This window comes from Pseudomonas sp. OF001 (assembly GCF_904426495.1).
GTDB lineage: Bacteria > Pseudomonadota > Gammaproteobacteria > Pseudomonadales > Pseudomonadaceae > Geopseudomonas.
The window spans coordinates 112,666-167,996 of record NZ_CAJGBM010000045.1 but is presented as its reverse complement, the minus strand read 5'-3'; the positions used below and the strand labels follow the sequence as shown (position 1 = coordinate 167,996).

Annotated in this window: 56 protein-coding genes and 1 pseudogene (1 of these 57 running past the window's edge); 39 read left to right on the top strand and 18 right to left on the bottom strand. The window is 69.3% G+C overall.

Annotation, left to right across the window (positions count from 1 at the left end):
- Positions 1–240 precede the first annotated feature (240 nt).
- The 4 genes from RA210_RS18560 to flgA form a co-directional block, all read right to left on the bottom strand.
- Positions 241–1,902, bottom strand: coding sequence for a methyl-accepting chemotaxis protein (locus RA210_RS18560; protein WP_201487596.1), 1,662 nt, complete (start codon positions 1,900–1,902; stop codon positions 241–243).
- 105 nt (positions 1,903–2,007) lie between these two features.
- Positions 2,008–2,460, bottom strand: a complete 453-nt coding sequence (locus RA210_RS18555; RefSeq protein WP_201487595.1) for a flagella synthesis protein FlgN — start codon at positions 2,458–2,460, stop codon at positions 2,008–2,010.
- A gap of 19 nt (positions 2,461–2,479) precedes the next feature.
- Positions 2,480–2,761: a flagellar biosynthesis anti-sigma factor FlgM gene (gene flgM, locus RA210_RS18550; RefSeq protein ID WP_136490884.1), complete on the bottom strand. Its 282-nt coding sequence runs from the start codon at positions 2,759–2,761 to the stop codon at positions 2,480–2,482.
- Between the two features lie 119 nt (positions 2,762–2,880).
- Positions 2,881–3,576, bottom strand: a complete 696-nt coding sequence (flgA, locus tag RA210_RS18545) for a flagellar basal body P-ring formation chaperone FlgA (RefSeq protein ID WP_201487594.1) — start codon at positions 3,574–3,576, stop codon at positions 2,881–2,883.
- 175 nt (positions 3,577–3,751) lie between these two features.
- On the opposite strand from flgA, the gene flgB reads away from it, so the two are divergent.
- From flgB to flgL, 11 genes are all read left to right on the top strand, one after another.
- Entirely contained in the window at positions 3,752–4,165 is a 414-nt protein-coding gene (flgB, locus tag RA210_RS18540) for a flagellar basal body rod protein FlgB (RefSeq protein WP_201487593.1), read from the top strand.
- Between the two features lie 6 nt (positions 4,166–4,171).
- Entirely contained in the window at positions 4,172–4,579 is a 408-nt protein-coding gene (gene flgC / locus RA210_RS18535) for a flagellar basal body rod protein FlgC (protein ID WP_201487592.1), read from the top strand.
- Positions 4,580–4,590: 11 nt separating this feature from the next.
- Complete coding sequence (flgD, locus tag RA210_RS18530; protein ID WP_136490880.1) at positions 4,591–5,268, top strand: flagellar hook assembly protein FlgD; 678 nt, start codon at positions 4,591–4,593, stop codon at positions 5,266–5,268.
- Between the two features lie 62 nt (positions 5,269–5,330).
- On the top strand, positions 5,331–6,518 hold the full coding sequence (flgE, locus tag RA210_RS18525) for a flagellar hook protein FlgE (RefSeq protein WP_201487591.1): 1,188 nt from the start codon (positions 5,331–5,333) through the stop codon (positions 6,516–6,518).
- Positions 6,519–6,530: 12 nt separating this feature from the next.
- A complete protein-coding gene (locus RA210_RS18520; RefSeq protein WP_201487590.1) occupies positions 6,531–7,286 on the top strand; it encodes a flagellar basal body rod protein FlgF in 756 nt (251 codons plus the stop codon).
- Positions 7,287–7,321: 35 nt separating this feature from the next.
- Complete coding sequence (flgG, locus tag RA210_RS18515) at positions 7,322–8,104, top strand: flagellar basal-body rod protein FlgG (protein ID WP_136490877.1); 783 nt, start codon at positions 7,322–7,324, stop codon at positions 8,102–8,104.
- On the top strand, positions 8,104–8,775 hold the full coding sequence (locus RA210_RS18510; protein ID WP_201487589.1) for a flagellar basal body L-ring protein FlgH: 672 nt from the start codon (positions 8,104–8,106) through the stop codon (positions 8,773–8,775). The genes flgG and RA210_RS18510 overlap by 1 nt, the downstream gene beginning before the upstream one ends.
- Before the next feature lie 16 nt (positions 8,776–8,791).
- Entirely contained in the window at positions 8,792–9,910 is a 1,119-nt protein-coding gene (locus RA210_RS18505) for a flagellar basal body P-ring protein FlgI (protein WP_136490875.1), read from the top strand.
- Positions 9,910–10,929, top strand: a complete 1,020-nt coding sequence (gene flgJ / locus RA210_RS18500) for a flagellar assembly peptidoglycan hydrolase FlgJ (RefSeq protein WP_201487588.1) — start codon at positions 9,910–9,912, stop codon at positions 10,927–10,929. Before RA210_RS18505 ends, flgJ begins: the two co-directional genes overlap by 1 nt.
- Before the next feature lie 95 nt (positions 10,930–11,024).
- On the top strand, positions 11,025–12,653 hold the full coding sequence (gene flgK, locus RA210_RS18495) for a flagellar hook-associated protein FlgK (protein WP_136491560.1): 1,629 nt from the start codon (positions 11,025–11,027) through the stop codon (positions 12,651–12,653).
- Positions 12,654–12,671: 18 nt separating this feature from the next.
- Positions 12,672–13,592, top strand: coding sequence for a flagellar hook-associated protein FlgL (gene flgL, locus RA210_RS18490; protein ID WP_201487587.1), 921 nt, complete (start codon positions 12,672–12,674; stop codon positions 13,590–13,592).
- A 22-nt stretch (positions 13,593–13,614) separates the two neighbouring features.
- On the opposite strand, the gene fliR is transcribed toward flgL, so the two are convergent.
- The 13 genes from fliR to fliF all read right to left on the bottom strand — a co-directional run bounded on the left by fliR (position 13,615) and on the right by fliF (position 24,617).
- Positions 13,615–14,403, bottom strand: a complete 789-nt coding sequence (gene fliR / locus RA210_RS18485; protein ID WP_136491562.1) for a flagellar biosynthetic protein FliR — start codon at positions 14,401–14,403, stop codon at positions 13,615–13,617.
- A gap of 1 nt (position 14,404) precedes the next feature.
- Positions 14,405–14,674 carry a flagellar biosynthesis protein FliQ gene (gene fliQ / locus RA210_RS18480; RefSeq protein WP_090347761.1) on the bottom strand — a complete coding sequence of 90 codons (270 nt, stop codon included), beginning with the start codon at positions 14,672–14,674 and terminating at the stop codon, positions 14,405–14,407.
- A 21-nt stretch (positions 14,675–14,695) separates the two neighbouring features.
- Positions 14,696–15,448, bottom strand: coding sequence for a flagellar type III secretion system pore protein FliP (fliP, locus tag RA210_RS18475; protein WP_136491563.1), 753 nt, complete (start codon positions 15,446–15,448; stop codon positions 14,696–14,698).
- Entirely contained in the window at positions 15,445–15,855 is a 411-nt protein-coding gene (gene fliO, locus RA210_RS18470; RefSeq protein ID WP_201487586.1) for a flagellar biosynthetic protein FliO, read from the bottom strand. Before fliO ends, fliP begins: the two co-directional genes overlap by 4 nt.
- Positions 15,852–16,328: a flagellar motor switch protein FliN gene (gene fliN, locus RA210_RS18465; RefSeq protein ID WP_136491565.1), complete on the bottom strand. Its 477-nt coding sequence runs from the start codon at positions 16,326–16,328 to the stop codon at positions 15,852–15,854. Before fliN ends, fliO begins: the two co-directional genes overlap by 4 nt.
- Positions 16,321–17,373, bottom strand: a complete 1,053-nt coding sequence (gene fliM / locus RA210_RS18460; protein ID WP_136491566.1) for a flagellar motor switch protein FliM — start codon at positions 17,371–17,373, stop codon at positions 16,321–16,323. Before fliM ends, fliN begins: the two co-directional genes overlap by 8 nt.
- Before the next feature lie 4 nt (positions 17,374–17,377).
- On the bottom strand, positions 17,378–17,869 hold the full coding sequence (fliL, locus tag RA210_RS18455; RefSeq protein ID WP_136491567.1) for a flagellar basal body-associated protein FliL: 492 nt from the start codon (positions 17,867–17,869) through the stop codon (positions 17,378–17,380).
- 118 nt (positions 17,870–17,987) lie between these two features.
- Positions 17,988–19,217 carry a flagellar hook-length control protein FliK gene (locus RA210_RS18450; protein WP_201487585.1) on the bottom strand — a complete coding sequence of 410 codons (1,230 nt, stop codon included), beginning with the start codon at positions 19,215–19,217 and terminating at the stop codon, positions 17,988–17,990.
- Between the two features lie 8 nt (positions 19,218–19,225).
- Complete coding sequence (gene fliJ, locus RA210_RS18445) at positions 19,226–19,696, bottom strand: flagellar export protein FliJ (RefSeq protein WP_136491495.1); 471 nt, start codon at positions 19,694–19,696, stop codon at positions 19,226–19,228.
- Between the two features lie 22 nt (positions 19,697–19,718).
- Positions 19,719–21,107, bottom strand: coding sequence for a flagellar protein export ATPase FliI (fliI, locus tag RA210_RS18440; RefSeq protein WP_201487584.1), 1,389 nt, complete (start codon positions 21,105–21,107; stop codon positions 19,719–19,721).
- A gap of 4 nt (positions 21,108–21,111) precedes the next feature.
- Positions 21,112–21,855, bottom strand: a complete 744-nt coding sequence (gene fliH, locus RA210_RS18435; RefSeq protein ID WP_136491497.1) for a flagellar assembly protein FliH — start codon at positions 21,853–21,855, stop codon at positions 21,112–21,114.
- Positions 21,848–22,843, bottom strand: a complete 996-nt coding sequence (gene fliG, locus RA210_RS18430) for a flagellar motor switch protein FliG (RefSeq protein WP_136491498.1) — start codon at positions 22,841–22,843, stop codon at positions 21,848–21,850. The genes fliH and fliG overlap by 8 nt, the downstream gene beginning before the upstream one ends.
- Positions 22,836–24,617, bottom strand: a complete 1,782-nt coding sequence (gene fliF, locus RA210_RS18425; protein WP_201487583.1) for a flagellar basal-body MS-ring/collar protein FliF — start codon at positions 24,615–24,617, stop codon at positions 22,836–22,838. The genes fliG and fliF overlap by 8 nt, the downstream gene beginning before the upstream one ends.
- A gap of 239 nt (positions 24,618–24,856) precedes the next feature.
- Here fliF and fliE point away from each other — a divergent pair, with 239 nt between their 5' ends.
- The 28 genes and pseudogenes from fliE (at position 24,857) to RA210_RS18290 (ending at position 54,463) form a co-directional block, all read left to right on the top strand.
- Positions 24,857–25,186 carry a flagellar hook-basal body complex protein FliE gene (fliE, locus tag RA210_RS18420; RefSeq protein WP_201487582.1) on the top strand — a complete coding sequence of 110 codons (330 nt, stop codon included), beginning with the start codon at positions 24,857–24,859 and terminating at the stop codon, positions 25,184–25,186.
- Between the two features lie 203 nt (positions 25,187–25,389).
- The gene (gene fliD / locus RA210_RS18415) at positions 25,390–26,736 is read left to right on the top strand and encodes a flagellar filament capping protein FliD (protein WP_201487581.1); all 1,347 of its coding nucleotides are present in this window, start codon (positions 25,390–25,392) and stop codon (positions 26,734–26,736) included.
- A 33-nt stretch (positions 26,737–26,769) separates the two neighbouring features.
- Positions 26,770–27,174 (top strand): flagellar export chaperone FliS, encoded by a 405-nt coding sequence (gene fliS / locus RA210_RS18410; RefSeq protein ID WP_236574804.1) that lies wholly within the window; start codon positions 26,770–26,772, stop codon positions 27,172–27,174.
- A 2-nt stretch (positions 27,175–27,176) separates the two neighbouring features.
- Positions 27,177–27,536: a flagellar protein FliT gene (locus RA210_RS18405; RefSeq protein ID WP_136491502.1), complete on the top strand. Its 360-nt coding sequence runs from the start codon at positions 27,177–27,179 to the stop codon at positions 27,534–27,536.
- A gap of 65 nt (positions 27,537–27,601) precedes the next feature.
- Positions 27,602–28,645 carry a flagellar hook-length control protein FliK gene (gene fliK, locus RA210_RS18400; protein ID WP_201487580.1) on the top strand — a complete coding sequence of 348 codons (1,044 nt, stop codon included), beginning with the start codon at positions 27,602–27,604 and terminating at the stop codon, positions 28,643–28,645.
- On the top strand, positions 28,635–28,913 hold the full coding sequence (locus tag RA210_RS18395) for an EscU/YscU/HrcU family type III secretion system export apparatus switch protein (RefSeq protein ID WP_136491707.1): 279 nt from the start codon (positions 28,635–28,637) through the stop codon (positions 28,911–28,913). The genes fliK and RA210_RS18395 overlap by 11 nt, the downstream gene beginning before the upstream one ends.
- 378 nt (positions 28,914–29,291) lie before the next feature.
- A complete protein-coding gene (flhD, locus tag RA210_RS18390; protein ID WP_136491706.1) occupies positions 29,292–29,615 on the top strand; it encodes a flagellar transcriptional regulator FlhD in 324 nt (107 codons plus the stop codon).
- Positions 29,616–29,626: 11 nt separating this feature from the next.
- Positions 29,627–30,226 carry a flagellar transcriptional regulator FlhC gene (flhC, locus tag RA210_RS18385; protein ID WP_201487579.1) on the top strand — a complete coding sequence of 200 codons (600 nt, stop codon included), beginning with the start codon at positions 29,627–29,629 and terminating at the stop codon, positions 30,224–30,226.
- Positions 30,227–30,391: 165 nt separating this feature from the next.
- Positions 30,392–31,273, top strand: a complete 882-nt coding sequence (motA, locus tag RA210_RS18380) for a flagellar motor stator protein MotA (RefSeq protein ID WP_201487578.1) — start codon at positions 30,392–30,394, stop codon at positions 31,271–31,273.
- Positions 31,270–32,169 (top strand): flagellar motor protein MotB, encoded by a 900-nt coding sequence (gene motB, locus RA210_RS18375; RefSeq protein ID WP_136491703.1) that lies wholly within the window; start codon positions 31,270–31,272, stop codon positions 32,167–32,169. Before motA ends, motB begins: the two co-directional genes overlap by 4 nt.
- 8 nt (positions 32,170–32,177) lie before the next feature.
- Positions 32,178–34,415 carry a chemotaxis protein CheA gene (cheA, locus tag RA210_RS18370; RefSeq protein WP_201487577.1) on the top strand — a complete coding sequence of 746 codons (2,238 nt, stop codon included), beginning with the start codon at positions 32,178–32,180 and terminating at the stop codon, positions 34,413–34,415.
- Positions 34,415–34,906 carry a chemotaxis protein CheW gene (locus RA210_RS18365; protein ID WP_136491532.1) on the top strand — a complete coding sequence of 164 codons (492 nt, stop codon included), beginning with the start codon at positions 34,415–34,417 and terminating at the stop codon, positions 34,904–34,906. The genes cheA and RA210_RS18365 overlap by 1 nt, the downstream gene beginning before the upstream one ends.
- A 117-nt stretch (positions 34,907–35,023) precedes the next feature.
- The gene (locus RA210_RS18360; RefSeq protein WP_136491531.1) at positions 35,024–36,667 is read left to right on the top strand and encodes a methyl-accepting chemotaxis protein; all 1,644 of its coding nucleotides are present in this window, start codon (positions 35,024–35,026) and stop codon (positions 36,665–36,667) included.
- 73 nt (positions 36,668–36,740) lie between these two features.
- A complete protein-coding gene (locus RA210_RS18355) occupies positions 36,741–38,036 on the top strand; it encodes a methyl-accepting chemotaxis protein (protein WP_136491533.1) in 1,296 nt (431 codons plus the stop codon).
- A gap of 56 nt (positions 38,037–38,092) precedes the next feature.
- Positions 38,093–39,802, top strand: coding sequence for a methyl-accepting chemotaxis protein (locus tag RA210_RS18350; RefSeq protein WP_136491530.1), 1,710 nt, complete (start codon positions 38,093–38,095; stop codon positions 39,800–39,802).
- A 150-nt stretch (positions 39,803–39,952) separates the two neighbouring features.
- A complete protein-coding gene (locus RA210_RS22110) occupies positions 39,953–41,674 on the top strand; it encodes a methyl-accepting chemotaxis protein (RefSeq protein ID WP_201487576.1) in 1,722 nt (573 codons plus the stop codon).
- A gap of 32 nt (positions 41,675–41,706) precedes the next feature.
- Positions 41,707–42,570 carry a CheR family methyltransferase gene (locus RA210_RS18340; RefSeq protein ID WP_201487601.1) on the top strand — a complete coding sequence of 288 codons (864 nt, stop codon included), beginning with the start codon at positions 41,707–41,709 and terminating at the stop codon, positions 42,568–42,570.
- 104 nt (positions 42,571–42,674) lie between these two features.
- Positions 42,675–43,733, top strand: coding sequence for a protein-glutamate methylesterase/protein-glutamine glutaminase (locus RA210_RS18335; RefSeq protein WP_201487575.1), 1,059 nt, complete (start codon positions 42,675–42,677; stop codon positions 43,731–43,733).
- Positions 43,734–43,764: 31 nt separating this feature from the next.
- Entirely contained in the window at positions 43,765–45,474 is a 1,710-nt protein-coding gene (locus RA210_RS18330; RefSeq protein WP_201487574.1) for a methyl-accepting chemotaxis protein, read from the top strand.
- Positions 45,475–45,577: 103 nt separating this feature from the next.
- Positions 45,578–45,967, top strand: coding sequence for a chemotaxis response regulator CheY (gene cheY, locus RA210_RS18325; RefSeq protein ID WP_201487573.1), 390 nt, complete (start codon positions 45,578–45,580; stop codon positions 45,965–45,967).
- A 21-nt stretch (positions 45,968–45,988) separates the two neighbouring features.
- Complete coding sequence (gene cheZ / locus RA210_RS18320) at positions 45,989–46,672, top strand: protein phosphatase CheZ (protein WP_201487572.1); 684 nt, start codon at positions 45,989–45,991, stop codon at positions 46,670–46,672.
- Positions 46,673–46,711: 39 nt separating this feature from the next.
- Positions 46,712–47,347: pseudogene (locus RA210_RS22265) on the top strand (methyl-accepting chemotaxis protein); the annotation flags it as partial.
- Between the two features lie 24 nt (positions 47,348–47,371).
- Positions 47,372–47,761 carry a CZB domain-containing protein gene (locus RA210_RS22260; protein WP_236574805.1) on the top strand — a complete coding sequence of 130 codons (390 nt, stop codon included), beginning with the start codon at positions 47,372–47,374 and terminating at the stop codon, positions 47,759–47,761.
- Between the two features lie 174 nt (positions 47,762–47,935).
- Positions 47,936–49,102 (top strand): flagellar biosynthesis protein FlhB, encoded by a 1,167-nt coding sequence (flhB, locus tag RA210_RS18310; RefSeq protein WP_136491552.1) that lies wholly within the window; start codon positions 47,936–47,938, stop codon positions 49,100–49,102.
- A gap of 50 nt (positions 49,103–49,152) precedes the next feature.
- Positions 49,153–51,183, top strand: a complete 2,031-nt coding sequence (gene flhA, locus RA210_RS18305; RefSeq protein WP_442963408.1) for a flagellar biosynthesis protein FlhA — start codon at positions 49,153–49,155, stop codon at positions 51,181–51,183.
- Positions 51,184–53,556, top strand: a complete 2,373-nt coding sequence (flhF, locus tag RA210_RS18300) for a flagellar biosynthesis protein FlhF (RefSeq protein WP_201487569.1) — start codon at positions 51,184–51,186, stop codon at positions 53,554–53,556. It begins immediately after the preceding gene.
- Positions 53,553–54,077 carry a hypothetical protein gene (locus RA210_RS18295; protein ID WP_201487568.1) on the top strand — a complete coding sequence of 175 codons (525 nt, stop codon included), beginning with the start codon at positions 53,553–53,555 and terminating at the stop codon, positions 54,075–54,077. Before flhF ends, RA210_RS18295 begins: the two co-directional genes overlap by 4 nt.
- A complete protein-coding gene (locus tag RA210_RS18290) occupies positions 54,071–54,463 on the top strand; it encodes a flagellar protein FlhE (protein WP_201487567.1) in 393 nt (130 codons plus the stop codon). Before RA210_RS18295 ends, RA210_RS18290 begins: the two co-directional genes overlap by 7 nt.
- A 13-nt stretch (positions 54,464–54,476) precedes the next feature.
- On the opposite strand, the gene RA210_RS18285 is transcribed toward RA210_RS18290, so the two are convergent.
- Positions 54,477–55,331 carry the 3' portion of a methyl-accepting chemotaxis protein gene (locus tag RA210_RS18285; RefSeq protein ID WP_201487566.1) on the bottom strand. The gene runs 834 nt beyond the window's last position, so only the last 855 of its 1,689 coding nucleotides appear in the window; its start codon lies off the right edge, out of view; the stop codon is at positions 54,477–54,479.

Sequence of the window (55,331 nt, the reverse complement as noted above, 5' to 3'; positions counted from 1 at the left end):
AGAACCAAGGTGGCGGCCTCGCGCTTGAACTCTGCGGAGAACGTACGTCGCTGTCTGCTCATCGAACACCTCTCTAATGGCGATGATTTTCGCCTAAATCGGTGTCCGGGATCAGTAGACCACTACACTGAGCTGTTGAAGAAGGATGCGAGGGCCAGTCTGCAGGAAAGCGCGCGTTAGCCGCGGCGCAGGGTGTAGATGAGATTACGGTCCAACCATGGCTGGGTGCGCTCTACCTGCTCAGCAAGTCGCCCACTGAGGCCCGTAGCTCTTGCTTTCCTGCGCCCTGGCGGGGGCGAGGGTATACCCCTGCAGGGCTTCGAGCGTGTGCAGTTCGCCGTGCTCGGCCGCGTCCTCGGTCCTGAAGCTGGCGACCAGTTGCCTCATCTGGCTCGCCTGGTCTTCCAGGGTGGCGACGGCGGCCCGGGATTGTTCGGTCAGGGTGGCGTTCTGCTGGGTGGTGCTGTCCAGCTGGTTGATCGCGGTATTGATCTGGCCGATGCCGGCGCTCTGTTCGCGGGTGGCGCTGGCGATCTCCTGCATCAGCGTCGAGAGCTGGCCGATCGAGACGACGGTTTCACGGATGGTCTGGCCGCTGTGCTCGGCCTGGCGTACGCCATGGCCGATCTTGTCAGCGATTGCCTCGATCAGGTTGCGGATCTCGCTGGCCGAGGCGGCGCTGCGGCTGGCCAGGCTGCGTACCTCGGCGGCCACCACGGCGAAGCCGCGGCCCTGTTCGCCGGCCCGGGCGGCCTCGACCGAGGCGTTGAGGGCGAGGATGTTGGTCTGGAAGGCGATGGAGTCGATGACCTGGATGATGTCGTTGATCTTCTGCGAGCTGGACGCCAGTTCCTGCATGAGACGGATGCTCTGCTCGACGTCCCGGCCGCCGCTTTGTGCCGTGGCGGCGGCCGTCGCGGCCAGGCGGCTGGCCTGCTCGGTGGACTCGCTGTTCTGCTGCACCAGGGCGGTGATCTGCTCCATGCTCGAGGCCGTCTGCTGCAGGGCGGCCACCTGCTCGTCGGTGCGCGCGGCCAGCTCCTGGCTGCCGAGGAGGACCTCGTGGGCGCTGGCGAATACCTGGTCGCTGTTGTCATGCAGCGAGGCGACCAGATCCGAGAGTTTGCGGTTGGTTTCGCCCATGGCTTCGAGCAGCTGGCCGGTCTCGTCGTGGGTGTTGCCGTGGATGGCCTGGGTCAGGTCGCCCTCGGCGACCCGGCGGGTGGCCTCCAGGGCGCTGCGCAGCGGGGCGATGATGCCGTGGCTGATGCGCACGGCCATGATCCCGGCGATCAGCACGGCGAGGGCGGCAAAGGCCAGCAGGCCGGCCAGGGCATTGCGGTGCTGCTGTTCGATCCTGTCGTCGGCGCTGGCCGCCAGCCGTTGCGCGGCCTGGGCGATGGCGATGGCCTGCTGGTCCAGTTGCTGGATCTCGTCGTTGAACTGGCCGAAGACCATGTCGGCGATGGCCGGATCGCTGATCTCGCCGGCGGCGATCCGCTCATAGACGCCGCTGAAGCCGAAGTGATAGGCGTCCAGCAGGATGGCCGACTGGCTGTACAGCTCGCCCAGACTGCTGTCGGGTGCCAGGCCGACGCCCTGCTGCAGGGTCGCGGTCAGCTCCTGGTGGGTGGCGTCCCACTGCTGCTTGTAGTTCTGCACCGCCTGCGGGTTGCTGACGTTGAGGAACAGGCTCTTCTCGATGCGGCGTCCCTCGAGGGTCAGGCGGCGCACTTCGGCGGCGTTCTGCAGGAGCGCCATGTCGACATGCAGCAGTTCGTTGGCGGTGCGCTTCTGGGTGGCCAGCCCCTGTACGCCAACGACGGTGGCGGCGACCAGCAGGAGGACGATGCCGCCGAATGCCAGGTGCAGGCGGGCGGCGATGTTGAGACGGGAGAGCATGCAAGTTACCGGATCACAAGTGATGTCGGATTGATATCACTTGAATGTTGCGCTTCTGTGACTGCGCTGGTCCGGAATCTGCTGGGGGTGGCGCGGCGGTGTGATTCAGGCGCGGGAGGCGAGGGCGCCGTGCCGCCCATGGCGGGACTGGCCGTCCGGGCCGTAGAGTCCGCTGCCGCCAGCCTCGCGAAGGAAGTTGAGCATGCGCTGGTTCTGCTCCAGGCGCGCGCGGATGCCGTCGCCATTGCGACGGTTGAGCTGCTGTGCCCGGCTGGCCTGGACGAGCAGCTGCTGCCAGCTGTCGAGGCAGCCGGCGTCGGCGGCGGCGCGTGCCGCTCCCTGGCGATCGTCGCCATAGCCGAGGCGGAGCTGGGCGTGCCGGCGTTGCGCCTCCAGCTGTTCGAGCGTGTCCAGCAGCGCCTGTTTGCCGGCGGCCAGTTCGCTCAGGCGCTGGCCGTCCACCTGGCCCTGGGCCAGGGCGCGCTGCTCGTCTTCGAGCAGGAGGATGAACTGCGCCAGGGTGGCGGATTGGCGGGCGAGATGCTTGGCCAGGCTCATGCGGGCTCCGGAATACGGGTCAGTTCTGCTCGAGCTGTTCGCGCACGCTGGCGATCAGGCCATCGGCGATGCGCTCGGCATCGATTTCCAGGCGACCCTCGCGGATGGCCTGGCGCAGTTCGGCGACGCGCGCCAGGTCGATATCCTCGCTGCCCGAGCGGTTGTCGGACGTGCTGAGGTGGGTCACCGTGGATGGTGACTGGTCCGCTGACGCCGCCTGGGCGCGCTGGGCGTGGGTTGCCGGCTCCTTGCCCGAGGTGGCAAGCGGGCGAGCCGGTGGCTGTGAGCTGTCGATCTTCACGGGAAACCTCCCTTGCGTGGTGCCTGTCTTCACTATCGGCCCGCGGCGGGCCGACTTGAGTGCCCGGTTCGCGGGAAAGTGCGCTCCGTGTCGCAGATTATGCGCCTGGAGCGAGCGGGTTAGAAATCGACCGTCAGCAGATTGCGGCTGTGCACGCGGGCGCGCAGGACGGCGCCGGTCTCGGTGCGGATGCGGATCTCGTCGCCCTGGCCGCCGCTGTCCAGGGCGGTGCCCTCGCGGCTGGCCACGAAACCGCCGGCGCGCGCCTCGACCCGGACGCGGGCGCCGCGCTCGACCAGCGGCACGCTGCGCAGGGCGTTGACCGGCAGCGGGCTGCCCTTGCCCAGCGCCCGGGTCAGCTCGCGGCCGATGACCTGCTCGGCGTCCAGCGCGGCATGCCGCGGCAGGCGGCCGAGGTCGCCCTGCTGCAGTTCGAGCAGCTCGGCGGTGACCACTTCGCCGGCCGCCAGCGCCCGGCGGGCGACGGGGTAGGCGGCGTGGATCGTGATCGTCGCCTGCCGGTAGCGGGTGGCGCCGTCGCCGCAGCGTACGCCGACGGCGACGCGGCCCAGCAGGCGCTGGGTGGGCTGGGGCAGGAAGGGTTGCGGCTGGGCGCAGGGCGGCAGGTGCGCGGCGACGGACGCCACCGCCACGGTCACCTGGCGATCCGGACGGGCGGCTTCGCGGCGGAGGAAATCATGGATCGCGACAGCCACCGGGTCGCTTTCCGCGGCTGATGGCGCACCGGTCAGCAGCAGGGCGAGCAGCCCGGCGAGGCCGGTCAGGCCGCGCGAAAGGAGGAAGGGACGCGGCATGGCGGCGCCTCGAGGTAAGCGGGAGGGCCAGATTCTAGGCAGGCCGGCCGGCAGCCAAGACGGAAATTGAACGGTAAATACCGGCCTGTTCGCACCTTTGCGCTGACGGCCGCCCCCCTATTCTGTGTCCTGAACAACTTTCCCTTGTGCGCCGAGTGGCGCGGAGGACGTCCGCATGATCGACAAGCTCGACGGTGCGCTGCGCATGCACCAGCTGGCGCTGGGCTTGCGTGCCGAGCGTCAGCAGGTGCTGGCCAACAACATCGCCAATGCCGATACGCCTAACTTCAAGGCGCGGGACTTCGATTTTGCCGCGGAGCTGGCCAGGGCCGCCCAGGCGCAGCCGGCTGCCGGCCCCCAGGCGCTGAGAACCACCGATGCCCGTCACCTGAGCGGCCGCCTCGGCGGTCTGGCCAGCGAGCGCGAGCTGCTCTACCGCATTCCCGGCCAGCCCAGCATGGACGGCAACACGGTGGACATGGATCTCGAGCGCGGCGAGTTCGTCGACAACGCGATGCGCTACCAGGTCAGCCTGACCCTGATGAACAGCCGCATCCAGGGGCTGAAGACCGCCCTGCAGCCCGAGTAAGCCGCCATGACCATGTTCAACATCTTCAGCATTTCCAGTTCCGCGCTCAGCGCGCAGTCCCAGCGCATGAACGTCACCGCCAGCAACCTGGCCAATGCCGACAGCGTCAGCGGACCGGATGGCCAGGCCTACCGCGCCAAGCAGGTGATCTTCGAGGCGCAGGGGGGCGACAGCCAGGGCGTCGGCGGAGTGAAGGTGGCGCAGGTGATCGAGGACGATGCGCCGATGCGCATGGAATACCGCCCGGGGCACCCGCTGGCGGACGAGCGGGGCTACGTGACCCTGCCGAACGTCGAGCCGGTCAACGAGATGGTCAACATGATCTCCGCCTCGCGCTCCTACCAGGCCAACGTCGAGGTGATGAGCACCAGCAAGCAGCTGATGCTCAAGACCCTGACCCTGGGCGACAGCTGAGGAGCGCCGGCATGAGCAACACCATCGACAGCTCGGTCATCAGCTCGATCAACGGCGGCGGCAGTTCGGCCGGCGTCAGCGAGCAGAAGAAGGCCGACGACCTGCGCTCGAACTTCATGACCCTGCTGGTCACCCAGCTGCAGAACCAGGATCCGCTCAAGCCGATGGAGAACGCGGAGATGACCTCGCAGCTGGCGCAGGTCAACACCCTGAGCGGCATCGAGGAACTCAACGAGACCCTCAAGGGCATCACCGGGCAGATCGATGCCGGGCAGACCCTGCAGGCCTCGGCGCTGATCGGCCGCGGCGTGCTGGTGCCGGGCGACCGCGTGCTGGTCGGCAGCGGCGAGACCACCCCGTTCGGTGTCGAACTCGGCCGCGCAGCCGATCAGGTCAAGGTCAGCATCTACGACGGCGCCGGCCAGCTGGTGCGCCAGTTCGACCTCGGCGCCCTGTCGGCGGGGGTCGAGTCGTTCGTCTGGGACGGCACCCTCAATGACGGCAGCGTGGCGCCGGATGGCGCCTACCGGGTGGCCGTCGAGGCCCTCGCCGACGAGCAGGCCCAGCCGGCCACCGTGCTCACCTATGCCCGGGTCGGTGGCGTGAGCAGCGGCGCCAGCGGTCCGCAGATCGACCTCGGCGCCACCCTGGGGCGGGTCGGTCTGCAGGACATCCGCCAGATCCTCTAACCACCTTTTCATCGTTGCATTCGCGCAGCTGGCGGTCAGCCACTGCGCCAGGGAGTCAAGCAATGGGCTTTTCGCAGGCACTCAGCGGTCTCAACGCGGCATCCAAGAACCTCGACGTGATGGGCAACAACATCGCCAACTCGCAGACCATCGGCTACAAGAGCGCGAGCATGCAGTTCGCCGATGTGTACGCCGGGGCCAAGGTCGGTCTGGGCGTCAGCGTCGCCGGGGTGCAGCAGAACTTCAAGGACGGCAACCTGGAAGCCACCGGGCGCAACCTCGACCTGGCGATCAGTGGCGGCGGCTTCCTGCGCTTCGACATGGGCGAGCAGATCGTCTATGCGCGCAACGGCCAGCTGACCATGACTCCGGATGGCTACCTGGAGAACGCCCAGGGTGGCCGCCTGACCGGCTACCCGGGGGCGGCCGGCAACGGCGGCCAGCTGCAGCAGCTGAACATCTCCGCGGCCGGCCTGCCGGCCAAGGCGACCGGCGAGATCAAGGCCACCCTGAACCTGGACGCCACCCTGCCGAGCCTGGACCCGGCGGCCTTCGATCCGCTCAAGTCCAGCACCTATTCCTACGCCAACGGCGCCACCGTGTTCGACTCCCAGGGCACGCCGCAGACGCTGACCCTGTACTTCATCAAGACCGACAACAATGCATGGGATATCAAGATATCCCGCGCGACCGAGGCAGGGCAGGAGTTCTCCGGCGACGAGCTTCAGCTGTCGTTCGACAGCAATGGTCTGCTGGCCGAAGGCTACGAGCCTGGCACCATCAACTTCGCCTTGACCAACGGTGCCAACGACATGAGCTTCAAGCTCAACGTCACCGGCAGCACCCAGTTCGCCAACGAGTTCGAGCTCGGCAGCCTCAACCAGGACGGCTACACCTCCGGCAGCCTGGTGGGCATCAGCGTCGACAAGAAGGGCCAGGTCATCGGCAACTACTCCAACGAGCGGACCCAGGTGCTGGGCACCATCGGCATGGCCAACTTCCGCAACCCGGAGGGCCTGACCCCGGTCGGTGGCGGCTGGGTGGAGACCAGCGATTCCGGCCAGGCGCTGATCGGCGAGGCCGGTACCGGCCTGTTCGGCGACATCGAGGCCGGCGTGGTGGAAACCTCCAACGTCGATCTGACCAAGGAGCTGGTGGCGCTGATCATTGCCCAGCGCAACTTCCAGGCCAACGCCCAGACCATCAAGCTGCAGGACGAAGTGCTGCAGCAGGCAGTCAGCCTGCGCTGACCGGACTGAGCCATGGATCGCATCCTCTATACCGCGATGAGCGGGGCGCGCTTCACCCTCGAGCAGCAGGCGGCGGTCAGCCACAACCTGGCCAACGCCGCCACTCCGGGCTTCCGCGGCCAGCTGATGGCCATGCAGGCGGTGCCCGTGGAGGGCGCCGGCCTGGCCACCCGCACGCTGACCGTGGCCAGCACGCCGGTGGCCGATTTCAGCGCGGGGCCGGTATCCAGCACCGGGCGCGAGCTGGATGTCGCCCTGCGCGGCGACGCCTGGCTGGCGGTGCAGGCGCCCGATGGCAGCGAGGCCTACACCCGGCGCGGCGATCTGCAGATGGATGCCACCGGCATGGTCAGCGTTCTCGGCCGCCCGGTGATCGGCGAGGGCGGCCCGCTGATCGTGCCGCTGGGCAGCACCCTGAGCATGGGCGTCGACGGCACCATCAGCGCGATCGGCGAAGGCCAGGGGCCAGAGAGCATCGCCGAGGTCGGTCGCCTCAAGCTGGTTGCCGCCGCCCCGGGCAGCCTGGTGCGTGGCGAGGACGGCCTGTTCCGCAGCCAGCCGGACGCCAACGGCGTCGGCGCCACTCTGCCGGCCGACGACAACCAGCGGCTGACCCCCGGCGCCCTGGAGGGCAGCAACGTCAGCCCCACCGAGGCGATGGTGGCGATGATCGACAACGCCCGCCGCTACGACATGCAGATGAAGGTGATCGGCAGCGCCGACGAGAACGCCCAGCGCGCCAACAGCCTGCTGTCGCTGCAGGGCTGAGGCCCTGGCGACCCACCCAATCCCGAGGAATTCCGATGATCAGATCGCTGTGGACGGCCAAGACCGGCCTGGAATCGCAACAGGTCCAGCTGGACGTGATCGCCAACAACCTGGCCAACGTCAGCACCAATGGCTTCAAGCGCTCGCGCGCGGTGTTCGAGGACCTGCTGTACCAGAACCTGCGCCAGCCCGGCGCCAGCAGCACCGCGCAGACCAGTCTGCCGTCCGGCCTGCAGATCGGCACCGGCGTGCGCCCGGTGGCCACCGAGCGCATCCACAGCCAGGGCAGCCTGCAGAACACCGAGAACTCGCGGGATCTGGCGATCAACGGCAACGGCTTCTTCCAGGTGCTGCGCAGCGACGGCACCACCGCCTATACCCGTGACGGCAGCTTCCAGATCGACCGCGACGGCCAGCTGGTCACCGCCAGCGGCTACCCGCTGCAGCCGAGCATCACCATCCCCGACAACGCCCTGTCGGTGACGGTGGCCCAGGACGGCATCGTCTCGATCACCGAGCCGGGCAGCACCCAGAGTCGCCAGGTGGGCCAGCTGACTCTGGCTACCTTCATCAACCCGCCGGGGCTGCAGAGCATCGGCGAGAACCTCTACCTGGAAACCGACAGCTCCGGGGCGCCCAACGAGAACGTGCCCGGCCTGAACGGCACCGGTGTGCTCTACCAGGGCTACGTGGAGACTTCCAACGTCAACGTGGTGGAGGAGATGGTCAGCATGATCCAGACCCAGCGCGCCTACGAGATCAACAGCAAGGCCGTGGAGACCTCCGACGAGATGCTGGCGCGGCTGGCCCAGCTGTGATGCGCACCTCCCGCGCGACCGCTGCCGTCCTGCTGGCCGCGCTGCTGGCCGGCGGCTGCGCCCAGCTGCCGCGGCCTTCGGTGGTCGGCGAGCAGGAGCGGGTGCAGATTCCCGAGCGCCCGCTGCCGCAGGCCAATGGTTCGATCTACCAGTCGCGCCAGGGCTTCCAGCCGCTGTTCGAGGACCGCCGCCCGCGCATGGTCGGCGACATCCTCACCGTGGTGCTCAACGAGCAGGTCAGCGCCAGCAAGAATGCCGCCGCCAACGCCAGTCGCAACGGTTCGGCCAGCCTGACCCCGATCACCGTGCCCGACAAGCTCAGCAAGCTGTCCGAGTGGGCGACGGAGCTCGAGGGGGAAAACGTGTTCGCCGGCAGTGGCGGCGCCAAGGCCAACAACTCCTTCAACGGCACCATCACCGTGTCGGTGCTGGAGGTGATGGCCAACGGCAACCTGCGCGTGCGCGGCGAGAAGCAGATCGCCATCAACCAGGGCACCGAGTTCATCCGCTTCTCCGGGGTGGTCAATCCGCGCGCCATCACCGTGCAGAACACCGTGCCTTCGACCCAGGTGGCCGATGCGCGCATCGAGTACGTCGGCGACGGCTACATCAACGAGGCCCAGACCATGGGCTGGCTGCAGCGCTTCTTCCTCAACATCTCGCCGTTCTGATGGGGCCGCGACCGCCATGCGACTGAATATCCCGCTTCCCGCCCGCCTGCTGATGCTGCTGCTCGTGCTCTGCGCCGCCGGCAGCGCCCGCGCCGAGCGGTTGCGCGACCTGGCCGAATTCTCCGGGGTGCGCAGCAACGCCCTGGTCGGCTACGGCCTGGTGGTGGGCCTGGACGGCTCGGGCGACCAGACCATGCAGGCGCCGTTCACCGGACAGAGCCTGACCAACATGCTGTCGCAGCTGGGCATCACCGTGCCGCCGGGCACCAACATGCAGCTGCGCAACATCGCCGCGGTGATGGTTACTGCCGACCTGCCGGCCTTCGCCCGGCCCGGCCAGCACCTCGACGTGGTGGTGTCCTCGGTGGGCAATGCGCGCAGCCTGCGCGGCGGTACTCTGCTGATGACCCCGCTCAAGGGCATCGACGGCGAGGTCTACGCCCTGGCCCAGGGCAACCTGCTGGTCGGCGGCGCCGGCGCCGAATCCGGCGGCAGCAGCGTGCAAATCAACCAGCAGGCCGGCGGACGGATCGCCCGCGGCGCCACCGTCGAACGCCAGGTGCCGCTGCAGCTGGGCAACGAACGCGGCCTGCTCGAGCTGCAGCTCAAGCAGCCCGACTTCGGCACCGCCCAGCGCCTGGTCAGCACCATCAACGCCAGCTTCGGGCGCACCGTGGCCAGCGCGCAGGATGCCGGACTGATCCTCCTCGACGCGCCGCGCGACCCCAACGGCCGGGTCAACTTCATGGCCCGTCTGGAGGGCCTCGACATCCTGCCGGTCGAAGCGCCGGCCAGGGTCATCATCAACTCGCGCAGCGGCGCCGTGGTGCTCAACGGCAGTGTCACCCTGCACAACGCCGCGGTGGCTCACGGCAACCTGTCGGTGGTGATCGAGAACCAGCCCAGGGTCAGCCAGCCGGCGCCGTTCAGCGAAGGCGAGACCGTGGTGGTGCCGGACTCGAAGATCACCGTCGAGCAGCAGGGCACCGGGCTGCGCATGGTGGCGCCGAGCACCAACCTGCTCGACGTGGTCAAGGCGCTGAATGCCCTGGGCGCCACTCCGCAGGACCTGATGTCGATTCTCGAGGCGCTCAAGGCGGCCGGTGCGCTGCGCGCCGAACTGGAGATCATCTGATGAGCGTCAACGATCTGAGCGGCCAGTTCGCCCTCGACCTGCAGGGCCTGCAGCGCCTCAGGCAGAGCGCCCGCCAGGACCCGGCCGCGGGCCTCGGCGAGGCCAGCCGCCAGTTCGAGGCGGTGCTCCTGCAGATGATGCTGAAGAGCATGCGCGAAGCCGGCCCTCAATCCGGTCTGCTCGACAGCCAGCAGAGCCGCCTGTACACGGAAATGCTCGACCAGCAATGGGCGCAGACCCTCGCCGGCCAGGGTCTCGGCCTGGCCGAGCAGATCGCCGGGCAGCTGCGCAGCCAGGCGGGCATCGCCGCACCGGCGCACGATGCCGGACTGATCGCCGGCATTCCCCGCGGCACGCCGCGGCCGCTGTACGGTGCGCTGCAGCTGGAGCCGGCCGCCGCCGCGCCGGCGGGTGCCGCGGCGGCCGAGCGGCCGCTGGCGCGGCTCGAAACCGTCTCCCGCCCGTCGCCGGTGGCGCAGCGCAGCCTCGCGGCTGCCGAGATCGGGCAGCCGGAACAGGCCCGCGGCGAAGGCGGCGGGCATGTCGCGACCTTCGTCGCCCGCCTGCACGAGCCGGCACGCGCAGCCAGCCGCGCCAGCGGCGTGCCGGCCGAGCTGATCCTCGCCCAGGCGGCGCTGGAGACCGGCTGGGGCCGCCACGAGATCGCCACGGCCAGCGGCGGCAACAGCCACAACCTGTTCGGCATCAAGGCCGGCGGCAACTGGCAGGGGCCGACCACCGAAGTGCGTACCACCGAGTACATCGACGGTCGGCCGGTCAGCCGCATCGAGCGTTTCCGCGTCTACGAGTCCTTCGAGGCGGCCTTCACCGACTACGCCCGGCTGATCGGCGACAACCCGCGTTACGCCGGGGTGGTCGAGGCGCCCGACGCGGCCCAGGCGGCGCGTGCACTGCAGCGTGGCGGCTACGCCACCGACCCGGCCTACGCCGACAAGCTGATCGCGGTCATGGCGACCATCGCACCCTTCGATCCGGCCCGCCAGGTGGCGCAGCTCTGACCGGCGGGCGCCCTCGTGGCAGGAACTTGGCAAGGCGACTCAAGATCAGCGCGGCGCGGCCGATATCCCGAGCAAGGTTCAACAGGAACGGCTTCATGAGCATCTTTTCCATCGGCGTCAGCGGCCTGCAGACCGCGCAGACGGTGCTGGCCACCACCAGCAACAACATCAGCAACGTCTACACCCCGGGCTACAACCGCCAGCTGGCCCAGGTCGGCGAGCACTTCGCCGGAGGCGGCGTCGAGGTGGTGAACGTCGAGCGCCAGTTCAACCAGTTCGTCGCCAACCAGCTCAACCGCAGCAACGGCGTGGCCGGTGCGCTGAGCAGCTACCACTCCCAGGTCAGCCAGATCGACACCCTGCTGGCCGACCGCGAGGCCGGCCTGGCGCCGCTGATGAGCAGCTTCTTCTCCGCCCTGGAGGACGTGGTGGCCTCGCCGGCCGATCCGGCCGCCCGTCAGGGCGTGCTGGGCGCCGCGCAGACCCTGACCGGGCAGTTCCGCGCGTTCGAGGGCTACCTGAGCGACATGCAGACCAGCATCAACGGCCAGCTCAAGGATCAGGTCACCCAGATCAACAACACCGCCGGCCAGGTCGCCAACCTCAACCGCGAGATCGCCCTGGCCAGGGCCAAGACCGGCGAGGTGCCCAACGGCCTGCTCAACATGCGCGACCAGCTGGTCGCCGAGCTGAGCCAGCGCATCGACGCCCGGCTGACCGTCCAGGATGGCGGCAGCTACAACCTGACCCTCGGCAACGGCCTGAGCCTGGTCAGCGGCACCAACAGCTTCAAGCTCGAGGCCATGCGTTCCTCCGAGGATGCCAGCCGCTTCGTGGTCGGCTACCGCGATCCGGGCGGCAACCTGGTGGAGTTTCCCGACACCACCTTCCAGGACGGCGAGCTGGGCGGCCTGATGACCTTCCGCCGCGAGACCCTCGACCGCACCCAGGGCCAGCTCGGCCAACTGGCGGTATCCCTGGCGGTGGCCTTCAACCAGCAGCATGCCCAGGGCGTCGATCTCTACGGCGCGGCCGGCGGCGACTTCTTCACCATCGGTGCGCCGGTCAGCTTCAGCAACACCGGCAACCGCGGCGACGCCGTGCTCAGCGCCAGCTACGATCCGGCCGCGCTGGGCAGCCTCACCGCCAGCGACTACGACGTCAGCTGGAGCACGGCCGGCGGCTACAGCGTGGTGCGCCGCGACATCGGCACGGCGGTCGAGGCCAACTTCGACAGCGCCAACGGCACCCTGAGCTTCGGCGGCATGAGCGTGCAGATCAGCGGCACTCCGGCCGAGGGCGACCGCTTCCTGATCCAGCCGACCCGCGCCGCGGCGGCGCGCCTGGGCAACAACCTGACCGATCCGGCGCGCATCGCCGCCGGCCAGCCGGCAGGCGGCAGCGGCTCCGGCGACAACCGCAACGCCCTGCAGCTGCAGGCGCTGCAGACGCGCAGCGTGGTGGGCGGCCAGGCCACCCTGAGCCAGGGCTACGCGGCCATCGTCAGCGACATCGGCAACCGCACCAGCATCGCTGCGGCCAACCTCGACGCCCAGCAGGGCCTCAGCGAGCAGCTCAGCGCCCTGCAGCAGGCCGACTCGGGGGTCAACCTCGACGAGGAGGCCGCCAACCTGATCCGCTACCAGCAGTACTACCAGGCCAACGCCAAGGTCATCGAGATCGGCGCGACCGTTCTCGACACCCTGCTCGGCATCCGGGCCTGACCGACGGAGTAACGCGCGATGCGCATCAGCACCACCACCATGTACGAGCAGAGCCTCTCTGCGCTCAACCGCCAGCAGGGCGAGTTCCTCAAGACCGGCCTGCAGCTGTCCAGCGGCCGCCGTGTGGTCAACCCCTCCGACGATCCGCAGGCCGCCTCGCTGGCGGTGGGCGTCGAGCAGGCCAAGGCGGTCGACGAGCAGTACGCCAACGCCCGGGTCAGCGCGCGCAACAGCCTGTCCCAGGAGGAGAGCGTGCTCAGCAGCACCGCCGACTTCATCGTCCGTGCGCGCACCCTGCTGGTCCAGGCCGGCAACGGCACCCTCGGCGATGCCGACCGCAACGCCATCGCCCAGGAGCTCAACGGCATCTACCAGGGGCTGGTCGGCCAGGCCAACTCCCGGGACGGCAACGGCCGCTATCTGTTCGGCGGCCATCAGGACGGCACTCCGCCGTTCGTGCAGGATGCCGACGGGCGGGTCAGCTACGTCGGCGACGAGGGCGTCAAGGCCCAGCACGTCGACTCGGCACGGATGATGCCCAGCACCGACAACGGCCGCGCGATCTTCGCCAGCGCCGAGGATGCCGACCTGTTCGGCGCGCTCAAGGACATGATCGACGTGCTGTCCACCCCGGTGCAGGACGACGCCGGCCGCGCCAGCCTGCAGACGACCCTGGCCAAGGCCGGCGCCGCGCTGGACAAGGGTTTCGACAACGTGCTGTCGGTGCGCTCCACGGTGGGCGCCCGCCTCAACGAGCTGGACGTGCTCGACGTGGTCGGCAGCAACCGCATGCTCAACTACGAGCAGGTGCTCTCCGACCGTCTCGATCTCGACTACAACAAGGCGATTTCCGAGTACACCCTGCGCCAGGTCGGCCTGCAGGCAGCGCAGAAGGCCTTCATCGACGTGCAGAAGCTGTCGCTGTTCCAGCAGATCTGATGGCCGGCGCTGGCGGACCCGTTCAGTTCGCCAGCGCCAGACTCGCCACCAGCTGGCGCAGGAACAGCAGGGCGTCGCCGAACAGCATCTCGAGGAAGCGCCCCAGGTCGTTCATCAGCACCATCAGCAGCACCAGGCCCACCAGCATGGTCAGCGGGAAGCCGATCGAGAACACGGTCAGCTGCGGCGAGGCGCGGTTGAGGATGCCCATCGCCAGGTTGATGGTCAGCAGCGCCGCCACCAGCGGCAGGGCCAGCAGCAGCCCGGAGGCGAAGATCACCCCGGCATGGCGGACGAGAATCTCGCCGGCGGCGAGATCCAGCGCCTGGCCGATCGGCAGGCTGGTGAAGCTGCCGGCGAGGATTTCCAGCACCAGCAGATGACCGTCCAGCGCCAGGAACATCAGCAGGCTGAGCATGTACAGCAGCCGCGAGAGGATCATGGTGTTGGTGCCGGTGTCCGGGGCGAAGAAGCTGGCGAAGCCCAGGCCCATCTGCAGGCCGATGATCTCGCCGGCGGCCTGCACCACGGCGAAGGTCACCCGCATGGTCAGGCCGATGGCGATGCCGATCAGCGTCTGCTCGAGAACGATGCCTAGGCTCGTCCAGGATACCAGCGGCACCGCCGGCAGCGGCGGCAGGGTCGGCCCGAGCAGCACCGCGAGCAGCACGGCCAGGCCGATCTTCGCCCGCATCGGGATGCTGGAATGGCCCCACAGCGGCGAGGCAGCGAGGAAGGCGCTCAGGCGCACGAACGGCCAGAAGAAGGCGGTCAGCCACTGCTGCAGCTGGGCGAAGTCGACCTCGACCATCTCAGCCGAGCATCAGCGGGATGTTGCCGAACAGCTCGCGGGTGAAGTCGACGATCAGCTTGATCATCCAGGGGCCGGCCAGCACCAGCACGGTGAACACCGCGAGGATCTTGGGGATGAACGACAGGGTCATCTCGTTGATCTGGGTGGCGGCCTGGAACAGGCTGATCAACAGGCCCACCAGCAGCGCGGTGAGCAGCAGCGGGCCGGCCATGAACAGGGTGACGCGCATGCCCTGGTAGGCGAGGTCCATGACCGATTCGGGTGTCATCGCGGTGCCTCCGAGGGCGGATCAGGTATAGAAGCTCTGCGCCAGCGAGCCGATCAACAGCTGCCAGCCGTCCACCAGCACGAACAGCATCAGCTTGAACGGCAGCGAAATGGTCGCCGGCGGCACCATCATCATGCCGAGGGCCATCAGCACGCTGGCCACCACGAGGTCGATGATCAGGAATGGGATGAAGATGGTGAAGCCGATCTGGAAGGCGGTCTTCAGCTCGCTGGTGACGAACGCCGGCAGCAGCACGCGCATCGGCACCTGCTCCGGCCCCTGGATGTCGCCGACCTGGGCCAGGCGGGCGAACAGCGCCAGGTCGGTCTCGCGGGTCTGGCCGAGCATGAACTCGCGAAACGGCTGGCTGCCGGTGGCGATGAACTGCTCGAAGTTGATCTCGTCGCGGGAGAACGGCTGCCAGGCCTGTTCGTGCACCTTGGTCAGCACCGGCGACATGACGAAGAAGGTGAGGAACAGCGCCAGGCCGACCAGCACCTGGTTGGGCGGCGTCGACGGCGTGCCGAGCGCGGTGCGCAGCAGGCCGAGGACGATGATGATGCGGGTGAAGCCGGTCATCATCAGCAGCATGGCCGGCAGGAAGGCCATCGAGCTGAGCAGCAGCAGGCTCTGCAGGCTCAGCGACCACTGCTGGCTGCCGTCGGCCAGCGGCTTGCTGATCACCCCGGGCAGGCCGGTTTCGGCCAGGGCCAGGCCCGGCAGCAGGAGCAGCGCCAGCAGGGCCGGCAGGTGGCGACGCAGCGGACGGATCATGGCTGGCGCGCCGCTGCGCCGCCCAGGTTGTGCTTGAGCGCCTGGGCCAGGCGCGCGGCGAAGTTGCCGGCGGGCACGGCCGCGCCGGGCTGCGCGCTGGCGGCTGGCGGTGCCGGCAGCTCGTGCAGCTTGCTGATCTGCCCAGGGGTGACGCCGAGCACCAGCCAGGTTCCTTCGACCTCGACGATCACCACCCGCTCGCGCTGGCCCAGCGCGGTGCTGCCGCGCACCCTGAGCGGCTGGCCGGGCAGCTGCTGGCCGGCATTGAGGCGCCGCAGCAGCCAGCTGCACAGCAGGATCAGGCCGATCACCAGCAGCAGGGCGAGGCCGGTCTTGCCCAGCGCGGCCATGCCGAGCAGGGCGTCGCCGCTGCCGGCGGCCTGCTCGGCGGGAGCGAGGCTGCTCATCGGTTGAGCTTCTGCACGCGTTCGGATGGAGTGATGATCTCGGTGATGCGGATGCCGTACTTGTCCTCCACCACCACCACCTCGCCCTGGGCGATCAGGTAGCCGTTGATCAGGATGTCCATCGGCTCGCCGGCCAGGCCGTCCAGCTCGATCACCGAGCCCTGGGCCAGTTCGAGCAGCTGCTTGATGGTGATGCGCGTGCGGCCGAGCTCGACGCTGAGCTTGACCGGGATGTCCATGATCATCTCCAGGTCGCGCATGCCGGTGCTGCCGGGCCCCTTGTCCAGCGGCTTGAACACGCTTTCCCCGGCGCTCTTCACGCTGGCGGCCGGCGGCGTGGCGGCGGCCTGTTCGGCGAAGGCGGCGGCCCAGGGATCGTCCTCGATGGCCGGCGCAGCGGTGGTCTGCTCGGCCATGGCGCTGGCCCAGTCGGCGTCGAGGCCGGATTGCTCGGGGGAGTTCGGATCAGTCATGGTTGGATTCCTTGGCCGCAGGCACGGCGCCCTTGGCGAACAGATCGGCGGAAGCCTTGGCTGAGGGCGGCGTGTGGTCGACCAGGCGGGTGACCCGCAGGGCACGCAGGCCGTTCTGGCTGCCGTATTCGCAGTGCATCACCGGCACGCCGTCGACCCGGGCGCTGACCTGCTCGGGCAGCTCGATGGGCAGCACGTCGCCGATCTTCAGCGCCATGATCCGCGCGATGCTGGTGGGGATCTCGACGAAGTCGGCGATCAGCTCCACCTGCGACTGGCGGATCTCGCCGGCAATGCGCTGGCTCCACTGGCGATCCTCGGCGGGATTGCTGTCGGTCAGCGGCCCGTTGAGCAGGTCGCGCAGCGGCTCGATCATGGAGTAGGGGATGCAGATGTTGAAGTCGCTGGCCAGGTTGCCGACTTCCAGGTGGAAGGTGGTGTTCACCACGATCTCGTTGGGCGAGCTGGTGATGTTGGCGAACTTGACCTGCATCTCCGAGCGCAGGAAGTCGATTTCCAGCGGATAGACCGCGCGCCAGGCGTCGGTGTAGGCCTCCAGCGCCAGCCCCAGCAGACGGCGGATGATGCGCTGCTCGGTGTTGGTGAACTCGCGGCCCTCGTTCTTGGTGAGGAAGCGGCCATCGCCGCCGAACAGGTTGTCGACCACCATGAACACCAGGCTCGGCGGGAACACCACCAGCGCGGTGCCGCGCAGCGGCTTCATGGCGATCAGGTTGAGGTTGGTCGGCACCGGCACGTTGCGGGCGAACTCGCTGTAGCTCTGGTAGCGCACGCTGTCCACGGTGATGTCGGCGCTGCGCCGGATCAGGTTGAACAGCGCCATGCGGAAGCGCCGGGCGAAACGCTCGTTGATGATCTCCAGGGCCGGCAGGCGGCCGCGGATCACCCGCCGCTGGGTGGCCGGATCGTAGGGGCGCACGCGTAGCTGGACGGCGCTCTCGCTGTCCTGGGACTCGTCCTCGCCGGTGACGCCCTTGAGCAGGGCGTCGATCTCTTCCTGCGAGAGCAGATCGTTCTGGGCCATGGCGCTACTGCACGATGAAGTCGGAGAACAGCACGCCGTCGATCGCCAGCGGCGGCTGCGGGCTGGTCAGCGGGGTGCCGAACAGGGCGAGGATCTGCGCGGTCAGGGCGTCCTTGCCGGCCGGGGTTACCAGCTCGGCGGCCTTCTGGCTGGCCATCAGCATCAGCAGGCGGCTGCGTACCTCGGGCATGTGCTCCTTGAGCAGGGCCTCGGTGGCCTTGTCGCCGACCTTCAGCGACAGGCCGATGTACAGCAGGCGCTGCTCGCCCGGCTCGGCCTGCAGGTTGACGGTGAACGGGCTGATCGGCACGAACAGCGGCGTCGGCGACTTGACCGGCTCGCTGGGCGCGGCCTCGGCGCCGCCCGTCAGGCCGCTCAGCTTGCCGCTGCCCATCAGGAAGTAGATGCCTGCCGCACTGCCGCCCGAGCAGAGCAGGATCAGCAGGACGATCACCAGCCAGGGAGTGGATTTGCCGGTGGATTCGGGGTTGGCCATTGGGTGTGCGCTCGAGGGACGGATTACAGGGTGACGAGTATGGCGGCGGCGGACGGGGCTCGATGGGCCGAAAAAGCCAGCCAATCGAGCCTATCTTCAGGCTTTGCCGTCAGCCGGCTCAGGCGTACAGGTCGACCTGGCCGAGCAGGGCTCGCTGCGCTGCCTGCACGCGCGGCTCGTCGCCGCCGTCGGCCACGGCGGCAGTGCCGGCGCTCTGGCGATTGCCCGCGCCGCTGCCGGCCTGCTGGTCGCCCTGCGGCTGGTGCTGCGCGCCCACCGAGGTTTCGCCCAGGCTGATGCCCTGGGCCGCCAGGGCCTCGCGCAGCTGCGGGATGGCCTGTTCTACGGCGGCGCGCACCTGCGGATGGGCGGAGAGGAACTGCGCCTGGGCGCCCAGCTCGCCGAGCCTGAGGCTGACCGACAGCGGTCCCAGCTCGCTGGGGTGCAGGTGCAGCTCGATCTGCTGTTCGCCGCGTTGGTGCAGGCCGATCAGCTGCAGGCCGAGATCCTGCTGCCATTCGCGGCTGGCCAGCGGGGCGCCGAGGGTGACCGGCGCAGCGGGGCCCGACGCGGCGGCGCCCGGCGCTGCCGATGGCGTGGACTGTGCCTGGGCTGCGCCGGGCGCCGTCAGGCCGAACAGCTGGCCGTCGCTTGCCGGGGCATCGCCGGTGGCGGCCAGGCTGGCGAAGGCTTCGGGTTGGGCTTGCTCGCTGCCGGCGGCCGCGGTGCTCGCGGTCGTGGCGGCTGGCGGCGCCGGCTGCGCCAGCGGGGCCCCGCCGCTTGCGCTGGCCCGGGCGGGGCGGTCGAGCAGGCTGGGCACGCTCTCGCTGGCGGTGGCCGCGGCCGGGCTGCCTGTCGGCGCCGGCCCAGTTCCGGCCAGTGGCCAGCCGGCCTGGGCCGGCTGGGGGGCGAAGGCCGCCGCCGTCTCGGTCGGCAGCTGGCCGGCCTGCTCGATCAGTGCCAGGCGCCGGCGGATCTCGTCGAGGGCATCGACAGCCTGCTCCGTGCGGGCGGCCAGCTCCTCCGTGGCGACATCCGGCGTGGCCGCCGCCAGCGGCTGGCCGGCGGGCAGGGGGAGCAGGACGCTGTTGTCCGGCAGGGGAGCTGGCTGCAGCAGGTCTGCCGTCGGGCTGGCGGCCGCTGCCCGGGGTGGCGCTGCCTCAGTGGGCGACCGCTCTGCGCCGGTGCCGCTGGCCGGATCCGCCGCGCTGGCGCCGGGGGCGGCCGGAGCGCTGCCCGCCGCCTGCTGCAGATGGCGGGCGAAGCTGTCTTCGCCGGCGGCCGGTTTCTGGCCGCTGCGTGTCCGGGCGGCGGCGAGGTTGCCGGCGCCGATGATGCTGATGTCCATGGGGCTGCTCACCGGCCGCTGCCGGAAGTGGAGGTGAAGGCGCTGCCGCGCAGGCGCAGCTGGGCGCTCAGCTCGTCGGTGATGCGCTGCTGGCTGCGGCTGTCGCGCAGCTGCTCGGCCTGGGCGCGCCGGTCGACCAGGGTGTGGTAGGAGTTCAGCTTGCGCTGCTGCTCCAGCCACTGCTGCTGGCGCTGGCTGACCTGACGCTGCTGCTCGTTCAGGCTCAGGCGGGCGCGGTCGATGGCATTGTCCAGGGTGCCGAGGAAGGCCTGGTAGTTGAGCAGGCTGGCCGGCTCCATGCCTTCCTGCATGGCCTGCTGCAGGCCGCGGGCGTATTCCTGGCGGTAGTGCTGCAGGGTGTCCAGCTGCCCCTGCGCCTGCTGCTGGCTGCGCCGCGCGCCGGCCAGCTGGCGGCCGGCGTTGTCGACGGCCTCGCGGGTCAGCTCGATCAGGGTGTCGAGTGCGGATGAGCGGGACATGCCGGATCACCTCTCCATCAGGTCAGGCCCCGGAGACCAGGGCGGAAAGTTGCTGCAGGGTTTCCGCGATGCCGGCGCGTTCGTCGATGCGCTGCTGGAGGAAGCGCTCCAGACGCGGATACAGGTTGACCGCGTGATCGAGCTGCGGGTCGTGGCCGGCCACGTAGGCGCCGACGCTGATCAGGTCGCGGTTGCGCTGGTAGCGCGACAGCGCCTGCTTGAACTGCTGGGCGCGGCGGCGCTGGCCGTCGTCGACGATGGCGGTCATCGCCCGGCTGATCGACGCCTCGATGTCGATGGCCGGATAGTGGCCGCTCTCGGCCAGCTGGCGCGAGAGTACCACGTGGCCGTCGAGGATCGCCCGCGCCGAGTCGGCGATCGGGTCCTGCTGGTCGTCGCCTTCGCTGAGCACGGTATAGAAGGCGGTGATCGAGCCGCCGCCGCGCGGGCCGTTGCCGGTCTTCTCCACCAGCCGGGGCAGCTTGGCGAACACCGAGGGCGGGTAGCCCTTGGTCGCCGGCGGCTCGCCGATGGCCAGGGCGATCTCGCGCTGGGCCATGGCGTAGCGGGTCAGCGAGTCCATGATCAGCAGCACGTCGCGGCCCTGGTCGCGGAAGTCCTCGGCCAGGCGGGTGGCGTAGGCGGCGCCCTGCAGGCGCTTGAGCGGCGAGGTGTCGGCCGGCGCGGCGACCACCACGGCGCGGCGGCGGCCTTCCGGGCCGAGGATGTTGTCGATGAAGTCCTGCACCTCGCGGCCGCGTTCGCCGATCAGGCCGACCACGATCACGTCGGCGCGGGTGAAGCGCGCCATCATGCCGAGCAGCACCGACTTGCCGACGCCGGAGCCGGCGAACAGGCCCATGCGCTGGCCGCGGCCGACGCTGAGCAGGCCGTTGATGGCGCGGATGCCGACGTCGATCTGCTCCTCGATGGGCGCGCGGTTGAGCGGGTTGATCGGTTCGGTGGCCAGCGGCGCGTAGTGGCAGTCCTCCGGCAGCGGCAGTCCGTCCAGCGGCTGGCCGCCTCCGTCGAGCACCCGGCCGAGCAGCGCGCTGCCCAGCGGGAAGCGCCGCGCGCTCTCGCGCTCGCCGGCGCTGTCGGCGAGGGGGAACACCCGTGCGCCGGGCAGCAGGCCGCTGATCTCCTCCAGTGGCATGAGGAACAGCTTCTCGCCGGCGAAGCCGACCACCTCGGCCTCGGCGCAGCTGGGCTGCTGCCGGGCAGCGCCGCGCGGCGACAGCTCGATGCGGCACACGCCGCCCAGCGGCACCTGCAGGCCGGTGGCTTCCAGCACCATACCGGTGGCGCGGATCACCCGGCCGCTGGCGCTGTAGCGCGGCGTCGCGGCGATGCGCCGGCCGACGCTGGCCAGGGTCTGCTGCCAGTGCTGCTGATGCGGATTGGCCTGCATGGGCTCAGACTCCCATGTCCGCGACGTGGCTGGCGTCGTCCGCCTGCTGGCGGTGGCGGATCTGTGCCACCAGGGCTTCCCAGCGCCGCTCGCGGGTGGCGTCCAGTTCGCCGCTGCCGGCGCTGGCGCGGCAGCCGCCGCGCGACAGTTCGCTGTCCGGCTGCAGGCGCCAGCCGGCGGCTTCCAGCTCGTCGCCGAGCTGGGCCTTGACCAGCACGAGGTCGGCCGGATGCAGCCACAGGCGCGGCTGGCCGCTCAGTGCCGGTTCGCTGTGCAGCAGTTCGCGGACGATCTCGAGGATCTGTTCGGGGTGCGCCGCCAGGGCCTCGCCGGCCAGCTGGCGGCCGGTGACCAGGGCCAGATCGACCAGTTGCGCGGCGATCCGTTCGTCGAGCTGGGCGAGGGCGGCGCCGAACTGCGCGGCCAGGCCCTGCAGCGGCTGCAGGGTCTGCTGCAGCTGCTGCTGCAGCTCGGCCTCGCCGGCGCGCCGGCCTTCCTCGAGGCCGGCCGCGTAGCCGGCTTCGCGGCCCTCGGCGAAGCCGTCGCGGTAGCCCTGCTCGCGGGCCTGCTGCTGGGCCTGCTCGCGCAGCGCCTGCAGTTCGGCGTTGCGCCTGAAGGCCGCCTGGCGCAGGGCTTCCTGGCGCTGCGCTTCGCGCTGCTGGCGCGTGGCCTCGCCGGCGCTGCCCAGTTCGTCCATCTGCCAGGGGCGCCACTGCTCCCCGACGTGCGGCGGCCGGCGGTCAGACATAGGAGTCGTCCCCGCCGCCGAGCACGATCTCGCCGCTGTCGGCCAGGCGGCGGACTATCTGCAGGATCGCCTTCTGCTCGGCCTCGACCTGCGATACGCGGATCGGGCCGCGCGCCTCGAGGTCCTCGCGGAACAGTTGGGCGGCGCGCTGCGACATGTTGCGCAGGAACTTGTCGAGCAGCGCAGGCTCGGCGCCCTTGAGCGCCACCACCAGCGAGTTGGTGTCGACTTCCTTGAGGATGAGCTGGATGCCTCGGTCGTCGACGTCCAGCAGGTTCTCGAACAGGAACATCTCGTCGAGGATCTTCTGCGCCAGGTCCTCGTTGTGGGCGCGCAGGGTCTCGATGGCCGACTCCTCCTGGTTGGAGTTGAGCAGGTTGAGCAGTTCCGCCGCGGTGCGCACGCCGCCCATCTTGCTGCGCTTGAGGTTCTGGCCGTCGAGCATGCCGCCGAGCACCTCGGTGAGTTCCTGCAGCGCGGCCGGCTGCACGCCGTTGAAGGTGGCCACGCGCAGGATGATGTCGTTGCGCAGGCGGTCGTCGAACAGCTGCAGGATGTCGGCCGCCTGGCCGCGCTCCAGATGGACGAGGATGGTGGCGATGATCTGCGGGTGTTCGTCGCGGATCAGCTCGGCGACCATGCCCGGTTCCATCAGGTTGAGCTTGTCGATGCCGGAGCTGGTGCCGCTGGCGTCGAGGATGTCCTCGATCAGGGTCTCGGCGCGTTCGCTGCCGAGGGCCTTGGTCAGCACCGCGCGGATGTGGTCGCTGGACAGCAGGTTGATCGCCGCGTACTGCTCGGTCTCGTCGAAGAACCCGTCGAGCACCTGGCGCATCTCCTCGTGGGAGACCTGCTGCAGGCGCGCCATCTCCAGGCTGACCGCCTCGATGTCCTGGGTCGACAGGTACTTGAACACTTCCGCGGCGCTATCCTCGTCCAGGCTGAGGAGGAGGATGGCGCTGCGGCGGACGCCGGTCATCTCAGTCATTCTTCTTCATCCAGCCGCTGACGATCATGGCGATCAGTCGTGGGTCGTCCTGGGCCATCTCGCGCAGGGTGGCCAGGTTGTGTTCGTAGACGGCCGAACGGCGGCGCTGGCGGCGCTGCAGCTCGCCGGTGGCGGCCGCGGTCGCCTCTACCGGGTCGACCGGCTCGGCGCCGCCGGCGCTGCTGGCCGGGCCGACGTTCGCGGCGTCGACAGTTTCCGCTCCGGTACCACCGGCGGCGGCCGGCGACGGTGCGTGGCGGCGCATCAGCGGGCGCAACAGCAGCAGCCAGAGCAGCAGGGCGGCGATGCCCACCATCAGGTAGCGGGCGATCGAGGTGGCCATCACGAAGAATTCCGGGGTCTGCCACCAGGGGCTGGCGGCAACGCTCGGCGAGGCCTCGGTGAACGGGCTGTTGACCACTTCCAGCTGGTCGCCGCGGTTCTCCGAGTAGCCCATGGCCTGACGCACCAGGCGGTTGATCTGCTCCAGCTCGGCAGCGCTCAGCGCCTCGCGGGTCGGGTTGCCGTCGGCGTCGACGCCGTTGCGGTAGTTGAGCACCACGGCCGCGGTCATGCGCTTGATGCTGCCGCGGCGCAGCTGGACGTGCTCGACGCTGCGGTCGACCTCGTAGTTGGTCAGGCTGTCGCGCTGCGCCGAGCCCTGGGTGCTCCTGGCTGTGGCGGTCGCCGGATCGGCCGCTGGCGCTGCGTTCTGGGCGGGCTGGCCCCTGGTCTGTCCCTGCGGCGGGGCGGGCGGGGTCGGTGCCGATGGTGCAGGGGGCGTGTTGGACAGGGCGCCCGGCACGCCGCGAGCAGGCGCGGTGTCGCCGCTGAGGCTCTCGCTGGACTGCTGGCTGCGGATCGCCGCCTCGCCGGGATTCTGGTTGGGGGTGAAGCGCTCGGCGGTCTGCTCGCGATTGGCGAAGTCGATCTCCACCGCGACCTGGGCGCGCACGTTCTCGGCGCCGAGCAGCGGGCTGAGGATGCGCTCGATGCGGCGCTGGTAGGAGCTTTCCACCTCGTCGATGTAGCTCAGCTGGCTGCCGTCGAGATCGCGTCCCTCGCCGCCGGGCACCGACAGCAGGCGGCCGTTCTGGTCGACCACGGTGACCGCCTCGGCGGTCAGCTCCGGCACGCTGGAGCTGACCATGTGCACGATGGCGTCGACCTGGCCTTCGCCGAGGCTGCGCCCCGGGTGCAGGGTCAGCACCACCGAGGCGCTGGCCGGCTGGCGGTCGCGGACGAAGATCGACTGCTTGGCCATGGCCAGGTGCACGCGCGCCTTGGCCACCGGGCCGAGCGATTCGATCGAGCGGGCCAGCTCGCCCTCCAGGCCGCGCTGGAAGTTGAGGTGCTCGGCGAACTGGCTGACGCCGAAGGCCTGCTTGTCCATCAGCTCGAAGCCGACGTTGCCGGCCTGCGGCAGGCCCTGCTCGGCCAGTTGCAGGCGCAGCGCGTGCATCTGCTCGGCCGGCACCAGCAGGGTGCTGCCGCCTTCGCTCAGGCGATAGGGCACGCCGCGCTTGTCCAGTTCGGCGATGATGCGTCCGCCGTCGGCTTCGCTGAAGTTGGAGAAGAGCACCCGGTAGTCCGGTGCCTGGGCCCACAGCAGCAGGGCGACCAGCACCGCGATGGACGCGGCGCCGGCGATCAGTACGGGCAGCAGCGGGGTGCTGCGCACCCTGGCCAGCAGGCGCTCTAGCCCGCTGCCTGTGTTGCTGCTGGCGGCGGCGCTGCCGGGGATGCCGGCGGCGGCTGGCGTGGCGTTGCTCATGCGCAGTTCCGGGGGCCGGTCAGGATGGTTTCGAAGGGCATTGCGGGTTCCGCTTGCAGGGTCGGTCGCGAGGCTCCGCCGGGCGCGGGCGGAGCTGTGATGGCGTCATTATGCGTCTGGACCGCCATGCTAAAGGCCTGAAAAGCCACGGCTTTTGCTGTCAATTGGGGGTATGGGCGGCGGTCGCTGCCCGGTAGGCTTGCCAGCATCCCCAATCCCTGCCTGTCCGGAATGTGTCGATGAGTGCTCCAGCCATCCAGTCTGCCCTGCAACAGCTCCATACCCTGGCCGCCCAGGCGGCGGGGCAGTCCGCCCAAGGCGCGACGGCCGCCCAGGCGCTCGGCCAGGGCGGCTTCGCTGCCGAGCTGCGTGCCTCGATCCAGCGCATCAACGAGCTGCAGCAGACTGCCAGCAGCAAGGCGATGGCGCTGCAGTCCGGCGCTCCCGGCGTGGAGCTGAGCGACGTCATGGTCGACATGCAGAAGGCCAGCATCGCCATGCAGATGGGCGTGCAGGTGCGCAACCGGCTGATCACCGCCTACAAGGACGTGATGAACATGCAGGTCTGATCCGGCAGCTACGCCCGGTCAGGCAAGACCCGGTCAGGCGCGACCCGGTCGCCGGCGAGGCTCCCGCGATTCTGCCTAAAGTCTCCCGGCGGTCAGCCGATAAGGTTTTCAACGGCGCCTTGCCATCTCGCTGCAGGGCCTAACTGATAAGGACGCGCGCCAGGCCCGGTTGCCGGGTGCGCCTGGTTTGCAAGGGGAATTCCATGGCCTCCATTTCCTCGCTGGGCGTCGGTTCCGGTCTCGATCTCAGCGGTCTGCTCGACCAGCTGGACAGCGCCGAGCGCCTGAAGCTGCAGCCGGTCACCCAGCAGAAGAAGGCCCAGCAGGCCAAGCTGTCGGCCTACGGCCGGCTGGAAAGCGCGCTGACCAAGGTGCAGGACGCCGCCAAGAAGCTCGGCGACAGCAAGACCTTCCAGGCGGTCACCAGCAGCATCACCGGCACCGGCGTGACTGCCGCGGCCAAGAGCGATGCGGTGGCGGGACGTTACGAGGTCGCGGTCACCAATCTGGCCCAGGCGCAGAGCCTGGCGAGCGTCGGCCTGGCCGACCGCACGACCGATCTGGGGGCCGGCACCCTGACGATCACCCAGGGTAGTGGCGCGACGCAGAAGACCCTGACGGTGACCCTGGATGCCAATGCCAGCTCGCTGGAGGACTTGCGCGACGCCATCAACAAGCAGAATGGCGGGGTCAGCGCCAGCATCGTCAATGACGGCAGCGCCACTCCCCATCGCCTGGTGCTGACCGCCAAGGACACCGGTACCGACGCGCGGATGACCGTCACCGGCGATTATGGCGGCGTGCTGAATCTTTCCGAAAAGGTGGAGGCGCGCAATGCCGCGCTGAAGGTCAACGGCATCGACATCTCCAGCCAGTCCAACATGGTCGAGGGCGCGGTGCAGGGTGTCAGCCTGTCGCTCAGCGAGGCGGGTGGCAGTCATGTGCTGACTGTCGCGCGCGACAGCGCGGCGATCAAGTCGGCGGTCACCGGTTTCGTCGATGCATGGAATTCGCTGCAGGGTACCGTTTCCAGCCTGACCGCCTACAACGCGGATACCCAGGTGGCCGGCGACCTGCTCGGCGACGCCACCCTGCGTGGCGTGCATAGCCAGTTGCGCAACGTGCTCACTGCCAGTCTCGGCGAGGGCGCGCTGACCCGGCTGGCCGATGTCGGCATCGAGCTGGAGCTCAAGGGCACCCTGAAGCTCGACGGCAGCAAGCTCGACGGCCTGATCTCCGGCGACCTGATGTCGGTCAGCGGCTTCTTCGCTGGTGTCGGCACCGCCGATGGTCTGGCCGACAAGCTGAGCAGCACGCTGGAGACGGTCCTCAAGGACGGCGGTGCCCTCGATACGGTCAGCAAGGGCGTCGAGGGGCGGATCAAGTCGCTCGACGAGCGCTACGCGCGGATGGAGGAAAGCATCAGCGCCACCGTCGAGCGCTACCGCAAGCAGTTCACCCAGCTGGATCTGATGCTGTCGGAGATGAATGCCACGACCAGCTACCTGACCCAGCAGTTCGATGCGCTGAACGCCCAGCTCAACGGCTGATAACCACTCACTCGCAGAGAGAGAACCAAGAAGATGGTCACCAGTACCATGCGCGGCGCGGCTGCCTATGCCCGGGTGGGTGTGGAGAGCAGCGTGATGGCCGCGACCCCCCATCGGCTGATCGTCATGCTGTTTGACGGTGCCCAGGCCTCGATCCGCGCGGCGCGCCTGCACATGCAGAACGGTGCCGTCGCCGAGAAGGGCAAGGCGATTTCCAAGGCCATCGACATCGTCAATCTCGGCCTGATCGCTGCTCTCGACCCGCAGCAGGGCGGGGAACTGGCGCAGCGCCTCGAACAGCTCTATGACTATGTAGTGCGCCTGCTGCTGCAGGCCAATCTGCACAACGACGAGCAGTGCCTCGACGAGGCCGAGCGCCTGCTCGAGGACATCGGCTCGGCCTGGCGCGAAATCGGGCCGCAAGTGGACGGTTACTGAGCATGGCCAGTCAATCGCAGGTCATCGACTCCTACCAGCATCTGCTCCGCCAGTCGCAGCGGATGCTCGAGTTCGCCCGCCAGGGCGACTGGTCGAGCCTGGTGCTCGAGAAGTCGCGCTATCTGGTCGAGCTGGAGAACGTCACCCAGTGCGAGCGGCGCCTCGGTGTCGAGGGCGGCGACCGGGCGCGGCGCGCCTGCCTGCTCGAGCAGATCCTCGAGCTGGAGGCGGAGATCCGTTCCTGCCTGCTGGCGCGTCGCGACGAGCTGGGGCGGCTGATCGGCGTGTCGCGGCGCCAGCTCGAGCTGGGGCGCGCCTATCGCTCCGACGTGCCCGTCGGCCCGGACGGGGGCGGCATGTGAGCGGGATCACGCCGCTTCTGGACACCTTGCTGCATCAGGTGCTGGGGCGGCGTGTGGATATTCCCTTGCCCAGGGATCTGAATGCGGCGGTTGCGGCCGCCGCACCGGCGCAGGGCGCGCGGCCTCTGCACAGCGATTCGCGTCTGGATCCGCGCGAATCGGCGCCGGTGGCGCAGGCCGCGGCCGCGGTGCGCAGCCAGGCGGCGCATGCCTCGACAGCGCGCCAGCCGGGTGCCGCCGAGGTCGCGCCGCCCGCCCAGCCGCAGCCCTCGACCACCACCTCGTTCAGCGCCGCGGCGCGGCTGATCGGCGACCTGCTGCAGCGTTTTCCGGCACCGCCGGCGGTCATCGCGCCCGCCGGCCCGCTGCTGGCCGCGGCGCCGGCCGGGTCGCAGCCCGCCGCGCTGGTCGCCGGGCAGTTGCAGCAGAGCATCCAGTCCAGCGGGCTGTTCTACGAGGCGCATGTGGCGCGCTGGTCGCGCGGCGAGCTGCCGCTCGAGGCGTTGCGCCAGGAGCCGCAGATGCGGGTGGTCCCGGTGTCTGCTTCGCCGGCTGCGGTGCAGGCGGCGCCATTGGCGCAGGAGTCGCCCGGCGAGCCGGTGCCTGCGGCGTCCGCCGAGCGTCTGTCGTCGGTCGAGTCGGGATCGCCCGCTGCAGATGAAAGGCTGGCGAACGCCAGGCATGACGGCGGGGATGCCGGCGAGGCGCAGCTGCCGCTGCTGCGCCAGCAGCTGGAGATGCTGGCGCAGCCGCAGGTGCGCTGGGAGGGCAATGTCTGGGCTGGCGTGTTCATGGCGCTGAGCATCCAGCCGCCGCCGGCGGAGGCGCAGGCGGAGAGTGGCGGCGAAGGCGAGGGTGAGGGTTCGGCCGGGCAGGGCGCATGGCAGGTGCGCCTGGCCCTGCGCCTGGAAGGGCATGGCGAGCTGGAGGTGGCGATCAGCCTGCAGGGCGAGCGGCTGGCGCTGACCCTGCAGACCGAGTCGGCCAGCCTGCGCGGCTATTTCACGCAGACCCGCGGAGTGCTGGAGGAGCGCCTGGCCGGCCATGGTTTCAGCGAGGTGCGCTTGCACCTGATCGAGCGTGAGGCGGAGGTGGGCGATGGCGGATGAGCGTTCCCATGTGCGGCGGCGCCAGGCGCTGGCGCTGGCCTACCGTGACGGCGAGGAGGCCCCGCGGCTGGTGGCCAAGGGCTATGGCGAGGTGGCCGAGCGGATCATCGCCGAGGCGCGCCGGCATGGCGTGCCGATCCACGATTCGCCCGAGCTGGTCGGCCTGCTGATGCAGGTAGACCTCGATGCGCGGATTCCGCCGCAGCTGTATCAGGTGGTCGGCGAGCTGCTGGCCTGGGCGGGCGGGCTGCAGGCGCTGCAAGAATAACGCCATATCGTTGATTCAGGTCAAGGGTGTATGGGGCGGGTGCCGGTTTTTAAAAACTGTATAAGTTTTATGCAAGTGTTTTTTTGGCGCCAATTTGCCATTTTTGGGGCGTTTTGCCCGATCTTGTGAGAAATGCTCTCAGTCGTAGTCCTCATGTGTCCTTTAGTGGTGCTACCGGGTTCACATTTTTGCGTGGTAGCATGCCGTCGTCGGCGGAACTTGGGCGTCAGGCAAGTGTCGTCGATCCTTCACCCATGCACAGCCGGAGTCGAATGCCAAGAGTGGCGCCAAAAGCGCTGTCACGGTTGTGTACAACTATTAGCTTGAGTCGCTAGGCGGCGTGCAGCCTTGATGACGTATGAAATTCAAGGGATTTCCATGAGTGTCGATAGCCTGCTGGATGATATCCAGGAGCTGAATCTTTCCTATCTGTTGCTGGCGCAGAAGCTGCTGCGGGAGGATCCGGTCACGGCGCAGTTTCGTCTTAAGCTCAGCCCCCAGACTGCCGAACTGATCGGCGGACTTTCGGCCAAGCAGCTCATGCAGCTGTCCCGCACCCGTCAGCTGCTGTGCCGCATGGTGCTGGACGATGCCGACCAGTTGGCGCAGTTGACCCAGAGCCAGCGCGAGCAGGATCTGGGGCGGATTCATGCCGCCCTGCTGATGGCTTCGGTGGCGCCAGCGGTTGCATCTGCAGGCTGAGTGAGTCCGTCATGAGCGAAAAGAGTCTGCTCAACGAGATGCAGCAGGTGCAGCTGGCGATCGATCTGATCGAGCTGGGGGCACGGCTGCAGGTACTCGAAACGGAGACGGACCTCAGCCGTGGGCGGCTGATTCGCCTGTACAAGGAAGTGCGCGGCGTTTCGCCGCCGAAAGGCATGTTGCCGTTCTCTACCGACTGGTTCGTGACCTGGTTGCCGAACATCCATTCCTCGCTGTTCTACAACATCTACGAGAGCCTGGTGCTCAGCCATGGCTGCGAGCGCATGGAGGCCTTCGTCAAGGCCTATCGCCTGTATCTCGAGCATGTCGAGCTGGCCGAGGACAGCGAGGTGGTGCTCGGGCTGACCCGGGCCTGGACCCTCGTGCGTTTCTTCGAAAGCGAGATGCTCGAACTGGTGCGCTGTACCAGTTGCAGCGGTCGCTTCGTGGCTCATGCCCATGCGCCCAGGCGTGGTTATGTCTGCGGGATCTGCCAGCCTCCTTCGCGCGCCGGCAAGACGCGCAAGCACCGCGAGGCCAGTCTGGAAGCCTCCGCCAATGCCGGTGACGCCGGCTTCGGCGATGCGCCGCTGGCGGTCGCCGGCGGCTGATGCCCTCTCCGGGGCGCCCGTTCGCGGCGCCCCGGCTGGCCTGCCCATCCTCGCGTTGCCGCACCTGCGCCGTTCGGCGCTCCGCGCATCGCCGCCCTCAAGTTCCGCCAGCGACTGCCGATAGCACTCAGGTCATCTCCTGATCTGACCCAAGGAAGTGTTGTCGTGCTGATCGTGATCGGATTCGCCGTGGTCCTCCTCTCCGTGTTCGGCGGCTATGTGCTGTCGGGTGGCAGTCTCGGCCCGCTGTATCAGCCCACCGAGGTGCTGATCATCTGCGGCGCCGCGCTGGGCGCCTTCCTCGCGGCCAACCACGGCAAGGCGATCAAGAGCACGTTCAAGGCCGCCTCGACCCTCAAGCGCAGCCTCAAGTACGACAAGGCGATGTACATGGAGGTGCTGGCCCTGCAGTACAAGCTGCTGGCCAAGGCCCGCCGCGACGGCATGCTGTCGATCGAGCGCGACATCGACAGTCCGGCCGAAAGTGCGCTGTTCGCCGAGCATCCGCAGCTGCTCGAGGACACCATGATCATGCACTTCCTCACCGACTACCTGCGCCTGATGGTCAGCGGCAACATGAGCGCCCACGAGATCGACGAGCTGATGCTCCACGAGATCGAGTCGTTCGAGCACGAGGCGCACCTGCCGGCCGACGCGCTGACCAAGGTCAGCGACGGCCTGCCGGCCTTCGGCATCGTCGCCGCGGTGATGGGTGTGGTGAAGACCCTGAGTTCCGCCGCCGGCGCGCCGCCGGACGAGATGGGCATGATGATCGCCCACGCCCTGGTCGGCACCTTCCTCGGCATCCTGCTGGCCTACGGCTTCGTCGCCCCGCTGGCCAGCCGCATCGGCCGCCAGGTGTCCGAGGCGGTGAAGATGCTGCAGTGCCTGCGCGTGACCCTGCTGGCCAGCATCAACGGCTACCCGCCGCAGATCGCCGTGGAGTTCGGCCGCAAGGCGCTGGATACCGTCGAGCGGCCGACCGCCGCCGAGCTGGAGGAGCACGTGCGCAACCACAAGCCGGCGGCCGCGGCAGGTAGCGCATGAGCGACCACGACCGCCCGATCATCATTGTCCGCCGCAAGAAGGTCAGCCATGGCCATCACGGCGGCGCCTGGAAGATCGCCTTCGCCGACTTCATGACCGCCATGATGGCGTTCTTCCTGGTCATGTGGATCCTCGCCTCCTCGGACGACAAGACCCGCCAGGCGGTCGCCGAGTACTTCAGCACGCCGCTGCTGGTAGCCATGGCTGGCGGCGACAAGCCCACCGCCAGCGACAGCGCGATTCCTGGCGGCGGCCCCGACCCGACCCATGCCGAAGGCGAGCAGATGCGCATCGACCTGCGCGAGAGGACGCGCAGCAGCGACGAGCAGGCGCGCCTGCAGGACCTCAAGCAGCGCATCGAGAAGGTGATCGAGAGCGATGCAGCGCTGCGCGAGCTGCGCGAGCAGATCCGCCTTGAGCTGACTCCCGAGGGGCTGCGCATCCAGCTGGTGGATACCGAGTCGCGACCGATGTTCGAGGTCGGCAGCGCGCGGGTCGCCCCCTACCTGCGCAGCCTGCTGAGGACCATCGCGCCGATGCTCAACGAGCTGCCCAACAGTATCCAGATCACCGGCCATACCGACAGCCGGCCCTATCCGGGCGGCGAGGCCGGCTACGGCAACTGGGAGCTGTCCAGCGAGCGGGCCAACGCCTCGCGGCGCGAGCTGGTGGCTGGCGGCCTGGCCCTCGACAAGCTGCTGCGGGTGGCCGGCATGGCCGACCGCGTGCCCTTCGCCGGTGCCGCCCCGCAGGATCCGATGAACCGGCGCATCGCGGTGATCGTCCTCGACTCGCGCACCGCCGCGGCGATCCTGGAGCAGAGTTCCTTTACCCCGGAAACCGTGCCGACGCCTGACGTCGCGCCCGCTTCCGGCACCACCCCCACGCCCGAGTGAGAGCCTGCATGGATATCACCGAATTCTACGCCACCTTCTTCGAAGAGGCCGCGGAGCTGCTGGACGACATGGAGCGCCATCTGCTGGAGCTGGATATCGACGATCCGGACCCCGAGCAGCTCAACGCCATCTTCCGCGCGGCGCACTCGATCAAGGGCGGCGCCGGCACCTTCGGCTTCGATGTGCTGCAGAAGACCACCCACATCTTCGAAAACCTGCTCGACCACCTGCGCCGCGGCGAGCTGAAGCTGCGCCGCGACATCGTCGACCTGTTCCTGGAAACCAAGGACATGCTGCACGACCAGCTGGACGCCTACCGACACAACGCCGAGCCGGATGCCGAGGCCTTCGCGCGCATCTGCCAGACCCTGCAGCAGCTGGCGCTCGAGGAGATCGGCCACGCCCCGGCCGCTGCCGCGGCCATCCCGGCGCCTGCCCCAGCGCCTGCTCCGGCGCCGGTGATCGAGCCGGAGCCGGTCGCGCCGGTCGTCGCGCCCCAGGCCGACGCCGCGGAGGGCGGTCAGGCGCGTCTGTGCGTGGCGCTGCTGGGCGTCAAGGAAAAGGATCGCCAGCTGCTGGTCGACGAGCTCAAGCAGTTCGGCACCATCGTCTGCCAGGGGGGCGACCAGCAGCGCTACGAGGTGGAGCTGCTGTCCGAGGAGGATCCCGGCGACATCGAGGCGGTGATGTGCTTCATCGTCGAGCCCGAGCAGCTGGAGATCTGCGTGCTCGGCATCGGTGATGAGCCGGCGTCCAGTGGCGGGCTGGAGCCGATCGCCCAGCTGGTGGCGGCCTTCGCGCCCGAGGCCGCTGTCGCGGCGGCAGCCCGGACGCCCGAGCCTGCACCCGTCGCCGTCAAGACTCCGGCGCCGGCAGCTCCGGCGGCATCTGCACCTGCTCCTGCACCGGCCGTGCAACCGCCCGCGGCGGTCGCCCCGCAGCCCGCGGCGCCTGCCGCAGCGTCTGCCGCCGCGCCGGCCAGTCCCGCTCCGGCCGCCGCTGCGCGCCCGGCGGCCCCGGCCAGCGCCGAATCCAGCAGCCTGCGGGTGCCGGTGGACAAGGTCGACCAGATCATCAACCTGGTCGGCGAGCTGGTGATCACCCAGTCGATGCTCGAGCAGACCGCCGGCCAGCTCGACGGCGCCCTGCACAGCGAGCTGCTCAACGGCATGGGCCTGCTCAAGCGCAATGCGCGCGACCTGCAGGAAGCGGTGATGTCGATCCGCATGGTGCCGATGGACTACGTGTTCAGCCGCTTCCCGCGCCAGGTGCGCGACCTGGCCGCCAAGCTGGGCAAGGAGATCGAGCTGGTCACCGAGGGCAAGTCCACCGAGCTGGACAAGAGCCTGGTCGAGCGCATCATCGACCCGCTCACCCACCTGGTGCGCAACAGCCTCGACCATGGCATCGAGTCGCCGGACCAGCGCGAGGCCGCCGGCAAGTCGCGCACCGGCCGGCTGACCCTGTCCGCCCGCCATCAGGGCGGCAACATCCTCATCGAGGTGCGCGACGACGGCGCCGGCCTCAACCGCGACAAGCTGCTGGCCAAGGCGCGCAGCCAGGGCCTGGCGGTGAACGACGGCATGCCCGACGACGAGGTCTGGCAACTGATCTTCGCTCCCGGCTTCTCCACGGCCGAACAGGTCAGCGACGTGTCGGGGCGCGGGGTGGGCATGGACGTCGTGCGCCGCAACATCCAGTCGATGGGCGGCCATGTGCAGATCCTCTCGCGCGCCGGGCAGGGCACCACCATCCGCATCGTCCTGCCGCTGACCCTGGCGATCCTCGACGGCATGTCGGTGCGTGTCGGCAAGGAGGTCTTCATCCTGCCGCTCAGCGCAGTGCTCGAATCGCTGCAGCCGCGCGCCGAGGACCTCTACTCGATGGCCGGCACCGACCTGCTGCTCAAGGTGCGCGACGAGTATCTGCCGGTGGTGGCGCTGCATCAGGTCATGGATGTTGCCGATGCGCGTACTGCACCCACCGAGTCGATCACCGTGATCGTGCAGGGCGAGGGCCGCCGTTATGCCCTGCAGGTGGACGATTTGATCGGCCAGCAGCAGGTGGTGGTGAAGAACCTGGAAACCAACTACCGCCGGGTGCCGGGGATTTCCGCCGCCACCATCCTCGGCGATGGCAGCGTCGCGCTGATCCTCGATGTCGGCGACCTGCAGCGCCTCAACCGTAGCCAATCCGCCCTGCGCGACCCGCGCAGCACCGCAGCTCCCCTCCAGGAGGTTATCTGATGTCCTTCCAAACGACCGACAACGCCGCCGCAGAGGCGCGTCCGCGCGAGTTCCTGGTGTTCTCCCTGGGCAGCGAGGAGTACGCCATCGACATCCTCAAGGCCCAGGAGATCCGCGGCTACGAGAACGTCACCCGGATCGCCAGCGCGCCGCCGTTCATCAAGGGTGTCACCAACCTGCGCGGGGTGATCGTGCCGATCGTCGACCTGCGCATCAAGTTCAACCTCGACCGCGTCGAGTACGACAGCCAGACCGTGGTGATCGTGGTGAACGTCTCCGGCCGGGTGGTCGGCGTGGTGGTCGACGGCGTTTCCGACGTGCTCAGCCTGACTCCCGAACAGATCAAGCCGGCGCCGGAGTTCGGCCTGTCGCTGTCCTCCGACTACCTCAGCGGGCTGGCCAGCCTGGAGGACCGCATGCTGGTGCTGGTCGACATCGACCGCATGCTGACCAGCGAGGAAATGGCGCTGGTGGAAAAGACCGCGGTCTGAGCGGCCGGCTCGAAAGTTCTTCCCCGGATTGCCGATAGACAGAAAGGCCGCAAGAGCCGCGCGAGACGGGTCAATCGGCAAGCCATAAGTTAAAAGAAAAGACCTCGGGGGTATGGGATGCGCAATCTGACTACGAGCCAGAAGCTGTGGGGCACACTGATCGCCGCCTGGCTGGCCATGCTGGTGCTGATGTTCTGGAGTGCCTGGGTAACGCGCAGCGTGATGTTCGACGAGCGCAAGGCCAAGGTGGAGAGCCAGGTGGAAATCGCCCGCTCGGTGATCAGCGACGTGGCCGCGCAGGTGCAGCGCGGCGGCATGAGCCTGGACGCGGGCCAGCTGTATGCGAGCGAGCTGATCAAGAGCATGCGCTACGATGACGGGCGCGGCTATTTCTTCATCTTCGACGACAGCATGGTCGTCGCCCACCCGACCATCCCGGCCAGCACCTCGGTCGAGGACTTCAAGGATGCCGATGGCCGCCACCTGTTCGCCGAAATGGCCCAGGCGGTGAAGCAGGCCGGCGAGTCCGCCTTCATCGACTACCGCTGGAAGCATGCCAGCAGCGAGGAGCTGGAGAACAAGCGCTCCTACGTGCGCAGCTTCGAGCCCTGGGGCTGGTACATCGGTACCGGCACCTACATCGCCGACATCAACGACATGTTCATAGAGAAGCTGATCCAGTCGGCCCTTGGCCTGCTGCTGGTCGGCATCCCGCTGTCGCTGCTGATGGGCTGGGTGATCCGTGACCTGCTGCAGCGTCTGGGGGGTGATCCGCGCTATGCCGTGGTGGTGGCCCGGCAGATCGCCGAAGGCGACCTCAGCCAGGCGCCGCAGCTGCGCGCCGGCGATAGCCAGAGCCTGCTGGCGGACATGAACCGCATGCGCGAGTCGCTCAGCCGCACCATCGGCGACATCAGCCACAGCGCCCACGAGGTTCAGGAGGAGGCCGAGGCGATCAGCTACGGCAACGCCGAACTGGCGGCGCGTACCGAGCAGCAGGCCGCCGCCCTGGCGGAAACCGCCTCGACCATGGAGCAGCTCACCTCCACCGTGCGGCAGAACGCCGAGAACGCCGACCAGGCGCGGCGTCTGGCGGCCAACTGCGCCGACAACGCGCACAAGGGCGGCAGCGCCATGGAGCAGGTGGTCGACGCCATGAGCGCGATCCAGGCCAGCGCCAGCCAGATGTCCAGCATCGTCGACACCATCGACGCGATCGCCTTCCAGACCAACATCCTCGCCCTCAATGCCTCGGTGGAAGCGGCGCGCGCCGGCGAGCAGGGCCGCGGCTTCGCCGTGGTGGCCGGCGAAGTGCGCAAGCTGGCCAGTCGCTCGGCCGAGGCGGCCCACGAGATCAAGGGGCTGATCGACAGCGCCGGGGGCCAGGTGCGCACCGGCAACGAGCGGGTACGCCAGACCGGCGAGGTCATCCGCAACATGGTCGCCGACATCGGCCGGCTGAACATCCTGATCAGCGAGATCTCCTCGGCCTCTGCGGAGCAGAGCAGTGGCATCGAGCAGGTCAACGTGGCGGTGGCGCAGATGGACCAGATGACCCAGCGCAACGCCGGCATGGTGCAGGACAGTGCGCTGGCCGCGCAGCGCCTGAGCAAGCAGAGCGCGCGGCTGAGCGAGCATGTGGTGCGCTTCGTCATCGGCGGTGGCGACGCCGCACCGCGCTCGCGGGTGAACGAGTCTGCCGCTGGCGAGCCGTTCGAGCTGCAGCCGGCAACGGCGCGCGGCGAAACCGCCTGGGCCTGAAGCATCGAGAGCGCGGCCCGTCGCCGGTGGCGGGTCGCTGCACAAGGAGAGCAAGGTGAAGCTACTGAACAACATGACCGTGCGGTTGAGCTGGAACCTGGTCCTGGGCCTGTTCGCCACGCTGGTCTGCGCCCTCAGCGCGCTCGGCTGGTACAGCCTGGGATTCGCCGAACAGAGCATCGCCGCCGTGCCGCAGGCCGGCGCGCAGCAGCAGGCCTTCGCCGAGTTCGCCGGCGCCGTCCGCTGGCTGATCGTCCTGGTCCTGCTGCTCTCGGTGGCCAGCATCTTCGCCGTGGTGTGGGGCGTCGGCCGCAACGTGATCCGCCCGCTGCAGCGGGTGGTCGGCCACTGCGAGCAGATCGCCGCCGGCAACCTGGCCGAGCCGATCGAGGCGGGCAGCAGCAACGAGATCGGCCAGCTGTTCGCCTCGCTGGCGCATATCCAGCAGCGTCTGACCGCCACCGTGGGCACTGTGCGCCACAGCAGCCAGCTGATCCACGAGGGCGCCCAGGACATCGCCGAGGGCAACCGCAACCTGTCCTCGCGGACCATCGATCAGGCCGCCTCGCTGGAGAATACCGCCTCCAGCATGGAGCAGCTGACCGCCACCGTCGGCCAGAACGCCGACAACGCGCGCCAGGCCAGCCAACTGGCGGCCACCGCCGCGCAGGCCGCGCAGCGCGGTGGCGAGGTGGTCGAGGAGGTGGTCAGCACCATGGGGCAGATCAGCAGCAGCTCGCACCGGGTCGCCGAGATCATCAAGCTGATCGACTCGATCGCCTTCCAGACCAACATCCTCGCGCTGAACGCCTCGGTGGAAGCGGCGCGCGCCGGCGAGCAGGGCCGCGGCTTCGCCGTGGTGGCCGGCGAGGTGCGCAGCCTGGCCAGCCGCAGCGCCGACGCGGCCAAGGACATCCGCACCCTGATCGGCGAGTCGGTGGCGCGGGTCGAGACCGGCAGCAACCTGGTCAGCCAGGCCGGCAACGCCATGCAGGAGATCGTCGAGGCGGTGCAGAAGGTCGCCGACATCATGGACGAGATCGCCGCCGCCTCCGCCGAGCAGAGCAACGGCATCGGCCTGGTCAACCAGGCGGTGACCCAGATGGACCAGGTGACCCAGCAGAACGCCGGCCTGGTGCAGGACTCGGCGCGTGCCGCCAGCGATCTGGTCGGCGAAGCCCAGCGCCTGCGCGAGGCGGTGGAGGTGTTCCGCATCGTCGAGACGCAGGCGTCGTCGCGCCCGCCGGCCCGGTCGTGGGCCCGGCAGCAGTACGAGAGCGCCGAGCGCGAGGTGGCTGAACTGGCCCGCACCGCTGACAGCCGTCCCGCGGCCAGGTCGGCGGACGAGGACGACTGGCAGACCTTCTGAACCGCCGCAGAGCGGTCGCAACGCCCCGAAGCCACTCACATCCATGGAGAGTCAGCATGCGCAACAACCAGCCGGTCACCCAGCGCGAATTCGAGTTGGCGGATGACACCTTCCTGATCTCGCGTACCGACCTCAAGGGGCGGATCACCTATGCCAACCCGACCTTCATCCGGGTCAGCGGCTATAGCTGGGAGGAGCTCAACGGCGCCGATCACAACCTGGTGCGCCATCCGGACATGCCACCGGCGGCCTTCGCCAACCTGTGGACGACCATCCAGGAAGGGCATTCCTGGAACGGCCTGGTGAAGAACCGTCGCAAGAACGGCGACCACTACTGGGTGCGCGCCAACGTCACGCCGACCGTCGAGGACGGCCGGGTGGTGGGCTACACCTCGATCCGCCGCAAGGCGAGCCGCGAGGAGGTCGACTCGGTCGTCGACGCCTACCGGCAGATCCGCGACGGCGGCGGCCGCCAGTTCATGCTCGATCGCGGCCGCCTGCTGCGCCGTGGCCCGGCCGGCTGGCTGGCACGTCTGCAGCCGTCCTCGCTGCGTTTCCGGCTGTGGCTGATCCGCCTGATCGCGGTGCTGATGGTGATCGGCAACAGCGTCTCCGGGGTGACCAAGTTCCTCGACGGCGCGGCGGGACCGGAGATGCTTGCCGAGGGTGTGATGGCGCTGCTCGGGGTGCTGCTGCTGACCATGACCCTGAGTACCGGGCGGGCGCTGCTGCGTGGCCTGGAGTTCGCCTCCGACTACATGGCGCAACTGGCCGCCGGCAACCTCGAGGTGCGCCTGCGCAGCAGCCGGCTCGACGAGCTGGCCCAGCTGATGCGCTTCCAGGACGCCCTGCGCAAGAGCATGCGCGGCATCTCGCTCGACGTCAGCGGCAGCGTCAATGCCTTGTCGACTGCGGTCGAACAGATCGCCGGTGGCAACGAGGAGCTGTCCGCGCGCACCGAGCAGCAGGCCGCCTCGCTGCAGCAGACCGCGGCGAGCATGGAGGAGCTGACCGCCACCGTGCAGCAGAACGCCGGCAACGCCCGTCACGCCAGCCAGTTGGCCAGCGACGCCGCCACCACCGTGCGCGAGAGCGGCGAGGTGATGGGCCAGGTGGTCGGCACCATGGGGCAGATCACCAGCACTTCGCGGAAGATGACCGAGATCATCAACGTGATCGACTCGATCGCCTTCCAGACCAACATCCTCGCGCTGAACGCCTCGGTGGAAGCGGCGCGCGCCGGCGAGCAGGGCCGCGGCTTCGCCGTGGTGGCCAGCGAGGTACGCAACCTGGCCAGCCGCTCGGCGGAGGCCTCGCGGGAGATCCGCGGGCTGATCGTCAGCTCCTCGCAGCAGATCGACGAGGGCGCCCAGCTGGTACAGCGCGCCGAGCAGAGCATCGAGGGGGTGGTGGATGCGGTGACCAAGGTCAACGACATCATGGGCGAGATCGCCGCCGCTTCGGCCGAGCAGAGCAGCGGCATCGGCCTGGTCAACCAGGCGGTGGCTCAGATGGACGACGTCACCCAGCGCAACGCCGGCCTGGTGCAGCGCGCCGCGCAGGCCGCGGTCGAGCTGGAGGTGCACCTGACCGACGCCCTGCGCACCATCGGCGTGTTCCGCCTGGATGGCCAGTCGCCTGCCGCGCCGCGCCAGCCTGCCAGCGGAGCGCGCCGGCCTGCGACCCCGGTCGCTGCCCCGGCGGCCAGCAGCCAGCCGGCGCGGCGCAAGAGCGCCGAGCCGGTCGAGGAGTGGAGCGAATTCTGAAGGGTTCGACCGACACACGGAGGTTGTCGCATGGAACGTCTGCTGACGCGATTTACCGCAGAGCGCTGTGGCCTTTCGCCACCGCGCCCTGCCTGCCAATGAATACGCCGGCCCCGTGCCGGCCTGCCACAGCCGTGGAGCAAGTCTGTTATGCGTAACAACCAGCCGGTCACCCAGCGCGAGTACGAGCTGCGGGATGAGCACTTCCTGATTTCCCGTACCGATCTGCAGGGCCGGATCACCTATGCCAACCCGAGCTTCATCGAGGTCAGCGGCTATTCCTGGGAGGAGCTGCACGGCGCCAACCACAACCTGGTACGTCACCCGGACATGCCGCCGGAGGCCTTCGCCAACCTGTGGTCGACCATCCAGGAAGGGCACTCCTGGAACGGTCTGGTGAAGAACCGCCGCAAGAACGGCGACCACTACTGGGTACGCGCCAACGTCACGCCGACCGTCGAGGACGGCCGGGTGGTGGGCTACACCTCGGTGCGCTCGAAGCCGAGTCCCGGCGAGGTTGATGCGGCGGGCCAGGCCTACCGGCAGATCCGCGAAGGGCGCGGCAGGCATCTGCGCCTCGACCGCGGGCGCCTGGTGCATCGCGGGCCGCGCGGCTGGCTGGTGCACCTGCGCCAGCCGTCCCTGCGCGCCCGCCTGTGGAGCATCATGGCCGCCGCCCTGGTGCTGGTGGTCGACAGCGGCTTCGACCTGGTGCAGGCGCTGATCAGTGGCGCGGGGGCTGCCGATCTGGCCGAGGAGGCGGGCATGGCGCTGGTCGGCCTGTTCCTGCTCGTCCGCATGGTGCGCACCGGTCGCGCGGTGCACCGAGCCCTGCAGGGCTCGGTCGACTACATGGCGCAGCTGGCCGCCGGCAATCTCGAGGCGCGCCTGGGCGACTGCCAGATCGCCGAGATGGCCGAGCTGATCCGCTTCCAGGGCGCGGTGCGCAACAGCGTGGCCCGCATTGCCCGCGACGTGAACCGCAGCGTCGATTCGCTGGCCGAGGCGGTGGACGACATCGCCCATGGCAACGAGGAGCTGTCCTCGCGCACCGAGCAGCAGGCCGCCTCGCTGCAGCAGACCGCGGCGAGCATGGAGGAGCTGACCGCCACCGTGCAGCAGAACGCCGGCAACGCCCGCCACGCCAGCCAGCTGGCCAGCGATGCCGCCGCCACGGTGCGCGACAGCGGCGAGGTGATGGGCCAGGTGGTCGGCACCATGGACCAGATCACCGCCACCTCGCGCAAGATGACCGAGATCATCAACGTCATCGACTCGATCGCCTTCCAGACCAACATCCTCGCGCTGAACGCCTCGGTGGAGGCGGCGCGCGCCGGCGAGCAGGGCCGCGGCTTCGCCGTGGTGGCCAGCGAAGTGCGCAACCTGGCCAGCCGCTCGGCCGATGCCTCCAAGGAGATCCGCGGGCTGATCGTCAGCTCCTCGCAGCAGATCGACGCGGGCGCCCAGCTGGTGCAGCGCGCCGAGCAGAGCATCGAGGGGGTGGTGGATGCGGTGACCAAGGTCAACGATATCATGGGCGAGATCGCCGCCGCCTCCGACGAGCAGAGCAGCGGCATCGCCCAGGTCAACCAGGCGGTGGCGCAGATGGATGACGTGACCCAGCGCAACGCCGGCCTGGTGCAGACAGCGGCGCAGGCGTCGGTCGAACTCAAGAGCCATCTCGAGGACGCCCTGCGCACCATGGGCGTGTTCCGCCTGCGCGAGCGCCAGGAGCGTGCGGCGGGAGGCGCTCCGCGCCGTCCGGCGCCGAAGGCCTCGCCTGCCGCCGCGGCGGTCCAGCCCGGTGCGCCGGCAGCCACGCCGCCAGCGCGCCGCGAGGCGCCTGCGGTCGAGGAATGGAGCGAATTTTGATTACCAGCAGGAAATAGCTCTTGAGCAGTCCTATGAATGTCGAAGTGCCCGCCGTCAGCGGTTTTGGCCGCGATCTGGTCATGACCGATGCGGATTTCCGCCGCATCAGCCAGCTGATCTACGATCGCGCCGGCATCGTGCTGGCCGACAACAAGCGCGAGATGGTCTACAGCCGCCTGGCCAAGCGCCTGCGCCTGCACGGCATGAGCCATTTCGGCGAATACCTCGATCGCCTCGCGCGCCAGCCGGGCGCGCGGGAGTGGGAGGCCTTCACCAATGCGCTGACCACCAACCTGACGGCATTCTTCCGCGAGGCGCACCACTTCCCGCTGCTGGCCGCCCATGTGGCCGGGCGCCGGGAGCCGGTGCGCATCTGGTGCGCGGCGGCCTCCACCGGCGAGGAGCCGTATTCGATCGCCATGACCCTGATCGAGGCGCTCGGACCGCAGCTGGCCAGCCAGTCACGGGTGATCGCCACCGACATCGATACCGAAGCCCTGGCCAAGGCGCGCACCGGTGTCTATCCGCTCAAGCAGGTGCTGGAGATGGGCGAGGAGCGGGCACACCGCTTCTTCCTGCGTGGCAGCGGCGAGCGCATCGGCCTGGCGCGGGTGCGCCAGGAGCTGATGAACATGGTCGAGTTCAGCCAGCTCAACCTGCATGACGCGCAGTGGAAGATCGGCGGGCCGTTCGATGCGATCTTCTGCCGCAACATCATGATCTACTTCGACAAGACCAGTCAGGCCAAGATCCTCAAGCACTTCGTGCCCTACCTGAAGCCGGATGGCCTGCTGATCACCGGCCATTCGGAAAACTTCTCCTACATCAGCGACGACTTCGTGCTGCGCGGGCAGACGGTCTACACCCTGCGTGACGCCGCCGGGCCTAAAGGCTGAGCGGCATCTGCCGATAAGCTCTGATAATGAGCGTGAACCCCCCGGGTCCGTCCTTGCTGCGGGCGGGCCCGGGCGAAAAATCGCGACACGCGAAGGAGAGCAGTTTGAGTGTCCCCAAGATCAAGGTTCTGTGTGTCGATGACTCGGCGCTGATACGTGACCTGCTGCGCGAGATCATCAACTCGCAGCCGGACATGGAAGTGGTGGCGGTGGCCGCCGATCCGCTGGTGGCGCGTGACCTGATCAAGCAACACAACCCTGACGTGCTGACTCTGGACGTGGAAATGCCGCGCATGGACGGTCTGGACTTCCTCGACCGCCTGATGCGTCTGCGGCCGATGCCGGTGCTGATGGTGTCCTCGCTGACCCAGGCCGGTTCCGAGGTGACCCTGCGTGCCCTCGAACTGGGTGCGCTGGACTTCATCGCCAAGCCGCAGATGGGCATCCGCCACGGCATGCTCGAATACAGCGAGCTGATCGCCGACAAGATCCGCGCCGCCGCCCGTTCGCGGCCGCGCCAGACCGCGTCCGGCGCCCCGCGCCCGGCGGTGCTCAAGGCCCCGCTGATCTCCAGCGAGAAGCTGGTGATCATCGGCGCCTCCACCGGCGGCACCGAGGCGATCCGCGCGGTGCTCGAACCGCTGCCGGCCAACAGCCCGGCGATCCTGATCGCCCAGCACATGCCCGGTGGCTTCACCAAATCGTTCGCCGAGCGCCTCAACCGCCTGTGCAGCATCGTGGTCAAGGAGGCCGAGGACGGCGAGCGTATCCTGCCCGGGCATGCCTACATCGCCCCCGGTACCGCGCACCTCAAGCTGGTGCGCAGCGGCGCCAACTACGTCGCCCGCCTCGATGACGGCCTGCCGGTGAACCGTCACCGTCCCTCGGTGGACGTGCTGTTCCGCTCCGCGGCGGAAAGCGCCGGGCGCAACGCCATCGGCGTGCTGCTCACCGGCATGGGCCGTGATGGTGCCCGTGGCCTGCTGGAGATGCGCCAGGCCGGGGCCTTCACCTTCGCCCAGGACGAGGCCAGTTGCGTGGTGTTCGGCATGCCGCGCGAGGGCATCGCCCTGGGCGGTGCCTGCGAGGTGGTTTCGCTCGATCACATGGCCGAGCGGATTCTCAGTCAGGTCGCTGCTTCCGGGCGGGCGCAGCGCGTTTGACGCATTTTTATAATAATAAGGTGCATCTGCCATGGGGAAATTGATCGGTCGCCTGAGTATCAAGAGCGCTCTCACCGCCACACTGGTGCTCTTCGCCGTACTTCTGTTCGTAATGGGCGCGCTGGGCTACCTCGGGGGTGAGAAAGGGCTGAGCTCCGTGCTGGAGATCGATCGGGTGGCGGTGCGTCAGGTCGACCTGGTCAACCAGGCGAATATCGAGCGCCTGAAGATAATCGTCAACGCCGATGCCTACCGCGAGGCCCTGCGGGGCAATCGCTTCACCAGCGAAGGCGATAAGGGCGTCAAGCTGCAGTCCATGCGTGTCAGTTCGGGCAGTGCGCGTGAAATGTACGAGGCTTACCGCGAGGTGCCCGAGGGGATGCCGGAGAAGCCGCTGGTCGACGCGCTGGCAGCCGCTTTCGCGCCGTTGCTGGATGTCCTCGATCAGCAGATCCAGGCGCTCGAGGCTGGCGATCTCGACGCCTATGCCAAGCTCGGCGAGCAGCAGCTGCCCTTGGTCAGCGCGTACGAAGATGCCTTGCGGCTCTATCTCAACCACAGTGCCGAGAAGATGGACCGCCTGCTCGCGGACTACCAGAGCATGCACCGGTTGTTCAGCATGATCGCGCTGGTCCTGCTCGGCGTCGCCCTGGCAACCCTGGCCGCCGTGCGCTTCGGTCTGCAGCGGGTGATCGTCCAGCCGCTGGCCGAGGCCGTAGACCATCTGCAGCGTCTGGCCAAGGCGGACCTGTCGCGGCCGATCAAGGTCACCTCGACGAACGAGGTGGGCCAGCTGCTGGCCGCCATGCGCGAGATGCAGGACAGCCTGTCGCGGATCGTCGCCAGCGTGCGCGACGGCAGCGGCTCCATCCTGGTCGGTGCCCAGCAGATCGCCGGCGGCAACGCCGACCTGTCCTCGCGCACCGAGCAGCAGGCCGCTTCGCTGGAGGAAACCGCCGCGAGCATGGAGCAGCTGACCGCCACGGTGAAGCAGAACGCCGACAATGCCCGTCAAGCCAGCAGCCTGGCCAGCGATGCCTCGAGTGCCGCCGGCGAGGGGCGCGAAGTGGTCGGCCGGGTGGTCTCGACCATGCAGGAAATCAACGAAAGCTCGCGGCAGATCTCCAACATCATCGGCGTGATCGACTCCATCGCCTTCCAGACCAACATCCTCGCACTGAACGCCTCGGTGGAGGCGGCGCGCGCCGGCGAGCAGGGCCGCGGCTTTGCCGTGGTGGCCGGCGAGGTGCGCAACCTGGCGGGGCGCTGCGCCGACGCCGCGCGCGAGATCAAGGCGCTCATCGAAGACTCCTCGCGCCGCGTGCGCGACGGTTCGGCGCTGGTCGACCAGGCTGGCAAGACCATCGGCGATGTGGTCAATGCGGTACGCCGCGTCACCGACATCATCGACGAGATTTCCGCTGCCTCCCAGGAGCAGAGCGCGGGCATTGCCCAGATCAACACCGCCATCTCGCAGATGGACGAGGTGACCCAGCAGAACGCCGCGCTGGTGCAGGAGGCGTCCGCCGCCTCCGAGTCGCTGGCGGACCAGGCGCACGCGCTGGAGCGCGCGGTGGAAGTGTTCCGCCTGTCCGGCGAGCGGTCTCGCCAGGCGGCCGTTACGCGCGGCAGGGGTGCCGAGCCGCGCGACCTGCCGGGCCGGCAGGCGGCCCCGATCGCGGCCGAGCCCTCGCGCAAGCGCGCCGTGGCGAGCGCCGAGGAGCAATGGGAGTCGTTCTGAGTCGGAATGCCCGCTAACCGGGCGACAAAGAGGGCGTCAAGCGCCCGCAGTGGCAGCTCTCGGCTGCCGATCATTCACCAGCCATGAGATCGAGAGGATACAAATGGCCGACAAGAACATGAGCATGCTGGTAGTGGACGATTTCCCGACCATGCGCCGGATCGTGCGCAGTCTGCTCAAGGAGCTGGGCTTCAACAATGTGGAAGAAGCCGAGGACGGCCAGGATGCCCTCAACAAGCTGCGCTCGGGCAAGTTCGAGTTCGTGGTTTCCGACTGGAACATGCCCAACCTCGATGGTCTGGACATGCTCAAGCAGATCCGCGCCGACGAAAGCCTCAAGCACCTGCCGGTGCTGATGGTCACCGCCGAGGCGAAGAAGGAAAACATCATCGCGGCCGCCCAGGCCGGTGCCAACGGCTATGTGGTCAAGCCGTTCACCGCCGCGATCCTTGAAGAGAAGCTCAACAAGATTTTCGAGAAACTGGGCAAATAACCGGCCCGGAGGAGACGGCTCATGAGCGTTGATGAACAGCACGCAGCTGGCAACTGGGACGTGGCGCCCGATGACCTGATCCAGCGCATCGGTCAACTGACCCGCATGCTGCGCGACAGCATGCGCGAGCTGGGCCTGGACAAGGAGATCGAGAAGGCCGCCGAGGCGATTCCCGATGCCCGCGATCGCCTGACCTACGTGGCGTCGATGACCGAGCAGGCCGCCGAGCGGGCGCTCAATGCCATCGATCGCGCGCAGCCGCTGCAGGATGAGCTGGCCAAGGGCGCCGGCGCCCTGGAGCAGCGCTGGGATGCCTGGTTCGCCAATCCGGTCGAACTGGAAGAGGCCCGCGAGCTGGTCAGGGACACCCGTGCCTACCTGGCCGACGTGCCGCGCCAGACCCAGGCGACCCAGCGTGAACTGATGGAGATCCTCATGGCGCAGGATTTCCAGGATCTCACCGGACAGGTCATCAAGAAGATGAACGAGGTGATCCGCGAGATCGAGCACCAGTTGATCCAGGTGCTGATCGAGAGTGTGCCGGACGGCAGCGAGGCGATCATCCTCAAGCGCCTGGCCGAGAGCGAATGGGAGCCGGAAAAGAAGAAGAACCTGCTCAATGGTCCGCAGATCAAGCCGACCGCTGGCGATGCGGTGGTCAACCAGGATCAGGTCGACGACCTGCTCGACCAGCTGGGCTTCTGACAACTTCGATAGCGCGCAGGCGACTGCAGGGATACGGTGATGATATTCGCCAGCCGGAAACAGGCCGCCGAGCGTGAAGCGGCGGAGCAACAGGCCAGGAAACTGCTGGACGAGCTGCAGCAGCTGGAGCAGCAGCTGCAGGCCGCCGATCAGGCCAAGGATGGCCTGAGCCATGTGTATGCCAGCCACCTGAGGGGCAACGGCATGCTCGAGGTGGTGCGCCAGAGCATCGCCGAGCGCGCCGAGGCCCTGGTCGAGGAGCGCAGGGAGCTGGAGCTGCTGGACGACGTTTTCAGCGATGCGCGCACTGCGGTCGGCGCCCTGGACAGCCGTTCCCGGCGCATCAGCGAACATGCCGACAGCAGTGCCCGCAGCGCCGAGGTGCTCGACCAGGCGGCCGGAGGCATCAAGGGGCTGGTGGAGAACATCCAGAAGATCACCGACCAGACCAATCTGCTGGCGCTCAATGCCGCCATCGAGGCGGCGCGGGCCGGCGAGGCCGGACGCGGCTTCGCCGTGGTGGCGGGCGAGGTGCGCCAGCTGGCGCAGCGCGCCGCCGTGGCCAGCGCGCAGATCGACGAGCTGGTGCAGGAGATCGTCGGCGAGATCGCCAGCATCCGCGCCGCCGTGCTGCTGACCCAGGACAGCGCCACCGAAGTGTCCGCCTCCTCGGTGCAGATCAACGAGGTTGTCGGCACGATGATCGAGCGTTCCGAGCATCTGCAGGGCATCATCCGCCAGACCACCACCACGTCCTTCCTCAATGCCACCAAGCTCGACCATGCGGTGTGGAAGAACCAGGTCTACCGGCACATCCACAATGCCGAGTTCGCTGCCCACCTGACCTGCCATAGCGAATGCCGCCTGGGCAAATGGTACTTCCAGGGCTATGGCGCCAGGCACTACGCCCAGCTGCACAGCTTCCAGGCGCTCGATGCGCCGCACCGCGAAGTGCACGAGGCCGGGCTGCGGGCCCTGCAGGCCGGCCAGGCGGGCGACACGGTGGCGATGCGCGAGGCGCTGGAGCGGATGGAGGATGCCAGCATGCAGGTGGTCGACTGCATCGACCAGCTGATGCGCCAGCTGTAGCGGCCAGGCGCCGCCCGGCCGCACCGGGGCCCGCCAGGGCATCCGGTGCCTGCCTGCGCCTGCCGCGCCGGATAAGCCGGGAAATTTCCGCTCTGTTTCGCCGATTGCCGCGGCACCCGCGGCCGCACAATGTCCCTTTGCCCGTATTGAGTCGCCGCAGGCGCGCACAAGGCCATGGCTGACGACAGCGATCAGGACGACAAGACAGAAGCGGCGACACCCCGGCGCCTGGAGAAGGCGCGCGAAGAGGGGCAGGTCGCCCGTTCCCGCGAACTGAGCACCTTCCTGCTGCTGGCCGGCGGGGTGGGTGGCCTGTGGGCGATGGGCAGCACGCTGTACGCCCAGCTCGGCCTGGTGGTGGAGCAGTCGTTCCTGTTCGAGCGCAGCGTCGCCTTCGACCCGGCGGTGATGGTCGCCCACTTCTGGAGCCTGGCCCAGCGCAGCCTGCTGGCGCTGCTGCCGCTGCTGATTCTGCTGCTGCTGATCGCCCTGGTGGCGCCGATGCTGCTCGGCGGCTGGCTGCTGTCGGCCAAGTCGCTGGCCCCGCAGTTCTCCCGCCTCAACCCGCTCAAGGGCCTCAAGCGGCTGTTCTCCACCCACGCCCTGGCCGAGCTGGGCAAGGCGATCGCCAAGTCGCTGCTGGTCGGCGTGGTGGCGGTGCAGTTCATCTCCAGCCATGTCGGCGAGATGATGGCGCTGATGACCCAGCCGCTGCCGCAGGCGCTGGCCAATGCGCTGCAGCTGGCGGCCTGGGCCTGCGCGGTGATCGTGGCGACCCTGATCGTGGTGATCGGCATCGACGTGCCCTACCAGCTGTGGAGCCATGCGAAGAAGCTGCGCATGAGCAAGGAAGACCTGCGTCAGGAGCACAAGGAGTCGGAAGGCGACCCGCACGTCAAGGGCCGCATCCGCGCCCAGCAGCAGGCGGTGGCGCGGCGCAGGATGATGAGCAAGGTGCCGACCGCCGACGTGATCGTCACCAACCCGACCCACTATGCGGTGGCCCTGGCCTACCAGGAGGGCAGCATGGGCGCGCCCAGGGTGGTGGCCAAGGGCACCGAACTGGTCGCCGCGCGCATCCGCGAACTGGGCGCCGAGCACGGCGTGCCGCTGCTCGAGGCGCCGCCGCTGGCGCGCGCGCTGTACCGCCACGTGGATCTCGACAAGGAGATCCCCGCCGAACTCTACACCGCGGTGGCCGAGGTCCTGGCCTGGGCCTACCGCCTCAAGCGCGTGCGCGAGGAGGGCGGCGAAATGCCCCAGGCCCCGCACGACCTGCCGGTACCGGCCGAGCTGGCCGACCCGCCGCCGCGCGCCGCCAATGACGAGGAATCCCGATGAATGCACTGAGCGCCATGCTGGGGCGCGCCGGCCTGTCCGGCAAGGCCGACATGAAGCTGTTCGCCGGCCCGCTGCTGATCATCCTCATCCTGTCGATGATGATCCTGCCGCTGCCGCCGTTCGCCCTCGACCTGTTCTTCACCTTCAACATCGCCCTGTCGATCATGGTGCTGCTGGTCAGCATGTTCACCCAGAAGCCGCTGGACTTCGCCGCCTTCCCGGCGATCCTGCTGTTCACCACGCTGCTGCGCCTGTCGCTCAACGTCGCCTCGACCCGGGTGGTGCTGATGCACGGCCACGAGGGCGGCGACGCGGCGGGCAAGGTGATCGAGGCGTTCGGCCACTTCCTGGTCGGCGGCAACTTCGCCGTGGGCCTGGCGGTGTTCCTGATCCTGGTGATCATCAACTTCATGGTCATCACCAAGGGCGCCGGGCGCATCGCCGAGGTCGGCGCGCGCTTCACCCTCGACTCGATGCCCGGCAAGCAGATGGCCATCGACGCCGACCTCAACGCCGGCCTGATCGGCGAGGAGGAGGCGCGCCAGCGCCGCCGCGAGGTGTCCCAGGAAGCCGACTTCTACGGCTCGATGGATGGTGCCAGCAAGTTTGTCCGCGGCGACGCCGTGGCCGGCCTGGTGATCATGGCGGTCAACGTCATCGGCGGCCTGCTGATCGGTATGCTGCAGCACGACCTGCCGTTCGCCCAGGCGGCGGAAACCTACACCCTGTTGACCATCGGCGACGGCCTGGTGGCGCAGATCCCGGCGCTGGTGATCTCCACCGCCGCCGGCGTGACCGTATCGCGGGTCAACACCGACCAGGACGTCGGTCAGCAGATGCTCGGCCAGCTGTTCGCCAATCCCAAGGTGCTGTGGCTGGCTGCCGGGGTGATGGGCCTGCTCGGCCTGGTGCCGGGCATGCCCAACCTGGTGTTCCTGCTGTTCACCGCGCTGCTCGGCGGTCTGGCCTGGTGGCTGGGCCGTCGCGAGGAGGAACAGCAGCTGGAGAAGGTGATGAACCCCGAGCTGCCGCCGCCCGCCGAGACCCCGGAAGCCAGCTGGGACGACGTGCAGCTGGTCGACACCCTGGGCCTCGAGGTCGGCCACCGGCTGATCCCGCTGGTCGACCACCGTCAGCAGGGCGAGCTGCTCGGCCGCATCAAGGGCGTGCGCAAGAAGTTCGCCCAGGAGGTCGGTTTCCTGCCGCCGGTGGTGCACATCCGCGACAACCTGGAGCTGGGCCCGAATACCTACGTGATTCGCCTCAAGGGCGTGGAGATCGGCCGCGCCGAGCTGCAGCCCGGCAAGTGGCTGGCCATCGATCCCGGCCAGGTCTCCGGCAAGCTGGAAGGCCAGGCCACCACCGACCCGGCCTTCGGGCTGCCGGCGGTGTGGATCGACCTGTCCCAGCGCGAGCTGGCGCAGGTCTACGGCTACACCGTGGTCGACGCCAGCACCGTGGCCGCCACCCATCTCAACCACCTGCTGCATCGCCACGCCAGCGACCTGCTCGGCCGCCAGGAAGTCCAGCTGCTGCTCGACCGCCTCGGCGAGGACAACAAGGCGCTGGTCGAGGAGGTGGTGCCCAAGGCGCTCAGCCTCACCACCCTGCAGCGCATCCTGCAGAGCCTGCTGGAAGAGGAGGTGTCGATCCGCGACCTGCGCACCATCCTCGACACCCTCGCCGAACATGCCGGCGCGCAGGGCGACGCCCAGGATCTGGTCGCCGTGGTGCGCGTGGCCCTCGGTCGGGCGATCACCCAGCAGTGCTTCGGGGGCCAGGGCGAGCTGCGCGTGATCGGCCTCGACGCCGGCCTCGAGCAGGTGCTGGCCCAGGCCCTGAACAACGGCGGCGCGCTGGAGCCGGGCCTGGCCGGCAACCTGATGCAGCTGGCCGAGAACGCCCTCAACCGCCAGGAAGCCAACGGCGACGCGCCGGTGCTGGTGGTCCAGCACCGCCTGCGCGCGCTGCTGGCGCGCTTCCTGCGCCGCCGCCTGCGCCACCTGGTGGTGATGTCGCTGGCCGAGATTCCCGATGACCGCATGCTGCGCGTGACCAGCCTGATCGGAGGCAACAATTAAATGAGTGTCAGACGTTTTGTCGGTGCCAACAGCCGCGAGGCGATGCGCCAGGTGCGCGCAGCCCTCGGCGAGGATGCCCTGATCCTGTCCAACCGCACCACCGCCGAGGGCGTGGAGATCCTCGCCATGGCCGACGACGAGCACCAGCGCCTGGTGCCCGAGCCGGGCGCCGCCGCGCCGGGCGCCGCCGCGCCGCGTCCGGCGCCGGCCGTCCAGCCGCCGGCCGTGGCGCCGGCGCCAGCCCCGCAGGCCGTGGTCGTCGAGGCGCGCCAGCCGGCACCGAGCTTCGCCGCCCAGCGCGCCGCCGCCTACCAGCGCACCCAGCAGGACAGCGCTGCGCCTGCGCCGAGCGCGCCGCCCGCCGCCGCGCTGGACTTCGCCGCGCTCGGTGCGCGCCTGCTCGACGAGATGGCCGACATGCGCGCGCTGCTCGATCGCCGCACGGCGCCGGTCGCAGCGCCCGACAGCACCGCCGGGCGCCTGCGTCAGCGCCTGCTGCTGGCCGGCTTCGGCGCCCAGCTGGGCGACGAGATCCTCGCCGCGCTGCCCGCCGAACTCAACGACTGCGGCGCCGACGCCCCGGCCGTGCGCGCCTGGCTGGAGCGCCAGCTGGCCGCGCGCCTGCCGGTGCCGGCCGACGAGAACGACCTGCTCGACACGGGCGGCGTGCTGGCGCTGGTCGGCCCCACCGGGGTCGGCAAGACCACCACCACCGCCAAGCTGGCGGCGCGCTACGTGATGCGCCACGGCAGCGGCCAGGTCGCCCTGCTCAGCACCGACAGCTACCGGATCGGCGCCCACGAGCAGCTGCGCATCTACGGCCGCCTGCTCGGCGTCGAGGTCCAGGCGCTGCCCGCCGAGGCGGCGCTGGACGCGGTGCTGGCGCAACTGGCCGACAAGCGCCTGGTGATCATCGACACCATCGGCATGAGCCAGCGCGACCAGCGCCTGATCGGCCAGATCGCCCAGCTCGGCGGCGCCGGCCATGCGGTGCGCCTGATGCTGCTGCTCAATGCCGCCAGCCACGGCGACACCCTCGAGGAGGTGGTTTCCACCTACCAGCGCGCCGCCTGCGCGGCCGGTTCGCGCCTCGACGACTGCATCGTCACCAAGAGCGACGAGGCCGCGCGCCTCGGGCCGGTGCTGGACATCCTGATCCGCCACAACCTGCGCCTGCACTACCTGTCCTGCGGCCAGCAGGTGCCCGAGGACCTGCACCCGGCCGAGGCCGTGGCGCTGGTCCGCCAGGCGCTGGCGGCCAGCCAGGATTCGCCGTTCGTGGCGCCGACCACCCCGGCGGCGGCGCCCGCGCAGCGTCTGGAAGCGCTGTCGCGCGGCCTGCTCGGCCATGGCCGGGCGATGGCCGCGGCGCTCGACGGCCTGCGCCGCGAGGTGGAGGGCTTCGGCCTGCTCGAAGCGGCCTGGCAGCTCGCCGCGCTGCCGCGCAGCCTGCAGGGCGAGCGCCTCGCCGAGCTGCTCGCCGCCTGCCCGGTGGCGGACGCCGGCCTGCTGCTGTGGGGCCGCGCCGGCGCGCTGCCCGGGCAGACCTGGCAGATGCCGCTGCTGACCTTCTCTGCAGCCGGTCGCCTGCAGGCCCGCCCGTGGCTGGCCCACCAGTTGCCGGCCGGCGCCAGCGCACGCCTGGAGTGGGCCGCGCAGCAGTGGCCGCAGGCCGACCACCTGCTGGCCGGCGCCCCCGACGGCGTCACCCTGCGCGCCCTGGCCGCGCAGGGCAGCACCTGGCTGGCCGCCGCCAAGGGCAACAGCCGGGTCGACTATCTGGGCGAGCGCTATGCCCTGCAGACCCTGGCCGAGATCGCCATGCCGCAGGCCGGCCTGAGCTGCCGCCATCGCGGCCACGCCATGCAGCTCGACCTGGCGCTGCTCGACGTCGGCCTCGACGCCGGCCGCGAGCGTGGCCAGCACAGCGGCGCCTGGCCGCTGCAGGCCTGGTTCGGTCAGCTGCATGATCCCGACGGCGCGCGTCCGCCGCTGCAGCGCTTCTGGCTGGCCAGCAGCGCCCAACCCGGCGAGCAGGGCCTGCGGCAACAGCAGCAGCAGCTGCTGCTGCGCCAGCTGCAGTGCGACGACCTGCCGAGCCTGACCGGCCGCGCCTGGCTCAGCCTGGACAGCCTGTCCGGCAGCCTGCAGGCCGAGCTGCGCCTGTTCCTCGCCGCCGGCCTGGCCGCCACGGCCAGCCACCTGGAGCAGGCCGAGGGCGACTGGGCGATGGACGTGCGCGCCCAGCTGCTCAGCCTCACCGGCGGCCGCCGCCAGCGCAGCACCCAGCAGCAGCTGGATGCCCTGCTGCACCTGCTGGCCGCGCGTGACACGCTGCGCCAGGTGGCCGGCAGCGCCGGCGTGCACGGATGACGGCAGGGGACCAGGCCGCCGGCCTGCGCCGCTGGGCCGAGCAGTTCGGCCGCGCCGAGGCGCCGTCCACCGCGGCTCCCGCGCCCGCGCCGCAGGCGCCACCACGGCCCGAGGCCGAGCCGGCCACCCTGCTGGTGATCGGTCTGCCCGGTCCGCGCAGTGCACAGGGTCGCCGCGTGCTGGAGTGCCTGACGCGCTGGCAGGTCAACGGCCACCGCTGGGTCGGCGATCCGGCGCGCTGGAAGGTGGTGGCGCTGGAGGCGGACAGTCCGCATCTCGACGTGCTGGCCAGCCAGCAGCCGCGCTGGGCACTGTGGGTCGAGGACGACGCCGACGGCTTCCGGCGCTCCTTTCGCACCCTGCGGCGCCTGCGCGAACAGGGCGGGCCGCAGCGCCTGCTGGTCCTGCATGGCGGCATCGCCAGCCACGCCGGCCTGCTGCGCAACCTGCAGCAGGCTGCGGCGGCCTATCTCGACATGCAATTGCTGCTGCTGCCCGAGCAGGCGGGGGATGCGTGCTGAGGCGCGCCCTGGCGTTCGCCCTGCTGTTCGGGGCGGGCCTGGCGAGCGCCGATGGCGCTCCCGGCAGCTGGCAGGGCAGGGCGCCGGCCCTGCTGGTGGCGCGCAGCGACCAGCGGGTCTGTTCGCAGCCGATGCCGCCGCCGGCCCTGGCGGCCGGGCGGCGCCTGGCCAGCCTGGGCTGGCAGTTCGGCGTGGCGGCCGGCGCGCCGCTGCGCGCCTGGCTGTGTCACCCGCAGCAGTGCCTGGCGCTGCCCGGCAGCCGCGGCCGCAGCCGCACCCTGAGCGGACTCGACGCCGGCCAGCCGCTGCAGCTGTGCTTCCGTCTCGACGAGGGTGCCCGGCCGCAGCGGGTCAGCGACCTGCAGTTGCTGGTGGAGTACCGCTGAGCCCGGCGTCGGCTCAGAAGGCTTCCCAGGCCTCCTCGGCTTCCACCGCACGCTGGCGTTGCGGCCGCGGCGGATTGCCGCCGGCCGCCGGCGCCCTGGCGGGCGTGGCGGCATCCGGCTGCAGGCGTTCGCGCTGGCCGATCTGCAGGATGGAGATCGCCTGCGCCAGCCCGCGCACCTGCTCGTTGAGGTCGTGCGACACATGCCGGGCGTGCTGGACCATGCCGGCGTTCTTCTGGGTCACGCCGTCGAGCTGGACGATGGCCTGACCGATCTGGGCAATCCCCGCGCTCTGCTCGGCCGAGGCGCTGGAAATCTCCGCCATGATGTCGCTGACCCGGGTCACCGACTCGATGACCTCGTCGATCGCCTGCTCGCTGGCCCTGACCAGGCCGACGCCATCGTCGATCTCCTGGCTCGAATTGGCGATCAGCTCATGGATCTCCTTGGCCGCCGCGGCCGTGCGGCCGGCCAGCAGACGCACCTCGCTGGCCACCACGGCGAAGCCGCGGCCCTGCTCGCCGGCTCGCGCCGCCTCCACCGAGGCGTTCAGGGCGAGGATGTTGGTCTGGAAGGCGATGGCGTCGATCAGCGCGATGATCTCGCTCATCTGCCGCGAAGTGGCGGCGATCGACTCCATCTTGCTGACCATCCGGTGCATCACCTCGCCGCTCTCGCGCACCGAGCCGGAGGCCTGCTCGGCGAGCTGGTTGGCGTGGCGGGCGTTGCCGGCGTTCTGCTCCACGGTGGCGGTGATCTGCTCCATGCTCGCCGCGGTCTCCTGCAGCGAGGCGGCCTGCTCCTCGGTGCGCGCAGCCAGGGCGTGGTTGCTCTGGGCGATGTTCGCCGCGTCCTCGGCGACGCTGTG

Coding starts and splice junctions, on each gene's coding strand:
- RA210_RS18560 (WP_201487596.1), bottom strand. CDS start 1,902: ATGCTCTCCCGTCTCAACATCGCCGCCCGCCTGCACCTGGCATTCGGC.
- RA210_RS18555 (WP_201487595.1), bottom strand. CDS start 2,460: ATGAGCCTGGCCAAGCATCTCGCCCGCCAATCCGCCACCCTGGCGCAG.
- flgA (WP_201487594.1), bottom strand. CDS start 3,576: ATGCCGCGTCCCTTCCTCCTTTCGCGCGGCCTGACCGGCCTCGCCGGG.
- flgB (WP_201487593.1), top strand. CDS start 3,752: ATGATCGACAAGCTCGACGGTGCGCTGCGCATGCACCAGCTGGCGCTG.
- flgC (WP_201487592.1), top strand. CDS start 4,172: ATGACCATGTTCAACATCTTCAGCATTTCCAGTTCCGCGCTCAGCGCG.
- flgD (WP_136490880.1), top strand. CDS start 4,591: ATGAGCAACACCATCGACAGCTCGGTCATCAGCTCGATCAACGGCGGC.
- flgE (WP_201487591.1), top strand. CDS start 5,331: ATGGGCTTTTCGCAGGCACTCAGCGGTCTCAACGCGGCATCCAAGAAC.
- RA210_RS18520 (WP_201487590.1), top strand. CDS start 6,531: ATGGATCGCATCCTCTATACCGCGATGAGCGGGGCGCGCTTCACCCTC.
- flgG (WP_136490877.1), top strand. CDS start 7,322: ATGATCAGATCGCTGTGGACGGCCAAGACCGGCCTGGAATCGCAACAG.
- RA210_RS18510 (WP_201487589.1), top strand. CDS start 8,104: ATGCGCACCTCCCGCGCGACCGCTGCCGTCCTGCTGGCCGCGCTGCTG.
- RA210_RS18505 (WP_136490875.1), top strand. CDS start 8,792: ATGCGACTGAATATCCCGCTTCCCGCCCGCCTGCTGATGCTGCTGCTC.
- flgJ (WP_201487588.1), top strand. CDS start 9,910: ATGAGCGTCAACGATCTGAGCGGCCAGTTCGCCCTCGACCTGCAGGGC.
- flgK (WP_136491560.1), top strand. CDS start 11,025: ATGAGCATCTTTTCCATCGGCGTCAGCGGCCTGCAGACCGCGCAGACG.
- flgL (WP_201487587.1), top strand. CDS start 12,672: ATGCGCATCAGCACCACCACCATGTACGAGCAGAGCCTCTCTGCGCTC.
- fliR (WP_136491562.1), bottom strand. CDS start 14,403: ATGGTCGAGGTCGACTTCGCCCAGCTGCAGCAGTGGCTGACCGCCTTC.
- fliQ (WP_090347761.1), bottom strand. CDS start 14,674: ATGACACCCGAATCGGTCATGGACCTCGCCTACCAGGGCATGCGCGTC.
- fliP (WP_136491563.1), bottom strand. CDS start 15,448: ATGATCCGTCCGCTGCGTCGCCACCTGCCGGCCCTGCTGGCGCTGCTC.
- fliO (WP_201487586.1), bottom strand. CDS start 15,855: ATGAGCAGCCTCGCTCCCGCCGAGCAGGCCGCCGGCAGCGGCGACGCC.
- fliN (WP_136491565.1), bottom strand. CDS start 16,328: ATGACTGATCCGAACTCCCCCGAGCAATCCGGCCTCGACGCCGACTGG.
- fliM (WP_136491566.1), bottom strand. CDS start 17,373: ATGGCCCAGAACGATCTGCTCTCGCAGGAAGAGATCGACGCCCTGCTC.
- fliL (WP_136491567.1), bottom strand. CDS start 17,869: ATGGCCAACCCCGAATCCACCGGCAAATCCACTCCCTGGCTGGTGATC.
- RA210_RS18450 (WP_201487585.1), bottom strand. CDS start 19,217: ATGGACATCAGCATCATCGGCGCCGGCAACCTCGCCGCCGCCCGGACA.
- fliJ (WP_136491495.1), bottom strand. CDS start 19,696: ATGTCCCGCTCATCCGCACTCGACACCCTGATCGAGCTGACCCGCGAG.
- fliI (WP_201487584.1), bottom strand. CDS start 21,107: ATGCAGGCCAATCCGCATCAGCAGCACTGGCAGCAGACCCTGGCCAGC.
- fliH (WP_136491497.1), bottom strand. CDS start 21,855: ATGTCTGACCGCCGGCCGCCGCACGTCGGGGAGCAGTGGCGCCCCTGG.
- fliG (WP_136491498.1), bottom strand. CDS start 22,843: ATGACTGAGATGACCGGCGTCCGCCGCAGCGCCATCCTCCTCCTCAGC.
- fliF (WP_201487583.1), bottom strand. CDS start 24,617: ATGAGCAACGCCACGCCAGCCGCCGCCGGCATCCCCGGCAGCGCCGCC.
- fliE (WP_201487582.1), top strand. CDS start 24,857: ATGAGTGCTCCAGCCATCCAGTCTGCCCTGCAACAGCTCCATACCCTG.
- fliD (WP_201487581.1), top strand. CDS start 25,390: ATGGCCTCCATTTCCTCGCTGGGCGTCGGTTCCGGTCTCGATCTCAGC.
- fliS (WP_236574804.1), top strand. CDS start 26,770: ATGGTCACCAGTACCATGCGCGGCGCGGCTGCCTATGCCCGGGTGGGT.
- RA210_RS18405 (WP_136491502.1), top strand. CDS start 27,177: ATGGCCAGTCAATCGCAGGTCATCGACTCCTACCAGCATCTGCTCCGC.
- RA210_RS18395 (WP_136491707.1), top strand. CDS start 28,635: ATGGCGGATGAGCGTTCCCATGTGCGGCGGCGCCAGGCGCTGGCGCTG.
- flhD (WP_136491706.1), top strand. CDS start 29,292: ATGAGTGTCGATAGCCTGCTGGATGATATCCAGGAGCTGAATCTTTCC.
- flhC (WP_201487579.1), top strand. CDS start 29,627: ATGAGCGAAAAGAGTCTGCTCAACGAGATGCAGCAGGTGCAGCTGGCG.
- motB (WP_136491703.1), top strand. CDS start 31,270: ATGAGCGACCACGACCGCCCGATCATCATTGTCCGCCGCAAGAAGGTC.
- cheA (WP_201487577.1), top strand. CDS start 32,178: ATGGATATCACCGAATTCTACGCCACCTTCTTCGAAGAGGCCGCGGAG.
- RA210_RS18365 (WP_136491532.1), top strand. CDS start 34,415: ATGTCCTTCCAAACGACCGACAACGCCGCCGCAGAGGCGCGTCCGCGC.
- RA210_RS18360 (WP_136491531.1), top strand. CDS start 35,024: ATGCGCAATCTGACTACGAGCCAGAAGCTGTGGGGCACACTGATCGCC.
- RA210_RS18355 (WP_136491533.1), top strand. CDS start 36,741: ATGACCGTGCGGTTGAGCTGGAACCTGGTCCTGGGCCTGTTCGCCACG.
- RA210_RS18350 (WP_136491530.1), top strand. CDS start 38,093: ATGCGCAACAACCAGCCGGTCACCCAGCGCGAATTCGAGTTGGCGGAT.
- RA210_RS22110 (WP_201487576.1), top strand. CDS start 39,953: ATGCGTAACAACCAGCCGGTCACCCAGCGCGAGTACGAGCTGCGGGAT.
- RA210_RS18340 (WP_201487601.1), top strand. CDS start 41,707: ATGAATGTCGAAGTGCCCGCCGTCAGCGGTTTTGGCCGCGATCTGGTC.
- RA210_RS18330 (WP_201487574.1), top strand. CDS start 43,765: ATGGGGAAATTGATCGGTCGCCTGAGTATCAAGAGCGCTCTCACCGCC.
- cheY (WP_201487573.1), top strand. CDS start 45,578: ATGGCCGACAAGAACATGAGCATGCTGGTAGTGGACGATTTCCCGACC.
- cheZ (WP_201487572.1), top strand. CDS start 45,989: ATGAGCGTTGATGAACAGCACGCAGCTGGCAACTGGGACGTGGCGCCC.
- RA210_RS22260 (WP_236574805.1), top strand. CDS start 47,372: ATGATCGAGCGTTCCGAGCATCTGCAGGGCATCATCCGCCAGACCACC.
- flhB (WP_136491552.1), top strand. CDS start 47,936: ATGGCTGACGACAGCGATCAGGACGACAAGACAGAAGCGGCGACACCC.
- flhA (WP_442963408.1), top strand. CDS start 49,153: ATGAAGCTGTTCGCCGGCCCGCTGCTGATCATCCTCATCCTGTCGATG.
- flhF (WP_201487569.1), top strand. CDS start 51,184: ATGAGTGTCAGACGTTTTGTCGGTGCCAACAGCCGCGAGGCGATGCGC.
- RA210_RS18295 (WP_201487568.1), top strand. CDS start 53,553: ATGACGGCAGGGGACCAGGCCGCCGGCCTGCGCCGCTGGGCCGAGCAG.